47 protein-coding genes and 2 tRNA genes (1 of these 49 running past the window's edge) are annotated in these 57,671 nt (G+C 68.6%); 18 read left to right on the top strand and 31 right to left on the bottom strand.

What is annotated here, in order from left to right; translation table 11 throughout:
• Together ACWEBX_RS10335 and pknB are read left to right on the top strand one after the other, a co-directional pair.
• Positions 1-842, top strand: partial view of a peptidoglycan D,D-transpeptidase FtsI family protein gene (locus ACWEBX_RS10335; protein ID WP_451884465.1) — the 3' portion only. It extends 640 nt beyond the left edge of the window; the window shows 842 of its 1,482 coding nt (coding positions 641-1,482); its start codon lies off the left edge, out of view; the stop codon is at positions 840-842.
• A gap of 169 nt (positions 843-1,011) precedes the next feature.
• On the top strand, positions 1,012-3,000 hold the full coding sequence (pknB, locus tag ACWEBX_RS10330; RefSeq protein WP_451884464.1) for a Stk1 family PASTA domain-containing Ser/Thr kinase: 1,989 nt from the start codon (positions 1,012-1,014) through the stop codon (positions 2,998-3,000).
• A 119-nt stretch (positions 3,001-3,119) separates the two neighbouring features.
• Here pknB and ACWEBX_RS10325 read toward each other — a convergent pair whose 3' ends face one another.
• The 6 genes from ACWEBX_RS10325 to ACWEBX_RS10300 form a co-directional block, all read right to left on the bottom strand.
• Positions 3,120-3,881 (bottom strand): class E sortase, encoded by a 762-nt coding sequence (locus tag ACWEBX_RS10325; protein WP_451884463.1) that lies wholly within the window; start codon positions 3,879-3,881, stop codon positions 3,120-3,122.
• 93 nt (positions 3,882-3,974) lie between these two features.
• A complete protein-coding gene (locus tag ACWEBX_RS10320; protein ID WP_451884462.1) occupies positions 3,975-5,375 on the bottom strand; it encodes a class E sortase in 1,401 nt (466 codons plus the stop codon).
• The gene (locus ACWEBX_RS10315; RefSeq protein ID WP_384786816.1) at positions 5,372-6,010 is read right to left on the bottom strand and encodes an aminodeoxychorismate/anthranilate synthase component II; all 639 of its coding nucleotides are present in this window, start codon (positions 6,008-6,010) and stop codon (positions 5,372-5,374) included. The genes ACWEBX_RS10320 and ACWEBX_RS10315 overlap by 4 nt, the downstream gene beginning before the upstream one ends.
• Positions 6,007-6,168 (bottom strand): hypothetical protein, encoded by a 162-nt coding sequence (locus ACWEBX_RS10310; protein WP_451884461.1) that lies wholly within the window; start codon positions 6,166-6,168, stop codon positions 6,007-6,009. Before ACWEBX_RS10310 ends, ACWEBX_RS10315 begins: the two co-directional genes overlap by 4 nt.
• A gap of 31 nt (positions 6,169-6,199) precedes the next feature.
• On the bottom strand, positions 6,200-6,922 hold the full coding sequence (locus tag ACWEBX_RS10305) for a class E sortase (RefSeq protein WP_451884489.1): 723 nt from the start codon (positions 6,920-6,922) through the stop codon (positions 6,200-6,202).
• A gap of 68 nt (positions 6,923-6,990) precedes the next feature.
• Positions 6,991-7,770 (bottom strand): DUF881 domain-containing protein, encoded by a 780-nt coding sequence (locus ACWEBX_RS10300; protein WP_451884460.1) that lies wholly within the window; start codon positions 7,768-7,770, stop codon positions 6,991-6,993.
• A 142-nt stretch (positions 7,771-7,912) separates the two neighbouring features.
• Here ACWEBX_RS10300 and crgA point away from each other — a divergent pair, with 142 nt between their 5' ends.
• Positions 7,913-8,167: a cell division protein CrgA gene (crgA, locus tag ACWEBX_RS10295; RefSeq protein WP_326786732.1), complete on the top strand. Its 255-nt coding sequence runs from the start codon at positions 7,913-7,915 to the stop codon at positions 8,165-8,167.
• 290 nt (positions 8,168-8,457) lie between these two features.
• On the opposite strand, the gene ACWEBX_RS10290 is transcribed toward crgA, so the two are convergent.
• Entirely contained in the window at positions 8,458-9,369 is a 912-nt protein-coding gene (locus ACWEBX_RS10290) for a rhomboid family intramembrane serine protease (protein WP_451884459.1), read from the bottom strand.
• A 145-nt stretch (positions 9,370-9,514) separates the two neighbouring features.
• Entirely contained in the window at positions 9,515-10,048 is a 534-nt protein-coding gene (locus ACWEBX_RS10285; RefSeq protein WP_451884458.1) for a peptidylprolyl isomerase, read from the bottom strand.
• 468 nt (positions 10,049-10,516) lie between these two features.
• Between ACWEBX_RS10285 and ACWEBX_RS10280 the strand changes: the two genes are divergently transcribed.
• Entirely contained in the window at positions 10,517-11,218 is a 702-nt protein-coding gene (locus ACWEBX_RS10280; protein ID WP_451884457.1) for a DUF5324 family protein, read from the top strand.
• A gap of 491 nt (positions 11,219-11,709) precedes the next feature.
• On the opposite strand, the gene ACWEBX_RS10275 is transcribed toward ACWEBX_RS10280, so the two are convergent.
• Positions 11,710-11,782: transfer RNA gene (locus tag ACWEBX_RS10275), tRNA-Ala, on the bottom strand.
• Between the two features lie 181 nt (positions 11,783-11,963).
• Here ACWEBX_RS10275 and ACWEBX_RS10270 point away from each other — a divergent pair.
• Together ACWEBX_RS10270 and ACWEBX_RS10265 are read left to right on the top strand one after the other, a co-directional pair.
• A complete protein-coding gene (locus ACWEBX_RS10270) occupies positions 11,964-12,512 on the top strand; it encodes a helix-turn-helix domain-containing protein (protein ID WP_037614940.1) in 549 nt (182 codons plus the stop codon).
• A 125-nt stretch (positions 12,513-12,637) separates the two neighbouring features.
• Positions 12,638-14,905: a protein kinase domain-containing protein gene (locus ACWEBX_RS10265; protein WP_451884456.1), complete on the top strand. Its 2,268-nt coding sequence runs from the start codon at positions 12,638-12,640 to the stop codon at positions 14,903-14,905.
• A gap of 26 nt (positions 14,906-14,931) precedes the next feature.
• Here ACWEBX_RS10265 and ACWEBX_RS10260 read toward each other — a convergent pair whose 3' ends face one another.
• Together ACWEBX_RS10260 and ACWEBX_RS10255 are read right to left on the bottom strand one after the other, a co-directional pair.
• Positions 14,932-16,497, bottom strand: a complete 1,566-nt coding sequence (locus ACWEBX_RS10260) for a hypothetical protein (RefSeq protein WP_451884455.1) — start codon at positions 16,495-16,497, stop codon at positions 14,932-14,934.
• Between the two features lie 237 nt (positions 16,498-16,734).
• Complete coding sequence (locus tag ACWEBX_RS10255) at positions 16,735-16,863, bottom strand: DLW-39 family protein (RefSeq protein WP_003999697.1); 129 nt, start codon at positions 16,861-16,863, stop codon at positions 16,735-16,737.
• A 327-nt stretch (positions 16,864-17,190) separates the two neighbouring features.
• On the opposite strand from ACWEBX_RS10255, the gene ACWEBX_RS10250 reads away from it, so the two are divergent.
• Positions 17,191-17,613: a DUF6344 domain-containing protein gene (locus ACWEBX_RS10250; RefSeq protein WP_451884454.1), complete on the top strand. Its 423-nt coding sequence runs from the start codon at positions 17,191-17,193 to the stop codon at positions 17,611-17,613.
• 654 nt (positions 17,614-18,267) lie between these two features.
• Here ACWEBX_RS10250 and ACWEBX_RS10245 read toward each other — a convergent pair.
• From ACWEBX_RS10245 to dnaA, 9 genes are all read right to left on the bottom strand, one after another.
• Positions 18,268-18,341, bottom strand: a tRNA-Ile gene (locus ACWEBX_RS10245).
• Between the two features lie 101 nt (positions 18,342-18,442).
• Complete coding sequence (locus ACWEBX_RS10240; RefSeq protein ID WP_451884453.1) at positions 18,443-19,165, bottom strand: DUF3566 domain-containing protein; 723 nt, start codon at positions 19,163-19,165, stop codon at positions 18,443-18,445.
• Between the two features lie 18 nt (positions 19,166-19,183).
• Positions 19,184-21,775 carry a DNA gyrase subunit A gene (gene gyrA / locus ACWEBX_RS10235; RefSeq protein WP_451884452.1) on the bottom strand — a complete coding sequence of 864 codons (2,592 nt, stop codon included), beginning with the start codon at positions 21,773-21,775 and terminating at the stop codon, positions 19,184-19,186.
• Positions 21,776-21,817: 42 nt separating this feature from the next.
• Complete coding sequence (gene gyrB / locus ACWEBX_RS10230; protein ID WP_451884451.1) at positions 21,818-23,881, bottom strand: DNA topoisomerase (ATP-hydrolyzing) subunit B; 2,064 nt, start codon at positions 23,879-23,881, stop codon at positions 21,818-21,820.
• Between the two features lie 701 nt (positions 23,882-24,582).
• A complete protein-coding gene (locus ACWEBX_RS10225) occupies positions 24,583-25,158 on the bottom strand; it encodes a DUF721 domain-containing protein (protein WP_451884450.1) in 576 nt (191 codons plus the stop codon).
• On the bottom strand, positions 25,155-26,279 hold the full coding sequence (gene recF, locus ACWEBX_RS10220; protein ID WP_451884449.1) for a DNA replication/repair protein RecF: 1,125 nt from the start codon (positions 26,277-26,279) through the stop codon (positions 25,155-25,157). The genes ACWEBX_RS10225 and recF overlap by 4 nt, the downstream gene beginning before the upstream one ends.
• Before the next feature lie 142 nt (positions 26,280-26,421).
• Entirely contained in the window at positions 26,422-27,297 is an 876-nt protein-coding gene (gene gnd / locus ACWEBX_RS10215; RefSeq protein ID WP_355762061.1) for a phosphogluconate dehydrogenase (NAD(+)-dependent, decarboxylating), read from the bottom strand.
• A gap of 189 nt (positions 27,298-27,486) precedes the next feature.
• Positions 27,487-28,617 carry a DNA polymerase III subunit beta gene (gene dnaN / locus ACWEBX_RS10210; RefSeq protein ID WP_451884448.1) on the bottom strand — a complete coding sequence of 377 codons (1,131 nt, stop codon included), beginning with the start codon at positions 28,615-28,617 and terminating at the stop codon, positions 27,487-27,489.
• Positions 28,618-29,640: 1,023 nt separating this feature from the next.
• Positions 29,641-31,650, bottom strand: coding sequence for a chromosomal replication initiator protein DnaA (dnaA, locus tag ACWEBX_RS10205; RefSeq protein WP_451884447.1), 2,010 nt, complete (start codon positions 31,648-31,650; stop codon positions 29,641-29,643).
• A 398-nt stretch (positions 31,651-32,048) separates the two neighbouring features.
• Here dnaA and rpmH point away from each other — a divergent pair, with 398 nt between their 5' ends.
• The 9 genes from rpmH to ACWEBX_RS10160 all read left to right on the top strand — a co-directional run bounded on the left by rpmH (position 32,049) and on the right by ACWEBX_RS10160 (position 39,131).
• Entirely contained in the window at positions 32,049-32,186 is a 138-nt protein-coding gene (gene rpmH / locus ACWEBX_RS10200; RefSeq protein ID WP_006381191.1) for a 50S ribosomal protein L34, read from the top strand.
• Positions 32,187-32,207: 21 nt separating this feature from the next.
• Positions 32,208-32,579 (top strand): ribonuclease P protein component, encoded by a 372-nt coding sequence (rnpA, locus tag ACWEBX_RS10195; RefSeq protein WP_451884446.1) that lies wholly within the window; start codon positions 32,208-32,210, stop codon positions 32,577-32,579.
• On the top strand, positions 32,576-32,929 hold the full coding sequence (yidD, locus tag ACWEBX_RS10190) for a membrane protein insertion efficiency factor YidD (protein ID WP_451884445.1): 354 nt from the start codon (positions 32,576-32,578) through the stop codon (positions 32,927-32,929). Before rnpA ends, yidD begins: the two co-directional genes overlap by 4 nt.
• A gap of 3 nt (positions 32,930-32,932) precedes the next feature.
• Positions 32,933-34,231 carry a membrane protein insertase YidC gene (yidC, locus tag ACWEBX_RS10185; protein WP_451884444.1) on the top strand — a complete coding sequence of 433 codons (1,299 nt, stop codon included), beginning with the start codon at positions 32,933-32,935 and terminating at the stop codon, positions 34,229-34,231.
• 15 nt (positions 34,232-34,246) lie between these two features.
• Positions 34,247-34,756, top strand: a complete 510-nt coding sequence (locus ACWEBX_RS10180) for a Jag family protein (protein ID WP_266760610.1) — start codon at positions 34,247-34,249, stop codon at positions 34,754-34,756.
• Between the two features lie 118 nt (positions 34,757-34,874).
• Positions 34,875-35,591: a 16S rRNA (guanine(527)-N(7))-methyltransferase RsmG gene (gene rsmG, locus ACWEBX_RS10175; protein ID WP_382783300.1), complete on the top strand. Its 717-nt coding sequence runs from the start codon at positions 34,875-34,877 to the stop codon at positions 35,589-35,591.
• Between the two features lie 433 nt (positions 35,592-36,024).
• Positions 36,025-37,098: a ParA family protein gene (locus ACWEBX_RS10170; RefSeq protein ID WP_451884488.1), complete on the top strand. Its 1,074-nt coding sequence runs from the start codon at positions 36,025-36,027 to the stop codon at positions 37,096-37,098.
• A complete protein-coding gene (locus ACWEBX_RS10165; RefSeq protein WP_451884443.1) occupies positions 37,095-38,186 on the top strand; it encodes a ParB/RepB/Spo0J family partition protein in 1,092 nt (363 codons plus the stop codon). Before ACWEBX_RS10170 ends, ACWEBX_RS10165 begins: the two co-directional genes overlap by 4 nt.
• Positions 38,187-38,513: 327 nt before the next feature.
• Positions 38,514-39,131, top strand: a complete 618-nt coding sequence (locus ACWEBX_RS10160; RefSeq protein ID WP_451884442.1) for a GNAT family N-acetyltransferase — start codon at positions 38,514-38,516, stop codon at positions 39,129-39,131.
• 148 nt (positions 39,132-39,279) lie between these two features.
• On the opposite strand, the gene trxA is transcribed toward ACWEBX_RS10160, so the two are convergent.
• The 7 genes from trxA to ACWEBX_RS10125 form a co-directional block, all read right to left on the bottom strand.
• Positions 39,280-39,612, bottom strand: coding sequence for a thioredoxin (gene trxA / locus ACWEBX_RS10155; RefSeq protein ID WP_326786756.1), 333 nt, complete (start codon positions 39,610-39,612; stop codon positions 39,280-39,282).
• Positions 39,613-39,657: 45 nt separating this feature from the next.
• Positions 39,658-40,617: a thioredoxin-disulfide reductase gene (gene trxB, locus ACWEBX_RS10150; protein WP_384786748.1), complete on the bottom strand. Its 960-nt coding sequence runs from the start codon at positions 40,615-40,617 to the stop codon at positions 39,658-39,660.
• 123 nt (positions 40,618-40,740) lie between these two features.
• Positions 40,741-41,658: an anti-sigma factor family protein gene (locus tag ACWEBX_RS10145; RefSeq protein ID WP_451884441.1), complete on the bottom strand. Its 918-nt coding sequence runs from the start codon at positions 41,656-41,658 to the stop codon at positions 40,741-40,743.
• Positions 41,655-42,386: an RNA polymerase sigma factor SigM gene (gene sigM / locus ACWEBX_RS10140; protein WP_451884440.1), complete on the bottom strand. Its 732-nt coding sequence runs from the start codon at positions 42,384-42,386 to the stop codon at positions 41,655-41,657. The genes ACWEBX_RS10145 and sigM overlap by 4 nt, the downstream gene beginning before the upstream one ends.
• Before the next feature lie 29 nt (positions 42,387-42,415).
• Entirely contained in the window at positions 42,416-44,131 is a 1,716-nt protein-coding gene (locus tag ACWEBX_RS10135) for a protein kinase family protein (RefSeq protein ID WP_451884439.1), read from the bottom strand.
• Between the two features lie 118 nt (positions 44,132-44,249).
• Positions 44,250-46,493, bottom strand: a complete 2,244-nt coding sequence (gene murJ / locus ACWEBX_RS10130; protein ID WP_451884438.1) for a murein biosynthesis integral membrane protein MurJ — start codon at positions 46,491-46,493, stop codon at positions 44,250-44,252.
• A gap of 46 nt (positions 46,494-46,539) precedes the next feature.
• Entirely contained in the window at positions 46,540-48,981 is a 2,442-nt protein-coding gene (locus tag ACWEBX_RS10125; RefSeq protein WP_451884437.1) for a DUF6049 family protein, read from the bottom strand.
• A 223-nt stretch (positions 48,982-49,204) separates the two neighbouring features.
• Here ACWEBX_RS10125 and ACWEBX_RS10120 point away from each other — a divergent pair, with 223 nt between their 5' ends.
• Complete coding sequence (locus ACWEBX_RS10120; RefSeq protein WP_451884436.1) at positions 49,205-50,671, top strand: CCA tRNA nucleotidyltransferase; 1,467 nt, start codon at positions 49,205-49,207, stop codon at positions 50,669-50,671.
• Positions 50,672-50,774: 103 nt separating this feature from the next.
• Here ACWEBX_RS10120 and ACWEBX_RS10115 read toward each other — a convergent pair whose 3' ends face one another.
• The 4 genes from ACWEBX_RS10115 to ACWEBX_RS10100 all read right to left on the bottom strand — a co-directional run bounded on the left by ACWEBX_RS10115 (position 50,775) and on the right by ACWEBX_RS10100 (position 54,527).
• A complete protein-coding gene (locus tag ACWEBX_RS10115; RefSeq protein ID WP_451884435.1) occupies positions 50,775-51,260 on the bottom strand; it encodes an LppU/SCO3897 family protein in 486 nt (161 codons plus the stop codon).
• A gap of 113 nt (positions 51,261-51,373) precedes the next feature.
• On the bottom strand, positions 51,374-52,636 hold the full coding sequence (locus ACWEBX_RS10110) for an MFS transporter (protein WP_451884434.1): 1,263 nt from the start codon (positions 52,634-52,636) through the stop codon (positions 51,374-51,376).
• 80 nt (positions 52,637-52,716) lie between these two features.
• The gene (locus tag ACWEBX_RS10105) at positions 52,717-53,799 is read right to left on the bottom strand and encodes an inositol-3-phosphate synthase (protein WP_326786766.1); all 1,083 of its coding nucleotides are present in this window, start codon (positions 53,797-53,799) and stop codon (positions 52,717-52,719) included.
• A 44-nt stretch (positions 53,800-53,843) separates the two neighbouring features.
• The gene (locus ACWEBX_RS10100) at positions 53,844-54,527 is read right to left on the bottom strand and encodes a PadR family transcriptional regulator (protein ID WP_361693394.1); all 684 of its coding nucleotides are present in this window, start codon (positions 54,525-54,527) and stop codon (positions 53,844-53,846) included.
• Between the two features lie 374 nt (positions 54,528-54,901).
• Here ACWEBX_RS10100 and ACWEBX_RS10095 point away from each other — a divergent pair, with 374 nt between their 5' ends.
• Positions 54,902-57,628: a transglycosylase domain-containing protein gene (locus ACWEBX_RS10095; RefSeq protein WP_451884433.1), complete on the top strand. Its 2,727-nt coding sequence runs from the start codon at positions 54,902-54,904 to the stop codon at positions 57,626-57,628.
• Positions 57,629-57,671: the final 43 nt, after the last annotated feature.

Genomic DNA, 57,671 nt, shown 5'->3' with positions numbered 1-57,671 from the left:
CGCTGCGCGAGACCTACCCGCCGGGCTCCACCTTCAAGGTGGTCACCGCGGCCGCGGCGCTGGAGAACGGCCTGTACACGTCGGCGGAACAGAAGACCGACACCCCGCTGCCGTACATCCTGAAGGGCACCCGGACCGAGCTGAAGAACGAGGGGAACATCCCCTGCAAGAACGCCAACATGCGCGTGGCGCTCAAGGTGTCCTGCAACACGGTCTTCGGCAAGATCGGCGCCGACCTCGGCAAGGACAAGATGCAGGAGGAGGCCGAGAAGTTCGGCTTCAACTCCGAGCAGCTCACCCCGGTGCGCTCCAACGCCTCCGTCTTCCCCAAGAAGATGGACGACGCGCAGACCGCGCTCAGCTCCATCGGCCAGTTCGAGACGGCCGCCACCCCGCTGCAGATGGCCATGGTGGCCTCCGCCGTGGCCAACCAGGGCACGCTCATGAAGCCCTACATGGTGGACAAGCTCCAGGCGCCCAACCTGGACGTCATCTCGCAGACCGAGCCCGAGAAGATGAGCCAGCCGCTCTCCGAGGCCAACGCCCAGATCCTGCAGTCCATGATGGAGACGGTCGTCAAGGAGGGCACGGGCACGAGGGCGCAGATCTCCGGCGTCACCGTCGGTGGTAAGACCGGTACCGCCCAGCACGGTGTCGCCAACAGTGAGAAGCCTTACGCGTGGTTCATCTCCTACGCGAAGCTCCCCGACGGCAGCTCTCCGGTCGCCGTGGCGGTCGTCGTCGAGGACGGCAGCGCCAGCCGCGACGACATCTCCGGTGGCGGTCTGGCCGCCCCCATCGCAAGGGACGTGATGAAGGCAGTCATCGACAGCAAGAAGTGACCCCGCTCACGTCCCCATCACATCGGTGCACGTTGCGATACCGGTCCTGTCACGGGTGACGGTCTAGGCCAGGTCACACAAGCCGATCCGGGTACGGTATGCCCGGACAGCACACCGCCGGACCACACAAGGTGCGGTCGGGACCGACGGAGAGGGCTGGTAGGTAGCTATGGAAGAGCCGCGTCGCCTCGGCGGCCGGTACGAGCTGGGCCACGTGCTCGGCCGTGGTGGCATGGCCGAGGTCTACCTCGCGCATGACACCCGGCTCGGCCGTACCGTAGCGGTGAAGACGCTGCGGGCCGACCTCGCACGCGATCCGTCGTTCCAGGCCCGGTTCCGCCGGGAGGCCCAGTCGGCCGCCTCGCTCAACCATCCCGCGATCGTCGCCGTCTACGACACGGGTGAGGACTACATCGACAACACCTCCATCCCGTACATCGTGATGGAGTACGTCGACGGATCCACGCTGCGCGAGCTGCTGCACTCGGGACGCAGGCTGCTGCCCGAGCGGTCCATGGAGATGACCATCGGCATCCTCCAGGCCCTGGAGTACTCGCACCGCGCCGGCATCGTCCACCGCGACATCAAGCCCGCCAACGTGATGCTCACGCGCAACGGCCAGGTCAAGGTCATGGACTTCGGCATCGCCCGCGCCATGGGCGACTCCGGCATGACGATGACGCAGACCGCCGCGGTCATCGGCACGGCCCAGTACCTCTCTCCCGAGCAGGCGAAGGGCGAACAGGTCGACGCCCGCTCGGACCTCTACTCCGCCGGCTGCCTGCTCTACGAGCTGCTGACCGTGCGCCCGCCGTTCGTGGGCGACTCCCCGGTCGCCGTCGCGTACCAGCACGTCCGCGAGGAACCCCAGCCCCCGTCGGTCTTCGACCCCGAGATCACGCCCGAGATGGACGCGATCGTGCTGCGGGCCCTCGTGAAGGACCCGGACTACCGCTACCAGTCCGCCGACGAGATGCGCGCCGACATCGAGGCCTGCCTCGACGGCCAACCCGTCGCGGCCAGCGCCGCCATGGGCTCGGTCGGTTACGGCGGCTACGGCGACGACCAGCCGACCACGGCCCTGCGCTCCTCGGACGCCCAGGCCACGTCGATGCTCCCGCCCATGAACCCGGACGACGGCGGCTACGGCTACGACGACCGCCCCGACCGGCGCCGCCAGAAGAAGAACAACACCTCGACGATCCTTCTGGTCGTCGCGGGTGTCCTGGTGCTCATCGGCGCGATCCTGATCGGGAAGTACGCCTTCTCGGGCAAGGGAACGAACAGCGACTCGTTCAAGGTGCCCAACTTCGTGAGCCACACGCTGGGGGACGCCCAGAAGATGGCGGACAACCGCGAACTGAAGCTCTCACCCACCCGCAAGCCGTGCGACAACGAGCCCAAGGGCAATATCTGCTCGCAGGACCCGGCCCTGGGCTCGACGGTGAAGAAGGGCGACACGATCAACGTGGTCGTGTCCACCGGGGCTCCGAAGGTGGCGGTGCCCGACGTGACGGGCCTCACCTTCGAGAAGGCGAAGGCCCAGCTTGAGGGCAAGGGATTCACGGTCGAGAAGAAGACTGAGGAATCCGACCAGACCCCAGGCGTCGTCATCTCCCAGGATCCCAACGGCGACACGGATGCGGAAAAGAAGTCGACCGTCACCCTGACCGTGGCCGCGGAGAAGAAGCAGTCCGTCGTCCCGGACGTCTCCGGGAAGAGCTGCGATGAGGCCAAGGCGCAGATGACGGCCAACAACCTCGTCGGTCAGTGCGTCGACACGGACACCGACGACCAGAACCTGGTCGGCAAGGTCATCCAGACCACCCCCACGGCCAACACGCAGGCGGACCCCAACTCCACGGTGCAGATCCAGATCGGCAAGGCCAAGCAGCAGTCGACGGTGCCGAACGTCTTCGGCAAGACCGTGGCCGAGGCGCGGCAGATCCTGCAGGGAGCCGGCTTCAACAACATCCAGTTCGCCCAGGGCAGCGACGGAAGCGACGACGCCAAGGTGATCAGTCAGGACCCGCAGGCCGGCAGCCCGGCCAACGGCAGCCCGGACAACACCACCGTCACGCTGACGACGATCAAGATCGGCGGCAACAACGGGGGCAACAACGGAGGCGGCGGCCTCTTCGGCGGCAACAACGGATAAGGCCCGCCAAGAACCGCCCTCGGGCGACCGAACGGAAAGGGCCCCGGCACTCGAGAGAGTGCCGGGGCCCTTTGCGTTGTCCGCCGTCACCCCGGTGCGGCGCGACGGCGCTTACGGAGCTAGCGCAGTTCCTTCGGTGGGGTTCGGGCGTTGTCGACCTTTTCCACTCGTTCGAGTTCGCCCCAGACCACGTAGCGGTAGCGCGAGGTGTACACCGGGGTGCAGGTCGTCAGGGTGATGTAGTGGCCGGGCTTCGCCTTGCCGGACTGCTTCGGGACCGTCTGGAGAACCTTGACGTTGTACTTCGAGGTCTGCGGAAGGATGTCGAAGACCTTGTAGACGTACCACTTGTCCCGGGTCTCGAAGACGATCGCGTCGCCCTTGGCCATCTTGTCGATGTTGTGGAACTTGGCGCCGTGACCGTCCCGGTGGGCGGCGAGCGTGAAGTTGCCGTTCTTGCCGGTCATCGGCAGGGACGACTTGACGGGTTCCGTGTAGTAGCCGGCGACACCGTCGTTGAGGATCTTCGTCGCCGTGCCCTTCTCGACCAGGACCTCGCCGTTCTTCATCGCCGGGACGTGCAGGAAGCCGATGCCGTCCTTGGTGTCCAGAGCGCCCGGACCGCTCGGCGACTGCGCCCAGTGGTCGCGGACCTTGTCACCCTGCTTGTGCGCCTCGCGGTCGGCCACGACGTTCGTCCACCACAGCGAGTAGACGACGAACAGGCCGAGCACCAGCCCCACCGTGATGAGGAGTTCACCGAAGACGCTGACCGTCGTCGCGAACCATCCCATGGGCCGGCGTCCGCCGCGCACGTCACCGGAGACCGCGTAGCCGGCGTCCGATCCGGCGCGTTCGTCGTGGTCGATCCTCGCTGCCACTGTTCATCTGCCCCGTCTGGTCTGTCTCAGGTTGTCTCTCGTGCACGTCCCGCCCGCGCGCGCGTCCGTACGTACCGGCGCCGGCGTCCGTCCTCAGTCCATCAGCGCGTCGGGCTTGCCCTTGCTGCGCGGCCGGTCCTCGACCATCTTGCCCCAGACGATCATCCGGTACTTACTGGTGAACTCCGGTGTGCAGGTGGTCAGGGTGATGTAGCGGCCGGGCCCGGTGAATCCCGAACCCTTGGGGATCGGGTCGAGCACGCTCGTGTTGCCCGGACTCGTCACCGGCAGGATCGACGCCATCTTGTAGACGTAGTAGTCGTCCTGTGTCTCGACGACGATCTCGTCGCCCGGCTTGAGGCGGTTGATGTAGCGGAACGGTTCGCCATGGGTGTTGCGGTGCCCGGCGAGCGCGAAGTTGCCGGTCTTGGCGTCCGGCATCGCCGTCTTGAGAGGCGCCTCGCCGTAGTGGCCGACCATGCCGCGGTCCAGCACCTTCGGCTTGCTGATGCCCTCCGCGATCGGCGCGACCACGTCCAGCTTCGGGATGTGCAGGATGGCGAAGCCCTGCCCGGGCGAGAACGTCCCCGGGTTGCGCTTTCCGTTCGCCCAGTCCTGCTGGAGGCTGCTCGCCTCGCTGCCCGCCTGCTGGTGCGCCCGCACGTTCGACCACCAGAGCTGGTAGGTCACGAACAGCAGCATCAGCACGCCGGTGGTGATGAACACCTCGCCGACCATCCGGCTCACGAGAACCGCCGCGCCCGGTTTCGAGGCCCGTGCCGCGCGCCGGGCGTCCATCCGGCTCCCGGAGGCTCCAGCGGCCTCCTGAGCCGCCTCCTGGGGCTCGTGGGGGTCCTGTGGCCCTCCGGGCCGCCCGTGGCGTCTGGCGGCCTTACGGCGGGCCGCACGCCCCCCGGCAGCGGGGCCGATCCCGCTGTCGGCCACCCGCGCGCGACGCTCCGCCCTCGCGGGCGAGCCGGGAAGACGCAAAGCGACCGTCTCGTCGTCGAAGGGCGGGCTCGGCGCGACCGGTTGCGCCACGGGAGCCGCGACGGGTGCGGCCGTCGGTCCGCGATGGTGGGGCACCGCGGGCTCCTGGTACGGCGGGGCGTACGCCCGCTCGTACTCGTCCGCGTACGACGGTGCCGCCGCCGGGGTGGAAGGCCTCGCCTGCGTCTGCGCCCGGACTGCCTGGGCTTGGGCCTGCGCCTGCGCCTGCGCGGCATACGCCTGTGCCGCTTGTGCCTGGGCCGCCTGCAGCTGGGCGGCCTGCATCCGCGCGGCCTGCTCCTGCTGCTGCTGCGCGGCGTACCAGTCAGGTCCGTACCCGCCCTGGCCATAGCCCTGCGGCGGTACGCCCTGCCCCTGGTCGGGCAGCGGATCCGTCAGCGGGTCCGCGAGCCCTCCGACCGCCGCCTCGAACGCGCCGGCGCCCCCGTACGCGGCCTCGCCGCCATAGGGGGAGCTGTCGCGCTCGGGGCGCAGCGCGGTCACGCCGTGGCCCTGCCCACCACCGGGGCGAGCCCCGCCGACCTCGCCACGGCCACCTTGTCACCGCACTCGAGCAGCCAGTTCGCGAGCATCCGGTGGCCGTGCTCGGTCAGCACCGACTCCGGGTGGAACTGCACACCCTCGACCGGCAGTTCACGGTGTCTGAGACCCATGACGATTCCGTCGTGCGTTCGGGCGGTGACCTCCAGCTCGGCCGGGACGGTCTCCGGCTCGGCGGCCAGCGAGTGGTAGCGGGTCGCCGTGAAGGGCGACGGCAGTCCGGCGAAGACTCCCTTGCCGTGGTGCTCCACGAGCGAGGTCTTGCCGTGCAGCAGCTCGGGCGCCCGGTCGACCACGCCTCCGTACGCCACCTGCATCGACTGCATCCCGAGGCAGACACCGAAGACGGGGACCCCGGTCGCGGCGCAGTGCCGGACCATGTCGATGCAGACGCCGGCCTGTTCGGGAGCGCCGGGCCCCGGGGACAGGAGCACACCGTCGAAGCCGTCCTGAGCGTGCGCCGTCGACACCTCGTCGTTGCGCAGCACCTCGCACTCCGCGCCCAACTGGTAGAGGTACTGGACCAGGTTGAAGACGAAGCTGTCGTAGTTGTCGACGACGAGGATGCGCGTGCTCACTGGTTGTCCACCGTCACATCGTTGAAGGGCAGCAGCGGTTCGGCCCACGGGAAGACGTACTGGAAGAGCACGTAGACCACCGCCAGGCCGAGGACGAGGGAGATCAGCGCCCTCACCCATACGCTCCCCGGCAGATGCCGCCAGATCCAGCCGTACATGCCGTCCCTTCCGTCGCCGTACGCCAACAGACTAACGGCGCAGAGCCGCCGGTTTCCCTGCCTCCACGGGCTGTGTGGAATCAAGATGTGCCCAGACGATCAACCGATGGCTGTGCCCCCACTCCGGATCACACGTGGTCAGCGTGAGATAGCGCCCCGGGCGCGTATACCCGGACTTACGTGGCACAGGGTCGATCACCTCAACGTCGGAGGGCACTGTTTTGTAAGGGCCTTTGTCGATCCGATACGTGAACCAGGTCGTCCCGTCCGTCAGCACCACCGCGTCACCCCGCCGGAGCTCGGGAAAGTCCTTGAACGGATCGCCGTACGTACGCCGGTGGCCCGCGACGGAGAAGTTGCCCTCCTGGCCGAGCTGCGCTGTCCCCCGGTAGTGACCGAGCCCCTGCTTCAGCACCTGCGTGGCCGTGCCTTCGAGCACGGGCTTGTTCCACGTGAAACCAAGACGCGGGATGTACATGACCGCGAACGGGCCGCCGTATGCGTAGGGACCCGGCGCCTTCGGGCTTCCGGTGACCGTCCCACCGCCGCGCCTACTCCCCGACGAGTCCGACCCGGACTCCGATGACCGGGTCAGCGCACCCTTCGACCACTGCTTCTGGAGCACTTCGATCTGGTGGTCCATCGCGCTGTCGGCCTTGACCCCCGTCCAGAACAGCACGTAGACCACGAAGAGCACGATCAGGGTGCCGACGGTCAGGCACAGCTCACTGATCGTCCTGACGAACACTCGCACCGACACAAGGCCCCCCGGCGGCAGTTCGCTCCACGGGCTTCGCCCACTGCTCCGCAAGGTCCGGGCGCCTACTCCACGGGCTTCGCGTAGTGGAGATCCACTGTGCCCGAGTAGCCGGGAAGAGTCACCGTCCCGTTCTCCTCGACTTTCCAGCCGAGCCCGTAGACGTTGACGTACACCATGTAGTTCTGGATCGCCGGGGAGGCGGCGAGCGACTTCTGGAGCTTCGCGGGGTCCCCGATGGCGGTGATCTTGTAGGGGGGCGAGTAGACGCGGCCCTGGAGGATCAGGGTGTTGCCGACGCAGCGCACGGCGCTCGTGGAGATCAGCCGCTGGTCCATCACCTTGATGCCCTTGGCGCCGCCCTGCCACAGGGCGTTCACCACCGCCTGGAGGTCCTGCTGGTGGATGACCAGGTAGTCGGGCTGCGGCTCGGGGTAGCCGGGAAGCTTCGCCGTCGCGTTCGGCGGGGCGTCGTTGAGCGTGACCGTGACGGCCTCGCCCTTGAGCTTCTGGGTGCCCGCGTTCTTCTCCAGTGCCGCGAGCCTGGCGTCGCCGGCCGCGCTGTTGCCGTCCTCGCTGCCGGCGAGGGCGTCCACGTCCCGGCGCAGGCTGCCGTTGGACTCGTCGAGCGTCGCGTTCTTGTGGCTGCGCTCCTGGATCAGGTCGGACAGCTTCAGCAGCGACGAATCCGTACGGATGTTCGTACCCTTGGCCGTATCGAAGCTCGTGAAGAAGATGAGGCCCGCGAGGGCGAAGACGGCCACCGTGAGCACACGAACGGGCCGGAAACGGTGCGTACCGCCAGGACTGGATTGTGTCCCGGGGGAGTCGGCAGAATTGCTCAACGTACCCTTATCTCCTTCGGCGCCGCGGAAGCACTACGCTAACGGACGCCCGGGGGAGCACTCAGTGTCCCCTTGTACGCTGCCCCGGAGCCCGCCCCAGTTCCCTGCGCGGCCACGCAGCGCATCGACAGGAGAGACCCTCGTGCCGAAGTCACGTATCCGCAAGAAGGCCGACTACACGCCGCCCCCGGCGAAGCAGGCGACCAACATCAAGCTGACCAGCAACACCTGGGTCGCACCGGCCATGCTGGCCATGTTCCTCATCGGCCTCGCCTGGATCGTCGTCTTCTACGTGACGGACGGCACCCTGCCGATCGACGCGCTCGACAACTGGAACATCGTGGTCGGCTTCGGCTTCATCGCGGCCGGTTTCGGCGTCTCCACGCAGTGGAAGTGACCGCCTTCGCTCACCTGGAAGCGACCCGGGCACGAGTTCTGCCCACAGCTCTCCACTGAGTTATCCACAAGAGTTGTCCACAGGTGGAAAAGAAAGACGATCTGTGGATAACTAATGGGCGGTTGACGCCGGTGTGACTGGTCAACCGACCCCCGCAAACCTGTTCGCCCCCTGTCCGACCTGGGGAAACCCGGGTCAGTGACAGGGGGCACAGCTGTTCCCGCAGCGCGTGCACAAGATCCACCGTGATCTGTGGACAACATCACCTCTCAGGTGAGCCTGGCGCTCTCTCAGGTGAGCTGAGTCGTCCTGAGCAGCGTCGTGAGGACCACTGCGGCCAGCATGAGCCCGGCCACGCCGAACTGGACGAGGTTCCTCCGCTCGCGCGGGGCGTGGACCATGGCGTAGCCGACCACCACACCGCCGATCAGCCCGCCGACGTGCGCCTGCCAGGCGATGTTGAAGCCGGGCGAGAAACTGATGATCAGGTTGACCACCAGCAGGCCGATGACCGGGCGCATGTCGTAGTTGAGCCGGCGCATCAGCACCGCGGTGGCGCCGAACAGCCCGAAGATCGCCCCGGAAGCGCCGAGCGACGGCTGCTGGGGGCTGGCGAGCAGATAGCTGAGCGCGCTGCCCGCGAGGCCGGAGACGAAGTAGAGGGTGATGTACCGGGCGCGGCCGAGCGCGGCTTCCAGGGGACCGCCGATCCACCACAGGCTGACCATGTTGAACAGGATGTGCATGACGCCGCCATGCAGGAACATCGACGTCACCATGCGGTACCACTGGCCTTCGGCCACACCCTGGACCTCGCCGGAGAGCCAGGCACGGCCGAAGAGGTCGAAGCTGTTGGTGAAGGCGTCGCCCACCGCGACCTGGACGAGGTAGAGAGCCAGGTTGAGGCCGATCAGCACCTTGGTGACGAGCCGGGGATCGGACGCGACGGTGCCGCCCGCGAGGGTGCGGGGCTGTTGGGCCGCCGGGGCGTGGCCGGTGCCGGAGCCACCGCGGACGCAGTCGGGGCACTGGAAGCCGACGGAGGCGCTGACCATGCACTCGGGGCAGATCGGACGCTCGCAGCGGGTACAGCGCACTCCGGCCTCGCGGTCCGGGTGCCGGTAGCAGCCGGGCAGGCTCCGGGAGTCCTGCGGTCCCTGATCCGGCGGGCCCTGCGGGCTGCCGGGCGGCTGCTGGTCCATGGGGTCCCCTCAATCTCCGTACGGCTCGCACACGGTCTCGGCGGGTCCGGGTGCAACGCACCGCCCCGTCCATCCTTACGGATGAACGGGGCGTTTGGTTCCCTGCGGGATGCTTCGGACTCACGGACGGGAGTCCGGCGCGGACTCAGCGTTCGCGGGTCTCGACGACGACCGATTCGATCACGATGTCGTGGAGCGGGCGCTCCGTGCGCGGGTTGGTCGAGGCACCGGCGATGGCGTCCACGACCTTCTGGCTGGCCGCGTCCGTGATCTCGCCGAAGATGGTGTGCTTGCGGGTCAGCCAGGCCGTCGGGGCGACGGTGACGAAGAACTGCGAGCCATTGGTGGCGGGGCCGGCGTTGGCCATCGCCAGCAGGTAGGGCCGGTCGAAGCGGAGGTCCGGGTGGAACTCGTCCTCGAACTGGTAGCCGGGGCCCCCGGTGCCGTTGCCCAGCGGGTCGCCGCCCTGGATCATGAAGCCGCTGATCACCCGGTGGAAGACCGTGCCGTCGTACAGCTTGTCCATGGAGGTCACACCCGTCTCCGGGTTGACCCACTCGCGCTCACCCGTGGCGAGTTCGACAAAGTTCCGGACCGTCTTCGGCGCGTGGTTCGGCAGGAGCCGGATGTCGATGTCGCCTTGGCTGGTCTTCAGGGTGGCGTAAAGCTGCTCGGCCACGATCTGCCTTCCGTTGCCTTCTTTTGACGGCCCGATCCTCGCACGGACCGGGCCACTCGGCCCCCGACCGCCACCCCCGGACGCACGTACGGATACCGGCTCTCGGAGGAACCCGTACGAACGGATGACTGTGCCCACGGAAAGTCGCGGGTACGGGACGTCGTACGTGCGGAAATTCCGTCGAGTCGCGCCGGACGGGAGCGGCCCGAGGCGATCCGTGGCATTGTCGACGACAAGCTCCCGTTGCCCCGTATTGATCCGCTATCTCACTTGATCGACACCTGACCGACACCTGACCGGCTCCGTCCCTGGAGTCTCCGGGAGTCGGTATCCGTGACACGGATGCCCGCCCTCACATGCCCCGGACCCCATGGGCGGGCATGATCCCCCTAGGGGTGGAAAGGTGAACTGTGTGTCTTTGGGGGTACCTGGTACCCCCGACGTACGCCACCGAGGAGGAGGAAACCCGTGACCCGCATCGACAGCGTGCGCGCCGCGACCGGCTCGGCGAAGGACAGCGTGCTGCACGCCGCGGAAGTGGTGGCGCCTTACGCCGACACGGCCAAGGACAGGGCCTCGTACTACGCGACCGAAGCACGTGTTCGGCTCGCGCCGAAGGTGTCGCAGGCCGCCGAACAGGCCCGCGTCCAGTACGACGCCCATCTCGCACCGCGCCTTGAGCAGGCCCGTACCCATGTGCCGCCGAAGGTCGACCAGGTCGCCCAGGAGGCGGCCATCCGCACCCGCAGGGCGGCTCGTCAGGCCGCCGACTACTCCAAGCCGAAGATCGAGCAGGTGGTGGCCGCGACCCAGCCCGTCCGGGACGAGGCGGCGGCGCGCGGCGTGGCGACCATCGCCGCTCTGCGCGGCCAGGTCACACCACAGGAGATCCAGAAGCTGCTTCGCAAGCACGACCGCCGGGCGAGGGCCGGCCGTCTCGTGAAGTCGCTGGCCGTGCTGGGACTTCTGGCGGGCGGTGCTTTCGCCGCCTGGAAGTGGTGGGACAAGCAGGCCAACCCGGACTGGCTCGTCGAGCCTCCGGCCGCGACCGAGGTGCCCGAGGGAGGGCATCTGTCGGCGGTCGACGGCAGCGGCCAGTCCGACCTGGACCCCGAGGTCCAGGTCAAGGAAGCCGAGGAGAAGGCGGCAGAGCGCGACGACCGCCACTGACCGGTCCAACATCGCGGCGGGGCAGGAGACTTGAAGGTCTCCTGCCCCGCCGCGATGTTTCACGTGGAACATCGACACGGGCGACCCCGACACTCCGCGGAGATTTACCCGTACCGTCCACGATGACGTTTGCAACGGTCCGCGTGTGCAGCATCCATGGAGATGTTGTTGACGGAATGCGTCGAACCGATCACTCGGCAGCCGGCGCGGCAGCTCACACAAGGGTCCTGGCAGCGCCGTCACCCCCGCGGCCACGCGTCGGGCGTCCGCGCGGCGGGGCCACGGACCGCGCGCCAGTCATGCCGTTTGCGCAAAGAACTGCAACCCCTGCAAATTCACTCCTGTGACTCAGGTCACTGGGGTCACTTCGCGGGTCGTGTCCCGGCGATCCCGTCCGACCCAAGAGCCACCCCGCCAGGGGCACGCGCAGGGACACAGGGCATACGAAAACCGGCCAGCCGCCGCTGTGGGCGTCTGGCCGGTCCGGTGTGTGGAGCCTAGGGGAGTCGAACCCCTGACATCTGCCATGCAAAGACAGCGCTCTACCAACTGAGCTAAGGCCCCGTAAGAGGAGCGTCCGACCACAGGAACCATCTGTCGACGGGCGCCGCAGACCAGAGTACCGGGTCACCCAGGGGATCTCGCAAAATATTGGGGGTCCCCGTGGACGACCACTCTCCGTAAGATGCTCGACGTGGTTCGCTGTCGCGAACCGCGGTACTTGGGGAAGCGATGGGGAGACGCAATGGACGCCGCACAGCAGGAAGCAACCGCGAGAGCCCGGGAGCTGCAGCGGAACTGGTACGGGGAGCCGTTGGGGGCGCTCTTCCGTAGGCTCATAGAGGACCTGGGTCTGAACCAGGCGCGCCTTGCCGGGGTGCTGGGGCTGTCCGCACCCATGTTGTCGCAGCTGATGAGTGGTCAGCGGGCCAAGATCGGCAATCCGGCGGTGGTCCAGCGCGTCCAGCTTCTGCAGGACCTGGCGGGGCAGGTCGCCGACGGGAGCGTCAGCGCCGCCGAGGCGACCGAGCGGATGGACGAGATCAAGAAGTCCCAGGGGGGATCGGTGCTGAGCAACACCACACAGTCCACGACCAGTTCGGGAGCCCCGACGGTCAAGCGGGTGGTCCGCGAGATCCAGTCACTGCTGCGTTCGGTGGCCGCGGCCGGAGACATCATCGACGCGGCGGACACTCTCGCCCCGACGCATCCGGAACTGGCAGAGTTCCTCCGGGTCTACGGTGCCGGCCGTACGTCCGACGCGGTCGCGCACTACCAGTCCCACCAGAGCTGAGCCGAGCCCGGCCGCCGACCGCCCGGCACTGGAGGCAGTGACACCTCCAGCCGCCGCACGTCATGCAGCCGGGCACCTCGGAAGAGGTCTCCGGACCGACCGCCGAAGGGGAGCGACGTACGACCATGGGTGAGGTCTTCGCAGGCCGGTACGAACTGGTCGACCCGATCGGGCGCGGGGGAGTCGGTGCGGTGTGGCGTGCCTGGGACCACCGGCGGCGCCGTTACGTGGCGGCTAAGGTGCTCCAGCAGAGCGACGCGCACGCTCTGCTGCGGTTCGTGCGGGAACAGGCACTGCGGATCGACCATCCCCATGTGCTGGCTCCCGCGAGCTGGGCCGCGGACGACGACAAGGTCCTGTTCACGATGGATCTGGTCGCCGGGGGCTCCCTGGTCCATCTGGTCAACGACTACGGCCCCTTGCCTCCCGCTTTCGTCTGCGTTCTGACCGACCAGCTCCTCGCCGGCCTCGCCGCCGTGCACGCGGAGGGGGTGGTGCACCGGGACATCAAGCCCGCCAACGTGCTCCTCGAGGCGACGGGCACGGGCCGGCCGCGGTTGCGTCTGTCCGACTTCGGCATCGCCATGCGGCTGGGTGAACCGCGGCTCACCGAGACCAACTACGTGGTGGGAACGCCGGGTTACTTCGCACCCGAGCAGATGCTGGGCTCCGATCCCGATTTCCCCGCCGACCTGTTCGCCGTCGGTCTGGTCGCCCTGTACCTCCTGGAGGGCAGCAAGCCCGACGCCAAGGCGCTGATCGAGTATTTCGCCGAGCACGGCACGCCGTCCGCGCCGCGGGGCATACCCGAGCCGCTGTGGCAGGTGCTGGCGATGCTCCTCCAGCCGGATCCGCACGCCCGGTTCCGGACCGCCACGGGGGCGCGCAAGGCCCTTGCCGCCGCTGTCGAGCTCCTGCCCGAGCCCGGACCCGACGACGAGCTGATCGAGGTCTTCGACCAACTCGGTCCGCTGCCCAAGGGGTTCGGGCCCACGGGCCCGTCGGGACGGGGGGCCCTTTCGCCGGGGGGTTCACGGACCCTGTCCTCCCAGGGGCTTCCGGACACCACCGAAGCCGCCGGCGCGCGATACGACGCGGACGACTCCGGCCGCTCCGTCTTCCTTCCCGCCTCGACGTCCACGACCGGCCCGGAGGAAGCCTCCCGCTCCGAGTACGGCTCGGGGCCGAACGCCCCTCAGAGGCCAGGGGACTTGCGGGAGCGGAGGCACGACGTCTCGGGAGGCGTCCTGCCCGGTCCCGGCACCGGGGACGGGCATCGCGGCCCCGGGACCGGAGGCGGACCGGCGGACCGTTCCACCGGCGCGGAACAGGGCTCGGGGCAGTGGCCCGCCGAGGACGCCCTGCCGGCTCCAGCGGGCAGCGCGGAAGCGGGAGTCGAGCCAGGCCAGGAGCACATAGGCCCTCCGGCGGCCACCGACGACGTAGAGACTGGGCCCGGGTCCCCCGGCGCACACGCTCAACCCGGTTCGCCCGGCGCACACGCTCAACCCGGTTCGCCCGGCGCACACGCTCAACCCGGTTCGCCCGGCGCACACGCTCAACCCGGTTCGCCCGGCGCACAGGCTCAACCCGGGTCCGGCGGCGTACATCCTCGGCCCGCGTTGGATGGCGTACCGGCTCACCCCACCCCCGGTGATCTGCAGGCTCAGCCCGCGTCCAGCCGCGTACAGCCTCGGCCCGCGTCCGATGGCGTACGGGCTCGCCCCACCCCCGGTGACGTGCAGGTTCAACCCGCGTCCGGCCGCGTACGGGATCGGCGCGCATTCGGCGGCGTACAGCCTCGGCCCGGGGCCCAGGACGACCGGTCCGCGGCCGCGCCGGACGACCCACCCCATGACCCCGTCCCCGGAACCTCCTCCCGGCCGTCCTCGATGTCGGACACCGGAAGCTTTCACCTGCCCCCGCCGCAGCCCGCAGCCCCCGCCGACCCCCGGCGGCAACCGCAGGCCGGGCCTTCCGGCGACCTGTCCCCGTACGTGCGGACACAGCACCTCCAGGAGTCCCGGCCGGACCAGCAGACGCCCACTCCCCCCGCCTCGGTCCCGCTCCCCCCGTCGGCCGCGCCGTTCTCTCCGCCGCTCTTCGACCCGACCCCGACCCCGACTCCCCCGACCGCACCCCTTCCCGTGTACGCGTCCTCCCCGCACCGGTCCCCTGTCCCACCCGCCGCGATGCCGCAGCACACGTATGCCTCCACCGCTTCGTACACCGCTCGGTCCGTCCAGGTTCCGCCGGGGACTCCGACACGTCCGGAACACCGCAGGAGGCACACACGGCCGCGTCCGGGGCCGCCCGCCACGGTCGCCGTGCCGATGCTGCTGCTCGCACTGGCCTGTTTCGCGGTGGGGTTCTGGGCGCTGAGCCAGGTCTGAGCGCAAGAGGGCGCAGGAGGGAAGCGCTACCGGCTCCGGCTCGCCCCGTGCTCCCAGGAGGCCGGAGCCGGCATCGGCAGGGAGGCCGAGGCCGTGTCCGCTTCCTCGGGTGCGCTCCGGACCCTCCGCACCGCACGGCGGCGCGCGATCACGGTCCACAGCCCCAGCGTGAGCGACAGCAGGGTTCCGGCGCCGATGCCGCCCGCGGCGATCAGTTTCATGACCCCGCTGCGGCCGGCGTCGCCGCCGCTGTTCCCGGTGCCGGCCGGGCCGGCCGCCGTCTGGTCATCGGCCGCGCCGTCGGAGCCGCCCACCGGGACGGCGAACACGTCCCGGGGTGTCGGTCTACCGTCGTACGCGGGCCCGTTGCCGGCGACTCCGGCCACGCGCACCCGCAGCGTCAGCCCGAACGGCCCCTCGCCGAAGCGGTCGGCGACCTGCGCGGCGAGATGGACCACGAGGTAGTAGGAACCGGCGAACCGCATGCCGCTCACGCGGTCGTTGAGCGCGTAGCGGTTCTCGTAGGCGACGGGCGGCAAGGGGCGGAGCGCGGCGGAGCGCTGGCTGCCGTCGTACCCGGAGCCGACGTCGTCGACGAAGCCTCGTACCGGGTTGTAGAGGGACATGACCAGGGCCGTGCCGACAGAACCCTCCCCACCGCTCACGCTGCCCAGGTCGGCGGTCGCGGAGATCTGCTGTCCCCAGTCGACGGGCACCTTGTAGAAGCGGGTCTGTCCCGGCCTGATGCCGTCCTTCCAGACTCCCTGTCCCAGCGGGGCGGCCCCGCTGAATCCCGCGCCGCCGCCTCGGTGCTTCGCGTCACCGACGACCGCCTCGGGCGACGCGGAGTTCCAGACCTCCGGAGCGCTCGTGGAGCCGGATGCCTTCTTCAGACCGGGCTCCGACACATAGCCGAGCTCCAGGTCCCAGGGACGGGACGCGGAAGACTCCGTGCCCGACGGACTCGTCGTACCGCTCGCCGCGCCCGCCGCTCCGGTGCGTTCGACAATCGCGTAGTACGTCCCCTCCGCCTGGCACGACGCGTACCGCTCAGGGCTCGTCTCACGGGACGCCCAGGCGGCGATGGGGTGCGGGCTCTGGGTGGCACCGAAATGCACGGTGCCGGTGAAGGAGCAGTTGCGGCCGTTCGCGTCCTGCAGGGAGACCTTGAGGCCGTCCGAGTAGGAGACGGTCGCGCCGGGCCGGGGGACGGCGGTCACGGAGACGTACGCGTCGGAGGCGGCGTCGAGTTCGAGGCGGTAGTACAGCCTGCCCTCCCTCCCCGCGACCCCGGCGGAGCTCCTGTACGTCCGGCCCGGTCGCAGGAGTACGGAGTCGGTCGTGTCGGAGGTGCCCTTGACGGTGATGGCGTCCTCGGCGAAGGCGTACGGCCCGGACGTATCGTCGGCGGCCGTGCTCGCGCCTTCCGCGGTGGTCCTCGCGGCGGCGGTCCGCACATCGGCGGTCCCGGGGGCGGCGACGGCCCGGTCCGCGGGTGCGAGGGTCACGCACAGCGCGGCCGCCGCTGCCGCGGCCGTGAGGATCCGGCCGTGCCACGACCTCGCACGCCGTCCCTTCGTGCGCCGCCCCATCACGCGCCACCCCCCGTCGAAGCCCCCCTGGCGCGCACCATCCTGCACCGTCGGCCACCGCGACACCCGGGCTATCCGTGGGAGCGGCCGAAAGGGAGCGGCCGAACCGCCGCCGGTCTCACCCCCGCAGCCGATTCGCTCCGGTTCGCTTGCTTACGTGAACCGGCCCGGGTTCCGGGAAACACAAAACCCCGACCGCGAGGCGGCCGGGGTCTGCTCCGAGACTGTTGTCGATCCTCACGAACCCGTGGGCACGGAGTCGGTCGCCTCCGTCCACAGATCCTGCTCGGCGCGATCCGCCTGGATCTGGCGGTACACGAGGAGCCCGCCGATGGCGGCCAGTGCGACCAGGAGAAGCTTCTTCACCGCGCGACCTCGTCCTTCGTTGACGTAGGGGACTTCTGGCGCCCGACTATACACACCGACCGATATCGATCGGTGACCTGGATCGGCCCTCAACTGCGGCCCCGCGCCCGGGGGTAGACCGGGAGACGACCGCTCCGATCTCACGGTGATCACACGTCACAGATTGTGACTTCTGTGGTCATTTGCGGACTTTACCGATCACTTGCCGCCATCCGGGTGGTGTTCATCTGAACATCAACGCGCCACGGACGCAGGTCCACCACTTCACGGCCCGCATACACATCATGAGGAAAGTACGCAAATCGCCCGACCCGAAAGTGAGGGGCCGTGACCCAGAACAAGGTCATGAAGCTGTGGAGAGCGATCGTCACCGCCTTCCTGGCGCTGTGCACGACGCTCGGACTCGTCACCACCACCGCGGCCGCCGCGGTACCGCAGGCCGGCCCGGTCCGCAACACCGAGACCTCGGTGGCGGCCCCGGCCATCGCCCCGGCCCCGGCCTCCTGGGCCTCGTCCTACAGCCGGGCGCTGCCCCCCACGATGAAGCAACGCATCCGCGCCGAGGCGCACGGCTCCTCGCCGAGCTGCCGCCACCGCGTCCCGGCGGACGAGAACACGGCGGATCCCGCCGCTCTCGGCAGCATGGAAGGCCTCGCGGAACCCGCCGACTGTTCCGAGCCGGAGGCCCTCGCGGCGCCCGGCACGGAGCCCCTGGGGGCCCTCACGCCGGTGGCGCAGCTCCAACGCTGAACCGGACACCGATCCGAGCGCCACGACGGCGCCGACGCGGGCACCAGGACCGACGGGAAGCGCCGTACGAGAACTCGGTACGGCGGAAAGCACGGAACACCGAGACCCCGGCCGTTTCCGAGGCATTGCGGCCCGACGACTCCGTGAAGCCCCGAAACACCCCGGGAAGCCCCGAAACCCCCGTGAAGCTCCGAGAGCTCCGTGAAGCCCCGTGAGCCGGCGGCACTCAGCCCCTCCTGCTGTTCCACCCGGCTGTCCACACGGCCCGTCGCGCACTGCGCGGCATATGGCCGGTAACCCCTCACAGACACCCTGAAGTAGCGGCGAACTTGCGTACAAAGCACCCAGGGAACAGGCCCGGCGACTCGGAAGAGCGCCGGGCCTTCGACATGCGCGGCCCCCAGTACCCGGCACCCAGTACCCGGCACCCGGCACCCGGCACCCGGCACCCGGCACCCGGCACCCGGCACAGGATCTCTGTTCCCGAGTGGGCCACCGAAGGCCCTGTTGGACTTCCCGCGCTCACAGGGACCGTCGGCGTGACCGTTGCCCGGCCCGTCAGAGGCATCGGGGCCGCCAACGGCACCTCGCCGGCAGGAGTCCTCGTAAACGCCGAAGACCCCCAACCCTGAGGGTTGGGGGTCTTCGAACCAGTGGGGCTAACAGGATTTGAACCTGTGGCCTCATCCTTATCAGGGATGCGCTCTAACCAACTGAGCTATAGCCCCGCCGCGCTTTGCGGTGTGTGTCCCGCGCGCTGACCTCTGAAGATTAGCGCACGACGCGGCCAGTCCCAAAATCGATAGTCGGAGGGCGTTTGAACGCGCCCTCACTCGTCCTCTGCGAGGGTCAGCTCCACGCCGCCGACGAAGCCGGCGGAGAGGTTGTAGATGAACGCTCCGAGGGTCGCCAGAGCGGTCGCGAGGACCACGTCGATGACCGCGATGATCGACGTGAACATCAGGACGTGCGGGAGCGAGAGGAACGACTGGAGGTCGAAGCCGTTGGACTCGTTCGACCCGGTCGCCTCGGAGATCGTGCCGCCGACGGTCGAGAAGACGCCCATCGCGTCCATGACCATCCACAGCACCGCCGCCGCCACGATCGTGCAGATGCCGAGCGCGATGGAGAGCAGGAAGCTGACCTTCATGACCGACCACGGGTCGGCCTTGGCCACCCGCAGCCGTGCCTTGCGCACGCGCGGCGTCGTGCGCGCGCCGGTGCGCGGCCGGCGGACCGCGCCCGCCGGCTGCTGCTGCGCCGGGTACGCCTGCGGCGGGTGATACGGCTGCGCGGGCTGCTGCCCGTGCCGCTCGCCCGGCAGCGGTGATGCCGCCGCCGTCGGTGCCACCGGCGGCGTGCCCGGGGCCACCGGGGCCCCGACCGGGGCCGCCTGCCCGCCCGCGTGCTGCTGGGCCTGCTGGCCTCGGGTGTCCGTCACAGTTCCCCCCTGGGATCCATGAGAATCATGGGAGTCAGTCCCGTCCATGGCGGTGCCACGGCCGCCGTCCGTTTCCGTACCGGTCGATCCGGCGCCCGTGGCTCCACTCACGACGACTCACTCCTCGCGCTACTCGGCCGAGGACGGCTCGCCCTCTTCCGTACCGACGGCCTCGACGCCCTCGGCGGTCTCGTCCACGGCTACGTCGCCGTCGACCTCCTCCGCCTCCCGGCCGGCCTCGGCGTTACGAGCGATGCCGACCACGGCATCGCGCTTGCCCAGGTTGATCAGTTGGACGCCCATGGTGTCACGGCCCGTCTCCCTGACCTCGTTGACTCGCGTACGAATCACACCACCGGACAGTGTGATGGCGAGGATCTCGTCGGTCTCCTCGACCACCAGCGCGCCGACGAGGGACCCGCGGTCCTCGACGATCTTGGCGGCCTTGATTCCGAGGCCGCCGCGACCCTGGACGCGGTACTCGTCGACGGCGGTCCGCTTCGCGTACCCACCGTCTGTGGCAGTGAACACGAACGTACCGGGTCGAACAACATTCATCGAGAGGAGCTCGTCGCTCTCGCGGAAGCTCATGCCCTTGACGCCCGAGGTCGCACGACCCATCGGTCGCAAGGCGTCATCCGTCGCCGTGAACCTGATCGACTGCGCCTTCTTGCTGATCAGAAGCAGATCATCCTCTGCGGAGACGAGCTCGGCTCCGATCAGTTCGTCGTCGGATCCGTCCTCCGTCTCGCGCAGGTTGATCGCGATGACACCCCCGGAACGGGGCGAATCGTAATCCTTGAGCGGTGTCTTCTTGACCAGTCCGCCCTTGGTGGCCAGCACCAGGTAGGGCGCCGCCTCGTAGTCGCGGATCGCGAGGATCTCGGCGATCGCCTCGTCCGGCTGGAAGGCCAGCAGGTTGGCGACGTGCTGGCCACGCGCGTCACGGCCAGCGTCCGGGAGTTCGTAGGCCTTCGCGCGGTAGACCCGGCCCTTGTTCGTGAAGAACAGCAGCCAGTGGTGCGTCGTCGACACGAAGAAGTGGTCGACGATGTCGTCCTGCTTCAGCTTCGCGCCGCGGACACCCTTGCCGCCGCGCTTCTGCGAGCGGTAGTCCTCGGTCTTGGTGCGCTTGATGTAGCCGCCGCGCGTGATGGTGACGACGATGTCCTCTTCGGCGATCAGGTCCTCGATGGACATGTCACCGTCGAAGGGCACCAGCTTGGAGCGGCGGTCGTCGCCGAACTTCTCGACGATCGCGGCGAGCTCCTCGCTGATGATGCCGCGCTGACGCACCGGCGAGGCGAGGATCTCGTTGTACTCGCGGATCTTGGCCTGGAGCTCGTCGTGCTCCTGGATGATCTTCTGGCGCTCCAGGGCGGCAAGCCGGCGGAGCTGCATCTCGAGGATCGCGTTGGCCTGGATCTCGTCGATCTCCAGGAGGCCCATCAGGCCCTCTCGCGCGATCTCCACGGTGTCGCTGCGCCGGATGAGCGCGATGACCTCGTCGATGGCGTCCAGGGCCTTCAGGAGGCCGCGCAGGATGTGCGCGCGCTCCTCGGCCTTGCGCAGCCGGAACTTCGTACGGCGGACGATGACCTCGATCTGGTGCGTCACCCAGTGGCGGATGAACGCGTCCAGGGAGAGGGTGCGCGGCACGCCGTCGACGAGCGCCAGCATGTTCGCGCCGAAATTCGTCTGAAGGTCGGTGTGCTTGTAGAGGTTGTTCAGGACGACCTTGGCGACCGCGTCCCTCTTGAGCACGATCACGAGGCGCTGGCCGGTACGCGAGCTGGTCTCGTCCCGGACGTCCGCGATGCCGCCGATCTTGCCGTCCTTGACCAGGTCGGCGATCTTCTGGGCGAGGTTGTCCGGGTTGGTCTGGTAGGGGAGCTCGGTGACCACCAGGCACTGGCGGTTCTGGATCTCCTCGACGTCGACGACCGCGCGCATCGTGATGGAGCCACGGCCCGTGCGGTACGCCTCCTCGATGCCCTTACGGCCCACGACCAGTGCGCCGCTCGGGAAATCGGGGCCCTTGATCCGCTCGATCAGCGCGTCCAGAAGCTCCTCGTGGGAGGCCTCCGGGTTCTCCAGGTACCACTGGGCGCCGGCCGCGACCTCGCGCAGGTTGTGCGGCGGGATGTTGGTGGCCATACCGACCGCGATGCCCGCCGAGCCGTTGATCAGCAGGTTCGGGAAGCGGGCCGGCAGGACCGTCGGCTCCTGGTTGCGGCCGTCGTAGTTGTCCGTGAAGTCGACGGTCTCCTCGTCGATGTCGCGGACCATCTCCATCGACAGCGGCTTCAGCTTGCACTCGGTGTACCGCATGGCGGCGGCCGGGTCGTTGCCGGGAGAGCCGAAGTTGCCGTTGGAGTCCACCAGCGGCATGCGCATCGACCACGGCTGCGCGAGGCGGACCAGCGCGTCGTAGATCGAGGAGTCACCGTGCGGGTGGTAGGTGCCCATGACGTCGCCGACGACGCGGGCGCACTTGTAGAAGCCCTTCTCGGGCCGGTAGCCGCCGTCGTACATGGCGTACAGGACACGGCGGTGGACGGGCTTGAGACCGTCCCGCACGTCGGGCAGGGCGCGCGACACGATGACGGACATCGCGTAGTCGAGGTACGAGCGCTGCATCTCGGTCTCGAGCCCGACGGGCTCGATACGCAGGACGATCTCGCCGTCTTCAGGAGTGCTCGGAGCGTTCTGGTCGGTCATTGCTGGTGAAGATCCTTTCTGACGCGGTCAGCTGAGACCGACTCAGATGTCGAGGAAGCGGACGTCCTTGGCATTGCGCTGGATGAACGCGCGGCGCGCCTCGACGTCCTCGCCCATGAGGACCGAGAACAGGTCGTCGGCCTGGGCGGCGTCGTCGAGCGTGACCTGGCCGAGCACGCGGTGCTCCTGGTCCATGGTCGTGATGCGCAGTTCCTCGGCGTTCATCTCACCGAGACCCTTGAAGCGCTGGATCGAGTCCTCACGGACGCGCTTGCCGGCCTGGCGGCCGATCTCGATCAGCGCGTCGCGCTCACGGTCCGAGTACGCGTACTCGAAGTCGTCACGGCCCCACTTGATCTTGTAGAGCGGCGGGCGGGACAGGAACACGTGCCCGGCCTCGACCAGCGGCCGCATGAAGCGGAACAGGAAGGTCAGCAGCAGGGTGTTGATGTGCTGGCCGTCGACGTCGGCGTCCGCCATCAGGATGATCTTGTGATAGCGGAGCTTCTCGATGTCGAAGTCCTCGTGGACTCCGGTGCCGAAGGCGGAGATCAGTGCCTGGATCTCCTGGTTCTGCAGGATCTTGTCGATCCGCGCCTTCTCGACGTTGAGGATCTTTCCCCGGATCGGGAGGATCGCCTGGTACTGCGGGTTGCGGCCGGACTTGGCCGAGCCGCCGGCGGAGTCACCCTCGACGATGAAGATCTCGCACTTGGTGGGATCGTTCGACTGGCAGTCCGAGAGCTTGCCCGGCAGGGACGCCGACTCCAGAAGACCCTTGCGGCGGGTGAGGTCACGCGCCTTGCGGGCCGCCACGCGCGCGGTGGCCGCCTGGATGGACTTGCGGATGATGTCCGCGGCCTCGACCGGGTTGCGGTCGAGCCAGTCGTTGAGGTGTTCGTAGACCGCCTTCTGGACGAAGGTCTTCGCCTCCGTGTTGCCCAGCTTGGTCTTGGTCTGGCCCTCGAACTGGGGCTCGCTCAGCTTGACCGAGATGATCGCGGTCAGACCCTCGCGGATGTCGTCGCCCGTGAGGTTGTCGTCCTTCTCGCGAAGCAGCTTCTTGTCACGCGCGTACTTGTTGATGAGCGAGGTCAGCGCCGCACGGAAGCCCTCCTCGTGCGTACCGCCCTCGTGGGTGTGGATGATGTTGGCGAACGAGTACACGCCCTCGCTGTAGCCGCTGTTCCACTGCATCGCGACCTCGAGGGACAGGCTCTTGTCCTTGTCCTCCGCCTCCAGGTCGATGACGGTGGGGTGCACCGCTTCTCCCTTGCGGGAGTTGAGGTACTTCACGAAGTCGACGATGCCGCCTTCGTAGTGGTACGTGACGGTCTTGACCTCGGCCTTCTCGTCGGCACCCGCCTCGTCCGCCCCGGAGGTGGCCTTCGCCGACTCCCGCTCGTCCGTGAGCTGGATCGTCAGGCCCTTGTTGAGGAACGCCATCTCCTGGAAGCGCCGCGAGAGCGTCTCGAAGGAGTACTCGGTGGTCTCGAAGATGTCGCCGTCGGCCCAGAAGGTGACCGATGTGCCGGTCTCGTTCGTGGCCTCGTGCTTCACGATCGGGGCCGTCGGGACGCCCAGCTTGTAGTCCTGCGTCCACCGGTGGCCGTCGGTCTTGACCTCGACGGCGATCTTGCTCGACAGGGCGTTCACGACGGAGACGCCGACGCCGTGCAGACCACCGGAGACCGCGTAGCCGCCGCCGCCGAACTTGCCGCCCGCGTGCAGCACGGTCAGCACGACCTCGAGGGCCGGCTTGCCCTCGGAGGCGACGATGCCCACCGGGATACCGCGGCCGTTGTCGACGACGCGTACGCCGCCGTCCGGGAGGATCGTGATCTCGATCGTGTCCGCGTGGCCTGCCAGCGCCTCGTCGACCGAATTGTCCACCACCTCGTACACGAGGTGGTGGAGTCCACGCTCACCGGTCGAGCCGATGTACATGCCAGGTCGCTTGCGGACCGCGTCCAGACCCTCGAGGACGGTGATGGCACTGGCGTCGTACGAGGATGTGACCTCGCCGTTCGCGCCGGCGTCGGTGGACGGGATGTTCTCGTTGGGGTTGCCGGAATCGGCCACGAAGCGCCCTTTCTGGCACAGCACAAGCCGAACTCCCGGCGGGTGGCCGGAGCGGCTGCGGCGTGTTGCGTTGGTAAGCCTTAGTCAGCGTTGCTCGGTGCGTCCCACTGATGGGGCGGGATTAGCTTCCAGTCTACCGGTAGCGCTGACAGTGATGGGGGTTTGCCGGTACCTGAGTCCGCATGTGCCGCCCTGAACCGGTCTCGCCCGACTCCCCATATGCGGACCCGGGCCCAAAGAGGCTTACAGCGGCACTCAGCCCTTCCGAGTGTCAACCCCCGGTTACTGACGGGTCAGGTCGCCGTCCGCCGTCGCCAACGGCCGCGCGGGGAGGCCTGCCGGAGCCCGCCGAACAGCCTCCCGCCGGGCGGGAAGGACGGCCTTCCGGCAGACGCAGACAGGCCTCTGACCAGCGGATACGGGTGGCTTCCCGGATCGCTGGGCAGGGGGTGGCGGAGAGCGTCACACTCTGCGGGCGAGGGTCACCGAGCAGGCGGAGGAACACGGGGTCGTCCGCGGGCGGGATCGGTGAAGGGTTCGGACGCGCGGTGACCGGTCGCCTCCTGTGCCGTGCGGCGGCGGCGCAGGCCCCGAACCGGGGCGCGGCACGGCTCGGCTCCGCCTCGGACGACGGCCGGAAATCGTCCATCGCCATCGGCCCCGGCCGGGCCACGAACTCCCGGCCCGGCGGTCACTCGTGCCGGCCGAGTACCCGGGCCGGCCGGTCACCCGTAGGTGTCGCCGGGCCCTGTGCTGCCCGGAGCGCGCAGCGGTCCGTACCGGCGCGGAGGGCCCGAGGGCCCCTGGACCTTGAGCAGGCGCACGGTGCCGTGACCGAGGTCCTGGTTGAGCCGCGCGACGAGCTGCGGTGCCAGCAGGCGTAGCTGGGTCGCCCAGGCGGTCGAGTCGCACTGCACCGTGAGTACCCGCTCGGCCGGGTCGTCGTCGTAACGCAGCGGAACGCAGTGCTTGGCCAGGTCGTCGCCGACGATCTGCGGCCAGCGGCCCATCACGCCGCCCACCGCGGCCGGGGTCTCCCAGCCGCGCTCGGTGAGCAGCCGGTTGATGGCGGAGCCGAGGGCCATGGGGTCGCGTCCGTCGGCACCCGAACCGGAGCGCAGACCGCCGCCGCGGCGCGCCTGCTTCTTCTGCTGGGCCGCGTCCCCACGCGCGCGTGCCTGCTCCTTCGCGGCCCGCAGCGCCACCCGCGCGAGGTCGACGCCCGACGGCTCCGGGCTCTTCTTGCGGGGTGCGGCACCGGACGTGCCCTCGGCACCCGTTCCCGATGTGTTCTCCGTCATAGGCGCTCCACCGTGCCTTCGGACACGGCGTACCGCGCCCCGGTCAGGACATCCGGTACGTCGTCGTCCACCGCGGCGGTCACGAGGACCTGCTCACCGGGGGCGACGAGCTCCGCGAGGCGCTCCCGTCTGCGGCTGTCCAGCTCCGCGAAGACGTCGTCGAGGACCAGCACCGGCTCGTTGCCCTCGGCCCTGAGCAGGTCGTACGAGGCGAGGCGCAGCGCGAGCGCGTAGGACCAGGACTCGCCGTGCGAGGCGTATCCCTTGGCGGGCATCTGGCCGAGCTTGAGGACGAGATCGTCCCGGTGGGGACCCACGAGGGTCACCCCGCGCTCGATCTCCGCCTTGCGGGTCTCCTCCATGGCGGTCATGAGCTGTCCGTAGAGCTCCTCGCGGGCGTGGCCCACGACGCCGGGCGAGGACGCCTTGTACTCCAGGGCGACGGGCCCGCCGCCGGGCGCGAGCTGCTCGTACGCCTTGTCGGCGAGCGGCTGGAGCGCGGCGACCAGGTCGAGCCGCTGGGCCATCAGCTCGGCGCCCACGCGCGCGAGGTGCTGGTCCCACACGTCGAGCGTGGACAGGTCCATGGTGCGGCCGCCGTGCCGACGGGCCAGCGCGGCCGACTTCAGGAGCGTGTTGCGCTGTCTGAGGACCCGGTCGTAGTCGGACCGGACACCCGCCATGCGCGGGGAGCGGGCGGTGATCAGTTCGTCGAGGAACCGGCGGCGCTCCCCGGGATCGCCCTTGATCAGGGCGAGGTCCTCGGGCGCGAACAGCACGGTTCGTACGATGCCGAGGACGTCACGGGGTCTGACCTGGGAGGACCTGTTGATGCGGGCGCGGTTGGCCTTGCCGGGGTTGAGCTCCAGCTCGATGAGCTGAACGCGTTCTCCCTGGCGGACATTGGCCCGGATGATCGCCCGGTCGGCGCCCATGCGCACCAGCGGCGCGTCCGAGGAGACGCGGTGGCTGCCGAGGGTCGCGAGATAGCCGACGGCCTCGACCAGGTTCGTCTTGCCCTGTCCGTTGGGCCCCACGAACGCGGTGACGCCCGGGTCGAGCGGGACCTCGACCCGGGCGTACGAGCGGTAGTCGGCCAGCGACAGATGCGTGACGTGCATGGTCGTTCGCCGACCTCCCCCAGCGTGGTGTTTCGGGTGTTGCGGGTTCTCCCCGGGGTCCGTGCGGACCCCGGTCCTCAGGTTCTTCCCCCGGCTGTGGACAACCGGGTCACCCCGGGTACTTGAGAACCCGGGGCCTCGATCAGGCCTTCTCGACGGCGTGGCCGCCGAACTGGTTGCGCAGCGCCGCGATCATCTTCATCTGCGGCGAGTCGTCCTGCCGCGAGGCGAAACGGGCGAAGAGCGACGCGGTGATCGCGGGCAGCGGCACCGCGTGGTCGATGGCGGCCTCGACCGTCCACCGGCCCTCGCCGGAGTCCTGCGCGAAGCCCTTGAGCTTCTCCAGGTGCTCGTCCTCGTCCAGCGCGTTGACGGCGAGGTCGAGCAGCCAGGAGCGGATGACCGTGCCTTCCTGCCAGGAACGGAAGACCTCGCGCACGTCCGTGACGGAGTCGACCTTCTCGAGCAGTTCCCAGCCCTCGGCGTAAGCCTGCATCATCGCGTACTCGATGCCGTTGTGGACCATCTTCGCGAAGTGGCCCGCGCCGACCTTGCCGGCGTGCACCGCTCCGAAGTCGCCCTCGGGCTTGAGCGCGTCGAAGATCGGCTGTACCGCGGCGACGTGCTCGGCGTGGCCGCCGTACATCAGCGCGTAGCCGTTCTCCAGGCCCCAGACACCGCCGGAGACACCGCAGTCGACGAAGCCGATGCCCTTGATGCCCAGCTCGACGGCGTGCTTCTCGTCGTCCGTCCAGCGCGAGTTGCCGCCGTCCACGACGACGTCGCCCGGCTCCAGCAGGGCGGCCAGCTCGTCGACGGTGGACTGGGTCGCGGCGCCCGCGGGGACCATGACCCACACCACGCGCGGGCCCTTGAGCCTGCCCACAAGTTCTTCCAGGCTGTGGACATCGGCGAGGTCCGGGTTGCGGTCGTATCCGATGACGGTGTGACCTGCGCGGCGGATCCGCTCGCGCATGTTGCCGCCCATCTTGCCGAGGCCGACGAGACCGAGCTCCATCAGTTGTTCCTTAGGGGTTGCGACGTGGCGTGAGGGCACTCTCGTACCTGGGTCCGAGCCTAAACCGGGGGGTACCACCCACGCCTTTCGGGCACCGGTGGACCTCACGCACATCTGTGGGCATACCCGCTCAGACGTATGCCCGCCCGCGGTGTGCCCGCCGGCCCCGGGGACCGGCGGGCCGCGGGGTCAGCCGGACAGGCGCACCGGCATGATCAGGTACTTGTAGGCCTCGTCCGCCTCGGCGTCCACGGCGGGCTTGCCGCTGAGCAGCGCCGGCTTCGTGGACGTCGTGAAGGAGAGCTGGGCCACCGGGGAGTCGATGGCGCTCAGGCCGTCGAGCAGGAACGTCGGGTTGAAGGCGATCGAGACGTCGTCGCCCTCGAGCTGGGCGTCGACCCTTTCCACAGCCTGTGCGTCGTCGCTGGAACCGGCCTCCAGGATCAGCACGCCCTGCTCGAAGCTCAGCCGCACGGGGGTGTTGCGCTCGGCGACCAGGGCCACACGCTTGACGGCCTCCACGAAGGGGGCGGTCTCGATGACGGCGATCGAGTTGAACTCCGTCGGGAACAGCGAGCGGTACTTCGGGAGGTCGCCTTCGAGCAGACGGGTGGTCGTACGACGCCCGGCTCCCTCGAAGCCGATCAGGCCCTCGCCCGCGCCGGAGCCGGACAGCGCCAGGATCACGCTGTCGCCGCCCGTGAGGGCCTTGGCGGTGTCCAGGAGCGTCTTGGCGGGCACCAGGGCGACCGCGGACGCCTCGGGGTTCTCCGGCTTCCACAGGAACTCGCGGACCGCGAAGCGGTAGCGGTCGGTGGACGCCAGGGTGACCTTGTCGCCCTCGATCTCGATGCGCACACCGGTGAGCACGGGGAGCGTGTCGTCGCGCCCGGCGGCGATGGCCACCTGGGCGGCCGCGGAGGCGAAGACCTCACCGGGGACGGTGCCGGTCGCCGAAGGCATCTGGGGCAGTGCCGGGTACTCCTCCACAGGCAGGGTGTGGAGTGTGAACCGCGAGGATCCGCAGACCACGGTCGCCCGTACACCGTCTGTGGAAATCTCCACCGGCCGGTTGGGGAGCGCGCGGCAGATGTCCGCGAGGAGGCGGCCGGACACGAGGACCGTGCCCTCCTCGTCGATCTCCGCGTCCACCGAGACCCGCGCCGAGACCTCGTAGTCGAAGCTCGAGAGGCTCAGTGCGCCCCCTTCGGCCTTCAGAAGGAGGCCGGCGAGCACAGGAGCCGGCGGACGGGCCGGGAGGCTGCGTGCCGCCCAGGCCACTGCCTCCGCGAGTACGTCGCGTTCCACCCGGATCTTCACCGTTGCCGCCTCCGTCTGTTGCCGGCGCTCTCGCCCTGCTGGCCTTCGTCGTCTGACTCGGTGTCGTCCCGACTGCTTCGGGGAAGGACACCGGGGACCAGTCTGACGCACCGCGCTGACAGTCGTTGCCCCTCGGGGTCAAGTCGTGCCGAGCGGCAGTCGGGCCGCCGAGAGCAAGTTGTGCACAGCCCCCACTTCGAAACGGTTCTCAGGCTCTCTCTAGTTGGTCTTAGTAGTAGGGCCTGTGGATACCGTGGATAACCCCGTTTTCGCAGCTCAGAGGCGATTTTTTGTCCACCGACCCTGTGGGTGAAGGCGGTGGACAACTCGGGGTCTCTGTGGACGACGAAAAGTTCTGCACACTCGGTCCACAGCCGGGGGCGACTTCTCCCCAGCGCCGTCCCCAGCTTTACCCACGTTCCCCACAGGCCAATCCGGCACCTCGGTGTGACGCCTTTCACTCGACGCGGTGAGATGGCGCGGCGCGTTGCCGAACAGTGGACAGAGATGTGGAGAAGCCGGTGATCGCTGGGGACAACCGGCTCCAGCCTGTGGGCCACCGGTGGACAACTTGATGCACAGCCTGTGGATCTTCTCTTCGTCCACAGGCTGTGGAGAGTCTTCATCCACGAATCCACAGGCGGTTGACCTGGTCTGATGACCTTTCAACAGTGCTACCTGTGGAAACGATCTGGACAACTTCCCAGTCCCCAGGATGTGGACGGAAAAAAGTCACCACATCTGTGGAGAGTGGCCGTAACCAGGCTCGGATTCGAACAGCAGATGTCGGGCCGGTAGCGCCGGCAACGGGCCCGGAGCCCTCGGAACGCGGCCCCGGAGCCCTCAGGAGGCGGCCGTGGAGCCCTCAAGAGGCGGTTCCGGAGCCCTCAAGGAGGCGTGTGTACCGGCCGCGGAACAGGGGCGTGCACAGAGGGCGGGAACGGCGAAGGGCGTCCAGGGACGATGTCCCTGGACGCCCTTCGGGTGATTCCGTCGGTCTCCGTAGGCCGGTGCCAGCCTCCGTCAGCCGTTCTTGATGCGGTTCGTGAGCTCGGTGACCTGGTTGTAGATGGAACGGCGCTCGGCCATCAGCGCGCGGATCTTGCGGTCCGCGTGCATCACGGTCGTGTGGTCGCGGCCGCCGAACTGCGCGCCGATCTTCGGCAGCGACAGATCAGTGAGCTCACGGCACAGGTACATGGCGATCTGCCGTGCCGTCACCAGGACGCGGCTGCGCGAGGACCCGCACAGATCGTCCACCGTGAGCCCGAAGTAGTCGGCGGTGGACGCCATGATCGCGGTCGCGGTGATCTCGGGGGCCGAGTCCTCGCCGCCGGGGATCAGGTCCTTGAGGACGATCTCCGTCAGACCGAGGTCCACCGGCTGCCGGTTGAGCGACGCGAACGCCGTCACCCGGATCAGCGCGCCCTCCAGCTCGCGGATGTTGCGCGAGATCCGGGACGCGATGAACTCCAGCACCTCCGGAGGGGCGTTGAGCTGCTCCTGGACCGCCTTCTTGCGGAGGATGGCGATACGGGTCTCCAGCTCGGGCGGCTGGACGTCGGTGATCAGACCCCACTCGAAGCGGTTGCGCAGCCGGTCCTCCAGTGTGACGAGCTGCTTGGGCGGCCGGTCGCTGGAGAGCACGATCTGCTTGTTCGCGTTGTGCAGGGTGTTGAAGGTGTGGAAGAACTCCTCCTGCGTCGACTCCTTGTCCGCGAGGAACTGGATGTCGTCGACGAGCAGGATGTCCATCTCCCGGTACCGCTTGCGGAAGCTGTCGCCCTTGCCGTCGCGGATGGAGTTGATGAACTCGTTGGTGAATTCCTCCGAGCTCACGTACCGCACCCGGGTGCCCGGGTAGAGGCTGCGCGCGTAGTGCCCGATCGCGTGCAGCAGGTGCGTCTTGCCGAGTCCCGACTCCCCGTAGATGAACAGGGGGTTGTACGCCTTCGCCGGCGCCTCGGCGACGGCCACGGCGGCGGCGTGCGCGAAGCGGTTCGAGGCGCCGATCACGAACGTGTCGAAGAGGTACTTCGGGTTCAGCCGCGCGGTGGGCTCGCCCGGACCCGGACCCGGGGCCGACGCGGACTTCGACCCGGGGGCACCGCCCGCGGACGGCAGAGAGGGGCCCCTGCGCCCCTGGCCGCCGTCGGAGGGGTTCTGCAGATCGCGACGGTCGGAGCGCTGGTCGTAGTCGGGGCGCTGATTCTCGTAGGACGGGCGCTCCACCGACTGGGGCCGGTAGTCCTGCGGCGGCGAGGCGTAGGGGTCCCGCTCGGGGAAGCCGAGGCGCTGCTGCTGCCAGCCGTAGTCGTCCTGGGAGTGGCGCGGCCAGGCACCCGGTTCCGGGCGCTGGTAGTCCGGGTACGCGGGACGGGCGGTCGGGAGCTGGTCGCCCGGGGCACCGGGCAGCGGTTCGGCGCGGCCGCCGCGGTGGTCGTCCGCGCGGTGGCGGCCGTAGCCCTCGTATCCGTCGCGACGGGAGTCGTACGGGGCACGTTCGTCACGGCCCTGCGGCTCGTACGCGCCGCGGTCGTCGCGGCCCTGATCGGCGTCGTAGCCGCCGCGCTCGTCCCGTCCCTGGCTCTCGTAGGGCCCGCGCTTGTCCCTGGTCTGTGCGCCGTCGTAGGCGCCGCCCTCGTAGCCGCCGCGGTCCTCGCGGCCCTGGGTCTCGTACGGGTCACGGCCCTGGGCCGGTCCGGCGGTGAGCTCGGGCTCCTCGTAGCGGGGCGGGGCGGGCATGGAGGGTTCGCCCGCGGAGTCGTCGACGGTGATGGCGATCCGGATGGGGCGCCCGCACTCGCGGCTCAGCGTCTCGCTGACGATCGGGGCGAGACGGCCTTCCAGTACGTTCTTGGCGAACTCGTTGGGGACGGCGAGCAGTGCGGTGTCGGCGACCAGGGCCAGGGGCTGACAGCGCTTGATCCAGTGCTCGTCCTTCCCCTCGACACCCTGCCCGCGGCCCTCGCCCAGAAGTTGTTCCAGTACGCGTGGCCACACTGCGGCAAGATCGGCAGGTACGTCAGCCACGGGGCACGCTCTCTCACGGGTCCCACGAACGTGTGGTTCTGGGAACAGGTTGGGAAGTCAGTCGCTTGGGGCGGGGGGAACAGAACCGCTGGGGCGGCGGGAAGGGAACGAATCGGAGTTCAGCCACGGTAGTCAGGGCGACGGGTACGGTTCAAGTTGTTGTCCCCAGCCTGTGGATAGTGTCCCCTGTCGAAGGTTGGTTTGACCGGATGGCGTAGCCGCGCGTACCGTAACCAGGTCGAGTTGTCGATGGCTGCTGCCGCCTGCCTCCGATGGGCACAGATCGCGAAGAGCGATCGGGAAGCGGTGCACTCGGGCGTAATGCGAGTTTCCTCGTGGGCGCACGGTGACAGCCAGGACGGCACCCCGCCACCACCGATTCTTTCTGGAGCCCCCGAGTGAGCAAGCGCACCTTCCAGCCGAACAACCGTCGTCGCGCCAAGACCCATGGCTTCCGCCTGCGGATGCGCACCCGTGCCGGCCGCGCGATTCTCGCGAACCGCCGTGGCAAGGGTCGCGCGAGCCTGTCCGCCTGATTACTCACAGGTCATGATCTCGTGCTGCCTACCGAGCATCGGCTGAGGCGGCGCGAAGACTTCGCGACCGCGGTACGCCGAGGACGCCGGGCCGGACGCCCGCTTCTCGTCGTCCATCTACGCAGCGGTGCACCGGACCCGCACGCGCCTGGGGAGAGCGCTCCCTCGACGCGTGCGGGTTTCGTCGTGAGCAAAGCCGTGGGCGGAGCGGTCGTCCGCAACAAGGTGAAGCGCAGACTTCGCCATCTGATGCGGGACCGAGTCGCCCTGTTGCCCCCCGGTAGCCTGGTAGTCGTACGAGCGCTGCCCGGTGCGGGTGACGCCGACCATGAACAGCTGGCCCGAGACCTGGATGCCGCCCTGCGGCGGCTGCTGGGAGGGGGCGCGCGATGAAGTACCCACTGCTTGCTCTCATCAAGCTGTACCAGTGGACGATCAGCCCGTTGCTCGGGCCGGTCTGCAAGTACTACCCGTCGTGCTCCCGGTACGGCTACACAGCCATCGACCGGCACGGTGCGATCAAGGGAACGGCACTGACCGCCTGGCGCATCCTGCGGTGCAATCCGTGGTCGCTGGGTGGTGTGGACCATGTTCCGCCACGCAAGCGTCCGCGCTGGCACGAATTGCTGCGTAACGCCTGGCGTGCACGCAGGGGCGGGACCTCCGCCGCCGAACCGGCCACCGGGGAGCCCACTGCCCCGAGCCCGGCCGCCGAGACCTCGTCCCATGCTCAAGGAGCTTGATTAGTGGACACGATTGCCAACCTTTTCAGCTTCATCACGACACCCGTTTCCTGGGTCATCGTCCAGTTCCACACGGTGTACGGCCACATTTTCGGCCCTGACACCGGGTGGGCCTGGGGCTTGTCCATCGTGTCCCTGGTGATTCTGATCCGTATCTGCCTGATCCCGCTCTTCGTGAAGCAGATCAAGGCGACCCGGGCCATGCAGACGCTGCAGCCCGAGATGAAGAAGATCCAGGAGCGCTACAAGAACGACAAGCAGCGCCAGTCCGAAGAGATGATGAAGCTGTACAAGGACGCGGGCACCAACCCGCTCTCCTCGTGCCTTCCCATCCTGGCGCAGTCCCCGTTCTTCTTCGCCCTGTACCACGTGCTCAACGGCATCGCGTCGGGCGAGACCGTGGGTGTCATCAACCAGAGCCTCCTGGAGAGCGCGCAGAAGGCACACATCTTCGGCGCCCCGCTGGCCGCCAAGTTCCTGGACAGCGCCGCGACCGTCGAGAAGCTCGGCGCCTCGCTGACGGACGTCCGCGTCGTCACCGCGATCATGATCGTGCTGATGTCGGGGTCGCAGTTCTACACGCAGCGCCAGCTGATGACCAAGAACGTCGACACGACGGTGAAGACGCCGTTCATGCAGCAGCAGAAGATGCTGATGTACGTCTTCCCGATCATGTTCGCCTTCTTCGGTATCCGCTTCCCCGTCGGTGTCCTCATCTACTGGCTGACCACGAACGTGTGGACCATGGGCCAGCAGATGTACGTCATCCGCAACAACCCGACCCCGGGCTCGAAGGCTCAGGCCGCGTACCTGGAGCGCCTGCAGAAGCACGTCACGCAGCACGGCAAGACGCGTGGCCGGGGCGAGAAGGCCATCGTGAAGGCCATCGTCGCCAAGGGCCGTGACCGCAACGAGTTCGAGCGCAAGTTCGTCAACGGCCTCACCAAGGCGGGCCTCGTGGCCCAGCCCGACGGCGCCGTGGTGGCCGGTGAGAACACGACGGTCGTCGAGTCCGAGGACGGCACCACGACCACCGCGGCCGCCGCTCCCAAGCGTCAGCAGCCGAAGCGCCAGACCAAGGCGCAGCGTCAGTCGGGCGGAACGCCCGGCAGCACGTCGGCCGAAGACGCTGAGCCGAAGACTTCGCTGAGCAAGTCCGACGAGCCGCAGGATGACAAACCCTCCGCCGCCGCCAAGCCGGCCTCCGGGAGCGGCAGCAAGCCCGGCACCGGAACCCGCAGCAAGGCCCAGTCCGGACAGCGCAAGGGCCCGCAGCGGCCCAAGTCCCCGTCCAAGAAGTAAGAAGGAGTCCATCCCGTGACGGAAGGCACCACCTCCGCCGCCGCTGAGGGCGACACCCTGACCCGCCTGGAGCAGGAGGGCGAGATCGCGGCGGACTACCTCGAGGGTCTGCTCGACATCGCCGATCTCGACGGCGACATCGACATGGACGTCGAGGCCGACCGCGCCGCTGTCTCGATCATCAGCGACTCGGGCGGCCGAGACCTGCAGAAGCTGGTCGGCCGCGACGGCGAGGTGCTGGAGGCGCTCCAGGAGCTCACGCGTCTGGCCGTGCACCGGGAGACCGGAGACCGCAGCCGGCTGATGCTGGACATCGCGGGTTTCCGGGCCAAGAAGCGCGAGGAGCTCTCCGAGCTGGGTGCCAAGGCCGCCGCCGAGGTCAAGAGCTCCGGTGAGCCGGTCAAGATGGACCCGATGACGCCCTTCGAGCGCAAGGTCGTGCACGACGCGGTCAAGGCCGCGGGCCTGCGCAGCGAGTCCGAGGGCGAGGAGCCGCAGCGCTTCGTCGTCGTGCTTCCTGCCTGATCGGTACGTACATTCCTTCGGCCCCGTCTGTTGCGCAGACGGGGCCGAATTTTGTCAGCCTGATAGTCCTGGTGATCAGCGCTCAGTGCGCTCAAGCGGTACGGAAGGACGGTCCCCCGTGACGGAGGCAGCGGAGCTTCCCCCCGCGCCCGAGCAGGCGCGCGAGGTATTCGGTGATCGCTTCGCGGATGCGGTCCGGTACGCGGAACTGCTGGCCGAGGCGGGAGTGCAGCGTGGGCTGATCGGCCCGCGGGAAGTGCCCAGGCTCTGGGAGCGGCACCTGCTGAACTGTGCGGTGCTCTCCGAGGTCGTGCCCGAAGGTGTGACCGTGTGCGATGTCGGTTCCGGTGCGGGACTGCCCGGCATTCCCCTGGCGCTCGTCAGGGAGGACATCAAGATCACACTGCTCGAGCCCCTGCTGCGTCGGACGAACTTCCTCACGGAGGTCGTGGAACTGCTCGGTCTCGACCATGTGACCGTCGTCCGCGGCCGAGCCGAGGAGGTCATGGGCAAGCTCCAGCCGGTTCACGTGGTGACCGCCCGGGCGGTCGCTCCGCTCGACCGGCTGGCGACCTGGGGCATTCCGCTGCTCCGCCCGTACGGTGAGATGCTGGCCCTCAAGGGCGACACCGCCGAGGAGGAGCTGAAGGCTTCCGCCACGGCGCTGAGCAAGCTCGGAGCCGTGGAGACGTCCATCCTGCAGGTCGGCGAGGGCATCGTGGATCCGATGTCCACCGTGGTGCGGGTGGAGGTGGGTGAGAGCCCCGGAGGTGTGCGCTTCGCCGCTAAGCGGGCCAAGGCCGCCAGGACGGGCCGGACGCGTCGTCGGCGCTGATCCCGTTCGATGCGAGCATCGCGACTCCCGGTTCCCATGTGAGGGGGCCGGGAGTTTCACGTTCGGAGCCGAGGTGGGCCGGGAAGAGCTCTGTTCGGAGTCGAGGTGGGCTGAGGTTCTCCGGTCGGAGCCAGGAGTTGTTTGTCACTCCGGCTCACTCCTGGCGGATTGATCCCGATGATGCGACCTATTGCGCAAAAGCGGCCAAATATGCATATATCGGAGTGTCGCGCCGCGATGATCCGGACGGCTCGGCATCGTGTTTCACGTGAAACGTCGCTCACTGTTGCACGGCATCATCAGTCGCGGCCGAGCTGCGGCCGAACCCCGTGATCGGAGGCCTCTCGGGGCGCTCGAACGGGGACCGGAGTTGTCCACAGAGGTGGATTTCTCCACAGAACAACGGGCCTCGCTGGTTCGCGACCCCAATGGCATGGGAGGCTCTGTTCATTGCGAGCCTGAAGTCGAGGAGAGTGAATCCTTGCGGTCCGACGCCAACATCGCGGGACCGATGACCGATCCGGTCCCCGGTCCCCGTACCGAGTCGATGGGGGACGATGTTTCACGTGAAACACCGCCCCCGATGGACGACACTCCCATCGGTCGTGCTGCCCAACTGGCTGTGGAGGCGCTAGGCCGCGCCGGCGAGGGCCTGCCACGGCCCGAGCAGACCCGAGTCATGGTGGTCGCCAACCAGAAGGGCGGGGTGGGTAAGACCACGACCACGGTCAACCTTGCCGCCTCGCTGGCCCTGCACGGCGCCCGGGTCCTGGTGATCGACCTCGATCCTCAGGGCAATGCCTCCACGGCGCTGGGTATCGATCACCACGCCGAGGTTCCGTCGATCTATGACGTGCTGATCGACAGCAAGCCGCTCTCCGAAGTCGTTCAGCCGGTTCCTGATGTCGAGGGTCTCTTCTGTGCCCCCGCCACCATCGATCTCGCCGGTGCGGAGATCGAACTGGTGTCGCTGGTGGCCCGTGAGAGCCGACTGGAACGGGCGATCCTGGCGTACGAGCAGCCGCTGGACTACATCCTCATCGACTGCCCGCCGTCGCTCGGTCTGCTGACGGTCAACGCTCTGGTCGCCGGCGCGGAGGTGCTCATCCCCATCCAGTGCGAGTACTACGCACTCGAAGGCCTGGGGCAGCTCCTGCGCAACGTCGACCTGGTGCGCGGGCACCTCAACCCCGACCTCCACGTCTCGACGATTCTGCTCACCATGTACGACGGTCGGACCCGCCTCGCGTCCCAGGTCGCGGAGGAGGTGCGCAGCCACTTCGGCAAGGAGGTGCTGCGAACGAGCATTCCGCGATCGGTCCGTATTTCGGAGGCCCCGAGTTACGGTCAGACGGTTCTGACCTACGATCCGGGTTCGAGCGGTGCTCTCTCGTACCTTGAGGCGGCGCGCGAAATCGCCCTGCGAGGAGTCGGAGTGGCGTACGACGAGCAACATGCCCATCTGGGCGGACAGAACGATCAGAACATGGTGGAGGGGATCCAGTGAGCGACCGACGACGGGGTCTGGGGCGGGGCCTGGGCGCGCTGATCCCCGCGGCTCCGACAGGTGAGCGGCCGGGTGTTTCGGCGAGTGGGTCACCCTCGCCGGCTGCCGGACCGGTACTCACCGCGGAGCGCGGGGTCGCGGCGGCGAAGGTGACCACGCTGCCGTCTGTTTCATATGAAACAGACGAGGGGGCAGGCAGCGCGTCGCTGGAGGCGTTTCAGGCTCCCGTCGGAGCCCACTTCGCCGAGCTGCCCCTCGACGCCATCACGCCGAATCCGCGCCAGCCGCGTGAGATCTTCGACGAGGACGCGCTCGCCGAGCTGGTCACCTCCATCAAGGAGGTCGGACTCCTCCAGCCCGTCGTCGTACGCCAGGTGGGTTCCGGGCGCTACGAGCTCATCATGGGAGAGCGTCGGTTCCGGGCCTGCCGTGAGGCGGGGCTCGAAGCCATTCCCGCGATCGTGCGCGCGACGGAGGACGAGAAGCTTCTCCTGGACGCGCTCCTTGAGAACCTCCACCGGGCTCAGCTGAACCCGCTGGAGGAGGCGGCGGCCTACGACCAGCTCCTCAAGGACTTCAACTGCACCCACGATCAGTTGGCGGACCGGATCGGGCGGTCGCGTCCTCAGGTCTCCAACACCCTGCGGCTGCTGAAGCTCTCCCCGTCGGTTCAGCGCCGTGTGGCTGCCGGAGTTCTCTCCGCGGGCCATGCCCGGGCACTCCTCGCGGTCGACGACTCGGAGGAGCAGGACCGCCTGGCTCACCGCATCGTCGCGGAGGGGCTCTCGGTGCGGGCCGTGGAGGAGATCGTGACCCTCATGGGGTCGCGTCCGCAGACGGCTCAGCGTTCCAAGGGGCCGCGGGCCGGAAGCCGGCTCTCTCCGGCGTTGAGTGATCTGGCGACGCGTCTCTCCGACCGCTTCGAGACGCGGGTGAAGGTCGACCTGGGGCAGAAGAAGGGCAAGATCACTGTCGAGTTCGCTTCGATGGAAGACCTTGAACGCATCCTCGGCTCCCTCGCTCCGGGAGAGGGACCAGTCCTTCAGAAGAGCCTTCTCGACGACGACTCGGACGACGCGGAAGCCTGAGCCGGCTTTTGGTGGTCGGATCTCCGATCGGGTTCTCCTGAAGAGCGGGCCGTGTCCGGCGTGTGCCGGAATACGGCCCGCTCTTTGCTTTCTGGCGGTATCGATGGAATCGCTTCGTGGATACGATGCGATGCGTATGGCGCATCCACCTGGCAGCACCTTCATCGGGGAGGCGGGGGTCATGCAGACCGTGAGCCGTACCGGACTGGTGACCGCGGGTCTGGGCCTGGGAGCGGTCGGCGGGTTCGTCGGCAGCCTGCTCAGAGAGCGGAGCCATCTGACAGCCGCCCGTGAGGCCGCGGGCGAGGGAAGCGAGGAACAGCCTTCATGGGGCGCCGGCTCGTACCGCTCACGCTGGACAACCTTCCGGACCTTCCCCAGCGCTGTCGCACGTGCGTCTTCTGGGAACTGGATCCCGTCAGCGGTGAAGCCGCGCTGAAGGCGGGCACGAGCATCGTGGAGAAGGAAGCGTGGATCTCCTCGGTGCTGCTGGACTGGGGGTCCTGCGGCCGAGTCGCCTACGTGGACGAGGTGCCGGTGGGCTACGTGCTCTACGCGCCGCCTGCCTACGTGCCCCGTTCCACGGCGTTCCCCACAAGCCCCGTGGCGCCTGACGCGGTTCAGCTCATGACCTCGTTCATCATGCCGGGCTACCAGGGGCAGGGGCTCGGCCGGGTGCTGGTCCAGACGGTGGCCAAGGATCTGCTCCGTCGTGGATTCAGAGCGATCGAGGCTTTCGGGGACGCCCGGTGGAAGGAACCCGCCTGCGTGCTCCCCGCCGACCATCTCGTCGCGGTGGGCTTCAAGACCGTGCGCCCTCACCCCAGATACCCGCGCCTGCGGCTGGAACTGCGGACCACGCTCTCCTGGAAGGAAGACGTGGAGTTGGCGCTCGACCGCCTCCTCGGAGCGGTACAGAAGGAGCCTGCGCTTCGTCCTCTGTGACGCCGGCCGACCGCTGCATTCGCGTCCGCGGTCTACGCGTTTCTCCGACAGTTCGACCGCCCTCGGCCAAAACGAATGGACCGGCCCGCTCGGGCCGGCCCATTCGTGTTTCACGTGAAACACACGCCGCAGGTGCGGCCGTCACCGACTACTCGGCGATGAAGTCCTCGAGGTCGCGCACGATCGCGGCCTTCGGCTTCGCACCGACGATGGTCTTGGCGACCTCGCCACCCTGGTAGACGTTCAGGGTCGGAATCGACATGACGCCGTACTTGGCGGCCGTCGCCGGGTTCTCGTCGATGTTGAGCTTGACGATCTCGATCTTGTCTCCGTGCTCGGCGGCGATGGCCTCGAGCGACGGGGCGATCTGGCGGCACGGACCGCACCAGGCGGCCCAGAAGTCCACCAGGACGGGCTTGTCGCTCTTGAGGACGTCCTGCTCGAAGGAGTCGTCGGTCACGTTCTTGAGGGTGCCGGCCACGGCGGGCTCCTTAGCTTGTTGGTGCGGTGGGGAGGAGGGAGGTGATCAGACGGTGGCGGCCGCGGTCTCGCTGTCCGTCAGGGCGGCGAGGTAGCGCTCGGCGTCGAGTGCGGCGGAGCAGCCGGTGCCGGCCGCGGTGATTGCCTGGCGGTACGTGTGGTCGACGACGTCACCGGCGCCGAAGACACCCGTCAGGTTGGTGCGGGTCGAAGGTGCGGCGACCTTCAGGTAGCCCTCACCGTCCAGGTCGAGCTGACCCTTGAACAGTTCGGTGCGCGGGTCGTGACCGATCGCGATGAACAGACCGGTCACCGGCAGCTCCGAGGTCTCGCCGGTCTTCAGGTTGCGCAGCGTCAGACCGGCCAGCTTCGGGTCGCCCTTGATCTCGGCGATCTCGCTGTCCCAGATGAACTTGATCTTCGGGTCCGCGAAGGCACGCTCCTGCATCGCCTTGGAGGCGCGCAGGCTGTCCCGGCGGTGAACGATGGTGACGGACTTGGCGAAGCGCGAGAGGAAGGTGGCTTCCTCCATCGCGGTGTCGCCACCACCGATGACGGCGATGTCGTGGTCCTTGAAGAAGAAGCCGTCACAGGTCGCGCACCAGGAAACGCCACGCCCGGAGAGCGTGTCCTCGTTCGGGAGACCGAGCTTGCGGTGCTGCGAGCCCGTCGTGACGATGACGGCCTTGGCGCGGTGTACCGTGCCGGCGGTGTCCGTGACGGTCTTGATCTCGCCCGTCAGATCGACGGCGACGACATCGTCGGGGACCAGCTCGGCACCGAAGCGCTCGGCCTGGGCGCGCATGTTGTCCATGAGCTCGGGGCCCATGACGCCGTCCTGGAAACCGGGGAAGTTCTCGACCTCGGTGGTGTTCATCAGCGCACCGCCCGCGGTGACGGCGCCTTCGAAGACCAGCGGCTTCAGCGACGCGCGCGCGGTGTAGAGCGCCGCCGTGTAGCCGGCGGGCCCAGACCCGATGATGATCACGTTACGGACGTCGCTCACGGCTTGATTCCTCGTCTCTGGAGACTGCTGCGTTCCGGTGGGAGCATCTCTCAGTACTCTCACCCCACCCAACGGATCCTAAGGGGCTTCAATTCCCGCTGTGTCGGGGCACACGGAGACTGTTCAGGAACGGCCGTACGACCGGGTCAGGAGCAGCTTGCCGGGCGACGGCGAGGACTGCTTCTCACAGGAGGCATCGACGAGGTAAGCGGTGACCTTCGTCTTGTCGGCGGCGTCGGACACCACGAGGAGATAGACGTTCTTCCCCTGGAACGAGCCTGCCTTGGCGGCGAGGAGCGCCCCGGGGTCTCCGGTCCCCTGCTGGACGCACTCGGGAACCGCGGGGGTGGGGGTGATCAAGGTCTTCACCCCGCCCGAGTCGGTTCCGGCGTCCTGCGACTCGGCACTCCAGGGCTTGGCGCTGGCCGAGCCGTCACCCGACGCCTTGTTCTTGGCGAGAAGGCCCGAGACCTCGCCCTTCAGCGTCTCCGCGGAGAAGGCCGTCGGTGATCCCGACTCTTGCCGGGTTGCCGTCTGCCCGGTCTTCCCGGAGCCGTCGCTGTCCAGGGACTGCACGAGGATCGCGCCCAGGCCCAGAGCCGCCGCCGCGAAGGCCGCGGCGAGGAGGACCGTCCTGCGGCGGCCGTGACGGGCCCGGTGGGAGCGACCGGGGCCGGTGGCCCCACGAGGATGTTCTGAAGGACTGCCGGCGGGCGATGCGGTCGATGTTTCACGTGAAACATGAGCGCGGTCGGCGTCGGTGTCGGCTGCTTCGTCGGGAGCTGTGGAGCTCAGCAGCGCTTCCGCTGCCAGGGCGGCGTCGATGCGTTCGGCGACATCGTCCGGCATGCGTGAGGGACCCGGCAGGGTGCCGAGAAGGCCGCGGATCTCCTCCAAGGAGTCGTAGACGTCGGCGCAGAGCTCGCACCCGTCGAGGTGCTGCCGCACGTCCTCGGTGCGGGAAGGCGAGAGCAGACCTTCGGTGAGGTCGGAGATCTCCGCGACGTCCGGGTGTCCGGTCTTGTCCGTCGTGGATGTCACGCCCGCCCACCTCCGCCCTTCACAGCCGCTGAATCGCTTGGCCCTGTCTCGCGGTCACCCGACGAGGGAGGTCCCGCTGCGGGTGGGACGGATGTCCCCTGCGTCCGGTTCCGTCCGCCGCCCGACTTCTTCGTCTCCTCGTCACCCGGGTTCTCCGTGCGGAGATGGGTGAGCAGGGGAAGGAGTCTGGCTCTGCCACGCGCGCAGCGGCTCTTCACGGTGCCGGTCGGTACATCGAGGATGCGGGCCGCCTCGGCCACGGGGTAGCCCTGCATGTCCACCAGGACGAGGGCGGCGCGCTGATCGACGGGGAGGGTGCCCAGGGCGCCGATGAGCTCGCGGTGGAGGTCGTTGCGTTCGGCGGGAGCGGCGGCGGACTCGTGCGGTTCGAGAAGCTGCTCCAGGCGCTGGGTGTCGTCGACGGGGGACGTCTTCCTGGAGGCTGCCTTGCGGGCGCGGTCCAGGCAGGCGTTCACCGTGATGCGGTGCAGCCAGGTCGTGACGGCCGACTGGCCCCGGAAGGTGTGGGCGGCCCGGTAGGCCGAGACAAGTGCGTCCTGGACCGCGTCAGCGGCCTCCTCGCGGTCTCCCAGCGTCCGCAGGGCCACGGCCCACAGGCGGTCGCGATGACGCCGCACAAGCTCACCGAAGGCGTCTGGATCGCCTTCGACGTGGCGGGCCAGGAGGTCCTGATCGCTTGCTATGCCGTGTTCGGCTTCATCGGCCATCGGACCCCCCTCCCCTCCGTCGACGAGCGTCAGCCGCTGAACTTCACATCCGTGATCGCCTGCTTGAAGCCGGCGCCGCTGTAGCCGTCGCTGGGAGCGTTCGGCACATCGGTGATCCACAGCAGCACGTACTGCGTCTTCACGGACTTGGACGCCTTCAGGTCCAGGCTGGTGCCGCTCGTGGTAGCGGTGCCGATCTCGTTCATGCCGTCGACGGACGTCGTGGGCGACAGCGAGTCGGCGGCGTACAGGTGGACCGTGGTGTGGTCTCCCGTGTAGCGAAGTCCTATCGAGACGTTCTTGAGCGACTGGGCCGAACCCAGGTCGTAGACGATTCCCACACCGGGCTTGTACGGCGCCAGCTTGGGGCCGGCGTTGTACCGCTTCGTGCGCCAGAACGTGGTGCTGCTGCCGTCGAAGGTCTTGTCCACGTCGTCGGCCGCCTGGGGGGAGCCTTCGACCACGTATTCCTGGGCACCCTTGATCGCGATCGGCTTGAGCGGTGCGGGCTTGGTGCCGCCCTTCTCGTTGCCGTCCGTCGTCTGGGTCTTCTTGGTGTCCTCGGGCTTGTCGTGGTCCATGAGCGCGTCCGCGAGCTGCCAACTGCCCAGGCCCAGTGCGGCGATGAGGAGAGCCGATACGGCCCACTTCAGGGCTGTGCCGGTACGGCTCTGCAGCGGCGGCGGCGGAGCCGGCAGGACCTGGGTGGCGCCCGGACGCGGCGACTGACGGCCGTAGGTGCCCTGCTGGTACGTCGTGCGCTGGTACTCGGGCGGTGCGGTGAACGCGGGCTCCGGCGGGCGGATGCGCGGCATCTCGCCGATCGCCTTCACGAGCTCCTCCGGCGTGGTGCACGGGGACTCGTGGCGGGAGGCGGTCGCACCGTCGTTGGCGAGCGCGCGCATGGCGAGCTCCGACAGGCCTCGGTGGACACCGGCCCGCACCTGGTCGGGTGCGATGAGGCCGACGGCCTTGGGCAGCCCCGACAGGCCGTAGGCGTCGCTCTCGTACGGCCAGCGCTGGGTGAGGGCGGCGTACAGGAGGGCGCCGATCGCTTCCGTGTCGGTGCGCTGCGGGGTGTCCGAACTGATACCGCGCAGCGCCGCGTTCACGGCGAGCCCGCGGATGCGCCACTGGCCGGTGGACGTGCGCAGCACGGCGCCCGGGGTCAGCTTGAGATGGGCGAGGCCCTCGCGGTGTGCGGCGGCCATGGCCCCCGAGACCTGACTGACCATCTGGTAGGCCTCGTGCACCTCGAGGGGCCCCGAGGCGAGGAGGGCGGTGAGCTCCGTGGCGTCCGGCAGCCACTCGTGGACCACGTAGACGAGGTCGTTCTCCTCGACCGCGTCCAGGACCTGGACGAAACGGGGATCGCCCAGCAGGGCGGAGGAACGGGCCGCCGCCAGGACGGAGCGGGCACGCGGATGATCGGCGGGCAGCAGGTGCACCCCGACGGCGCGGCGGAGCTTCTCGTCCATCGCGCGCCAACTGCTGAAACCGTCCAGTCGGGTGACGCACTCTTCGAGGCGATAGCGCCTGGCGAGTTTGTGACCACTGTGCAGTTCGGGCGGTGAGGCCTTTCCGGGACCCTCGGTCCCGCCGCTCCCCTGTGCCTCTTCGCTGTCCGTTTCCCGCTCCTGGTTGAGGGCCACCCCGTCGGACGTGGTCTGGTCCGCCTTGGCGGTCAGCGGTTCGTCACCGCTGTTGTCTGCCACGTCGACGGCAGCCGTGCTCCGTTCCGCCACCGTCGTCCCTGCCTCCCCATCCATTGCGCGCTGTCCGACGCAGAAACCAATTGTGCCCACAGTCCGGCGCTATGCACGACACACGGCGACGGACGATGGTTGTGCGCGTACCCCCGCCTCAGCGCCCCAGGCGCCCGCGGACCATTCCGACCATTGAGTTGAGTTCTTCGATGCGCATCTTGCGCGCCGCGACGTAGAAGACACCGAGCAGGGCGATCGATCCGAGGACGAGCGCCGCGATCGAACCGAACACGCCGTACCCGAGGACTCGGGTGATCGCGAAGCCTACGGCGCCGCCCACCACGGCGCCAGGGACGGAGGCCAGGCACAGACGGGCGTACGTGCGCAGCACGCGGGCACCGTCCAGGTCGCCGCCCAGCCGCCTGCGCAGTCGCTGCCAGGCCACACCGACGCCCACGGCGTACGCCAGTCCGTAGGCCCCGGCCATGCCGACGACCGCCCACTGCGCGGGCAGGACCATGTAACAGGCGGCCGAGGCGGCCGCGTTGACGGCGGCCACGATGACCGTGTTGTAGAACGGCGTGCGGGTGTCCTCGTAGGCGTAGAAGCCGCGCAGGATCACGTACTGCACCGAGAACGGGATCAGGCCGAGGGCGAATGCCATGAGGACGTAGCCCTGGGACTGGGCGGACTGCAGGCCGCTGGAGCCGAAGAGCAGAGTGGCGATGGGGACGCCCAGGGCGAGGAACATGAAGGCCACCGGGACGATCGCGACGGCCGAGGTCCGCAGACCCTGCGAGATGTCGTCACGGACGGCTCCCGGGTCTCCGTCGTGGGCCGCTCGCGAGATCCGCGGAAGCATGGCCGCCATGACGGAGACCGTGATGATCGCCTGCGGCATGCCCCAGATGAGCTGGGCGTTGGCGTAGGCCATGATGCCCGCGCCGCTCTTGCCCGAGGCCTTGCCCGCGGCCGTGGCGAGCTGCGTGACGACGAGAACGCCGGCCTGGTTGGCGAGGACGAAGAGCACGGTCCACTTGGCGAGCTTGATGGCCTTGCCGAGGCCGTGGCCCCGCCAGTCGAAGCGCGGACGGAACCGGAAGCCGGCCTCGCGCAGGTACGGAACCATCGCCGTGGCCTGGACGACCAGGCCGAGCAGGGTGCCGATGCCCAGCAGGCGGACGCCGTCCGGCGGGATGTTGGTGACCGACATCCCGGAGTGCCGGGCGGTGCCGTAGACCCAGAGGAACATGCCGAACGTGAAGATCATGACGATGTTGTTCAGGACCGGGGTCCACATCATCGCGCCGAACTTCCCGCGGGCGTTGAGGATCTGGCCCATGACCACGTGCACGCCCATGAAGAAGATCGTGGGCAGGCAGTACCGGGCGAACGTGACCGCCACGTTGTTGGCCGCGGGGTCGCTCGCGATGGGCGACGACATCAGCTTGACCAGCAGCGGCGCGATGAAGACCGCGGCGGTGACGATCACACCGAGGGCGACCATGACGAGGGTCAGCAGGCGGTTGGCGTACGCCTCGCCCCCGTCGTCGTCCTCCTTCATGGACCGCACGAGCTGGGGCACGAAGACCGAGTTGAGGCCGCCGCCGACGGTGAGGATGTAGATCATCGTCGGCAGGGTGTACGCGACGGTCCAGGCGTCACCGAGGGTCGCCGCACCCAGAGCGGCGGTAATGATCATGGTTCGTACGAAGCCGGTGAGACGGGACACCAGCGTGCCCGCCGCCATCACGGCGCTCGACTTCAGCAACCCGGAGGCACGGCCGCCGGACTTCGCCGGAGCGGCCGCGGGCGGCTGAGCGGCGGCCGGAGCCGGCTCGGGGGCCGGTGCCGGGACCGCGGGGGAGGCGGAGGGGGCGTAGCCGTGACGGGCGCCGCCCTGCTGCTGGTCGCGGAAGAGATGAGCGAAGGCGTCGGGCTCAGGCTGTTGCTCGCCGGCCTGGGTGACCAGATCGTCCACGCCCACGTACTGGGTGGTCCGGGCGTCGTCGCCGTACGGCAGGTGACGCGTCGGCCCGGCCGGCTCCGGAGGGGGCGTCTGGGCCCACAGCCGCGGGTCGGGCGCGTACTGCGCCGCGGGCGGCTGTGCGTAGAGCGGCTGCTGGGGGGCGTACGTTCCGGGCGGCGGCGGAGGGTGCGCGGCACGGTCGTAGAGCGCCTCCGCCACCGGGTCCTGGGCCGAGAGGTCCTGAGCCCGGTACGGATCCTGGTCGTAGGCGTCCTGGAGGTACATGTCCGCGGGAGACCCCTGCGGCATCTGAGTGTTTTCCGGCGTGCCCTCGGGGTGGCCGGGGCGGCCCGCGGCCCGGTCCGGGTAGTCCTCGGGGTAGCCCGAGGATCCCGCGCCCTGGCCGCGGTCACCGTCGTACGGCGCGTTCATGGTTACCCCACCTCATCGTCCCCGGGCCCACCGGCCACGACATCGCTCAACGGTCCACTCTCTCACCCGTGCCGGACGGGTCGGCGCTTTCCGGTGCGGTGTCCGGTGTCGGGTCACTCGGCTGCTCCGGGTCGTCTGCCCCGGACTCCGGGGCAGAAGCCCGTTCGGGACCGGCCTCGGAATCCTCGGTGGAGTCAGTGTCCACGGTGGCTTCGGCGTCCTTGCCGTCGCCCCCCGCCTCGGGACCGTTCTCCGCGTCCTCCTCGGCCCGCCGGGCTGCCGCGCGCTTACGCTGCGTGTACATCCGGAAACCGGCGAGCACGAGAAGCAGGACGCCGCCGCCGATGACGAGCATCACCGTGGAGGTGATCTCGGTGACCTTCACCTCGAAGGGAACCGGGTCTCCGTACGGCTGCCCGTCCTCCGTGTAGAGCTGCGCGACGACCTGTACCGGGCCGTTGGCCTTGGTGGACGTCGTGAACTTGACCGACTGGCTGTGCTCGCCCGCGACCTGGATCGGCTGCTCGTCGTACGGGCCGTCGCCGATCTTGAGGCGGGTGGGCTGCTGAGAGGTGAGACGCAGCATCAGATGGCCGACGCCCTGCACGAGGTTGTTCTGGACCGTCACGGGGATCGTGGCGCTGCGCCCGGACAGCTTCGCGTCCGACTTCTGGATGAGGTGCACCAGGCCCATGAGCCCGTCGAGGTAGGTCTCCACCCCCTGCCGGAAGTCCGCCGCCTCAGCGGTCCGACCGCGCCAGGACGACGACATCCCACGCTCTATCGCCCGTCCGAACGGCGTGACCACACGGGACTCGTCGGTCAGGATCACGCGGAACTTGTCGAGCTTGGCCTGGGTCGCCTGGATCCGCTCGAACGCCGTGCGCGGCAGCTCCCGGTGACGCAGCGAGGACGGGTACGAGGACGCGGAGGGCACCCTCGTGGTGGCGCCGGGGTCCGGCTTGGCCTTGGCGGCCTCGGTCAGGCCCTGGGACTGCGACCAGTTCCCCTGCTGGAGTGCCCGCAGGGCCTCGGCCATGGACTGCGCCTGGCTCGCCGTGGGCATGCGCTGCGGAGCGACGACGATGCTGCGCTCCTTCTTCGGCTCCTGCAGGTTGATCATCAGGCTCTGCGCGAGGAACTTCTGGACGGCGCGGGTCGAGGTGTCCGCCTTCATCATGTCGCCCTGGAACGCGGTCGACATCCGCTCGTCCGCGACCACCGCAGTGGTCCCGCCGCCGATGGGGCGGGCGGCGCTGGGCGTGTAGGACAGGCCGCCCATCTCGCGGAGGCTGTCGCTGCGGGCGATCACCTTGTCCGCGCCGGCCGACGTGGCCACCTTGATGATCGACGGATCCACCGCACCGTCCGCGGGCCAGGCGAACTCCGTGCTCGGCTTCACGTGGAGGATCGTCTCCACCGTGTCGGCCGCCACATCGGTGGCGTCCTTGAGGTGGCTCAGGGAACCGGTGACGTCCTTGCCGTGATGGGCCAGCGACGCGAGATCGGGGTCGGCGAACGGGAGGGCCACCGGGCTCTGGCCCTGGACCGCCTTCTCCAGCTTGTCGAGCCAGGCGGTGGCCACTGCCTGGTTCTTCCCGGCGACGGTGGTGCCGTTCTTCTGCTGGATCCGGTAGCCGCCCCTCATCGCGTCCACGGAGGCCAGCAGGTCCGGGTCGAGGACCCAGGTGACATCGAGCTGGCTGCCCAGCGACAGGAGCTGGTCCAGGCGGCCGCCCGGGGCGATCTCCTTGGCCAGGTCGTCGTTCTTGAAGACGGGCGTCTGCTGGGCGTCCGAACCCGTCTCCGCGGTGAGGTGGACGGTGGAGATGAGCGGCCAGAGGTACGTCGTCTTCGTCTTCGTGTCCGCCGCGTCGGGCTGCCAGGGCAGGAACGTCCGCTCGATGCCGAGGACCTGGTCCCACGGCTGCGCGGTGGTCCGGCCCGTGAGCGACACACCGAGCTGGTAGACCCCGTCGGAGCCGAGGTCGAGATCCTTGACCGGGACCGAGAGGGAGAAGTGCTGCGAGCTGCCGGCGGCGAGCCTGGTGACCTTCGCGACGTACTTGCCGCCGATCTCCAGCGCGTCGACGCCCGGCTGGAAGCTGGTGCGCTTCGCGACCGTGTCGATGGCGGTGCGGGTGTTCAGGGACGGTCCGACCCGGATGCCCACGTGGGCGTCGGTGACCGTCTGCTTGCCCGTGTTGGTGACCGAGCCCGAGACCGTGACCGTGTCGCCGTCGGTGGGGGCGCTGGGCGTCAGCGAGTCGAGGCTGACGTCCACGGGGCCGGACGACCCCGAGGCAGTGGCCACGGACTCGGAGGCGGTGGTCGCGGAAGCCTTCTCGGCGGCCTGTGAGGGCGTACTGAGGGGGAGCTGGAGCAGCCCGGCCAGCAGCGGCGCCCCGGCCAGCAGTGCACCGCTGCGCCGGAGCCACCGGCGGGCAGGTGAGGGACTCGTCCCTTGGAAGTCTGCCGCCTCGGCCACGCGCTCGCCCGTCCCTCGTCGTCGTCAGTGGTCGTCGGAATGTGCGTCCACGCATGGTAACGAGGTGCGCTGAGAGTAAGTGCCGCGGAGTGGTCCTCAAGATCAGGGATGAGGGCCGACTGTCCTGTATGTGCCTCTATTCTGCACGCGAAAAGATGTGGGGCACCGGTGTGGGATTTATCCGGGCGCCCCCCACCGCCTCGGCCACGTACCCTTTTCTGTTGTGCCGAACGCCAACGAAGACAATTCCAGTGCCCTGAGCCAGGTGCAGCGCCGCGCGGTGAGTGAACTGCTGCGGGTGTCTCCTGTCGCCGACGAGCTCGCCCGCCGTTTCCAGGAGGCCGGGTTCTCGCTCGCCCTGGTCGGCGGCTCGGTCCGGGACGCGCTCCTCGGTCGGCTCGGCAACGACCTGGACTTCACGACGGACGCCCGGCCCGAGGACGTACTGAAGATCGTCCGGCCCTGGGCGGACGCGCTGTGGGAGGTCGGGATCGCCTTCGGCACGGTCGGGGCGCAGAAGGAAGCCCGTGTGGGCGATGTGGAGCAGTCGTTCCAGATCGAGATCACGACCTACCGCTCCGAGGCGTACGACCGGACCTCGCGCAAGCCGGAGGTCTCCTACGGCGACTCCATCGAGGACGACCTCGTGCGTCGCGACTTCACCGTGAACGCGATGGCTGTCGCGCTGCCGGAGAAGGAGTTCATCGACCCGTACGGCGGTCTGGACGACCTCGCCGCGCGCTTTCTGCGTACCCCGGGCACCCCGGAGGCGTCCTTCTCCGACGACCCGCTGCGGATGATGCGCGCCGCGCGGTTCGCCGCGCAGCTCGACTTCGAGGTGGCACCCGAGGTCGTCGCCGCCATGACGGACATGGCCGCGCGGATCGAGATCGTCTCCGCGGAGCGGGTGCGGGACGAACTGAACAAGCTGATCCAGTCCGCCCACCCGCGCAAGGGTCTGACGCTGCTCGTGGACACGGGGCTCGCCGAGCATGTGCTCCCCGAGCTTCCGGCCCTGCGCCTTGAGCGGGACGAGCACCACCGTCACAAGGACGTCTACGAGCACACACTGATCGTTCTGGAACAGGCGATGGCACTGGAGGAGAACGGGCCCGATCTGACGCTCAGGCTAGCCGCGCTGCTCCACGACATCGGCAAGCCGCGGACGCGCCGCTTCGAGGAGGACGGGCGGGTCTCCTTCCACCACCACGAGATGGTGGGCGCCAAGATGACCAAGAAGCGGATGTTGGCGCTCAAATACTCGAACGATCTCGTCAAGGACGTCTCACATCTGGTCGAGCTGCATCTGCGCTTCCACGGGTACGGCACGGGCGAGTGGACGGACTCGGCCGTCCGACGCTATGTACGTGACGCGGGTCCGCTCCTCGACCGCCTCCACAAGCTGACCCGCTCCGACTGCACCACGCGCAACAAGCGCAGGGCGACCGCCCTCTCCCGCGCCTACGACGGGCTGGAGGAGCGCATCGCCCAGCTCAAGGAGCAGGAAGAGCTCGACGCGATCCGCCCGGACCTCGACGGCAACGAGATCATGGGAATCCTGGGCATCGGCCCCGGCCCCGCGATTGGCCAGGCCTACAAGTTCCTGCTGGAGCTGCGGCTGGAGAACGGGCCGATGGAACAGGACGCCGCGGTGGCGGCGCTCAAGGAGTGGTGGGCCGAGCAGGGCTGAGAGTGGGTCGACTCGTCATGTTTCACGTGAAACATTGACGCCGGGCCACGCGAAGGGGCGGTGTTTCACGTGAAACACCGCCCCTTCGCGTCAGTGCCGGGTCCTACTTGGAGGAGAGCTCTTCCAGGCAGAGGGTGAAGTCGTCCTTGCCCGTCTCGGTGTACTCGGCGTACTTGGTGCGGTCGCAGCCGGAGTTGTCGGTCTTCTTCTGCGCGACCTTGTACTTCGCCTTGGCGTCGGTGCAGCCCACGACCTTCAGGCCCGGGTCCGTGCTGCTGTCCGGGTTGCTGATGCTCATGCAGTCGCCGACCTTGGCGGTGTCCGGGTCGTGCCGGCTCGCCAGGTAACCCACGCCGGCGGCTATCACGGCAACGACTACGACGGCGCCGCGCAGGTACTGCTTGATGCCGCGCTTCGGGCGCTGCGGCGGGACCGGGGCGAAACCGGCGGGCTGCTGCGGGAACCCGGGCTGACCCGGCTGCTGCGGGTATCCCTGCGGGGGCTGCCCCTGCGCGAACGGGTTGCCACCCTGGGGCGGCTGCCCCTGCGCGTAGGGGTTCTGGCCCTGAGGCGGCGGCGGAGTTGTCACTGGAGTTCCCCCTGGAACGTAGGTGCGTGACGCGAACGTAAGACGCACGTAAGTTATCGGTCCCCTGTGACAACGCAGTAGTCAGAAGTGGCTCTGTGGCATTGATGTGACACTTACTGAAGCTCAAAGCGGGCCATAGCTGCCGCAATTGCTGCGTAGACCGCCGCCACGGTGAGGACGAGGGAAACGGACCGTCCGTCAGAAGGCAGCATCAGAGCGGCGACTGCGGCCGCTCCGACGAACGCGACGTTGAACAGGACGTCGTAGACGGAGAAGATCCGGCCGCGGAAACCGTCGTCCACGGCGGACTGCACGATGGTGTCCGTGGCGATCTTCGCGCCCTGGGTGATCACGCCCAGCACGAAGGCGGCGCCCAGTGTGGGTGCGGGGGCGAAGGGCAGACAGAGCGCCGGTACCAGGACCGCGGCGGCGCCGGCGCAGACGGCGATCCAACGGCCCGGTCCCAGCCGTCCGGCCGCCGAGGGCGTCACCACGGCGGCGACGAAGAAGCCGGCTCCCGAGACGCCCACGGCCAGACCCAGGAGCGCGAGCCCGTCGTCCGAGCCGGACGCCCACGCGTAGCGGCAGAGCATCAGCACCATGACCGTCAGGGCGCCGTAGCAGAAGCGCATCAGGGTCATGGCCATCAGAGCCCAGGCAGCCTCCCGCCGTGGGAGCTCCGCGAGATGGCGAACGCCGCCGGCAAGGCCCCGCGCGGTGCCGGCGAGGGCCGTGCCCACGTACGGGCGGACCAGTTCCGGGTCGGGCCCGAGGAGCTCCGGGGCGATACGCAGTGAGGCGAGGGCGGCGCAGAGATACAGCGCCGCCCCCACGAGGACCACCGCCGCGTCGGAGTCCGCGACGAGCAGTCGTACGGCGAACGCGAGAGCCGCGCCCACGGTGGCCGCGAGTGTTCCGGCGGTCGGTGAGAGCGCGTTGGCCACCACCAGACGGTCCGTGTCGACGACGCGGGGCAGCGCGGCCGACAGTCCCGCCAGGACGAAGCGGTTGACGGCGGTGACACAGAGCGCGGAGGTGTAGAAGAGCCAGTCCGGTGCCGGGCTCAGCATCAGGAGGGCCGTCACGGACGCCAGTGCCGCGCGCAGCAGATTGCCGTACAGAAAAACCTGTCGCCGCCGCCATCGGTCCAGCAGGACACCCGCGAAGGGACCGACGAGGGAGTACGGGAGGAGGAGCACCGCCATCGCGGAAGCGATGGAGGCCGCGGAGGTCTGCTTCTCCGGTGAGAAGACCACGTACGTGGCCAGCGCGACCTGATAGACGCCGTCGGCGCCCTGGGACAGCAGCCGTACACCGAGAAGGCGTCTGAATCCCTGGAAGCGAAGGAGGACGCGCAGGTCACGCACGACGGCCATGGATCACACCCTCACATACGAGGAGGGTCCCCGGGCAGTAAGCCCGGGGACCCTCCTCAGCAGCGAGCACGGAATCGTGCTTAGCGCTCGACCTCGCCCTTGATGAACTTCTCGACGTTGGCGAAGGCCTCGTCGTCGAAGTACTGGACCGGCGGGGACTTCATGAAGTAGCTCGACGCGGAGAGGATCGGGCCGCCGATACCGCGGTCCTTGGCGATCTTCGCGGCGCGCACGGCGTCGATGATGACACCGGCCGAGTTCGGGGAGTCCCAGACCTCGAGCTTGTACTCCAGGTTCAGCGGGACGTCGCCGAAGGCACGGCCCTCGAGGCGGACGTACGCCCACTTGCGGTCGTCGAGCCAGGCCACGTAGTCCGAGGGACCGATGTGGACGTTCTTCTCGCCCAGCTCACGGTCGGGGATCTGCGAGGTGACGGCCTGCGTCTTCGAGATCTTCTTGGACTCGAGGCGGTCGCGCTCCAGCATGTTCTTGAAGTCCATGTTGCCGCCGACGTTGAGCTGCATGGTGCGCTCAAGACGGACACCGCGGTCCTCGAACAGCTTCGCCATCACGCGGTGCGTGATGGTCGCGCCGACCTGCGACTTGATGTCGTCGCCGACGATCGGGACGCCCGCCTCGGTGAACTTGTCCGCCCACTCCTTGGTGCCGGCGATGAAGACCGGGAGAGCGTTGACGAAGGCGACCTTGGCGTCGATGGCGCACTGGGCGTAGAACTTCGCCGCGGCCTCGGAACCGACGGGCAGGTAGCAGACGAGAACGTCGACCTGCTTGTCCTTGAGGATCTGAACGATGTCGACCGGGGCCTCGGCGGACTCCTCGATGGTCATGCGGTAGTACTTACCGAGACCGTCCAGGGTGTGACCGCGCTGGACCGTGACGCCCTTGTTCGGGACGTCGCAGATCTTGATGGTGTTGTTCTCGCTGGCACCGATGGCGTCGGAGAGGTCGAGGCCGACCTTCTTCGCGTCGACGTCGAACGCGGCGACGAACTCGACGTCACCGACGTGGTAGTCGCCGAACTGGACGTGCATCAGGCCGGGCACCTTGGCCGCCGGGTCGGCGTCCTTGTAGTACTCGACGCCCTGAACCAGCGAGGCGGCGCAGTTGCCCACGCCGACGATGGCTACGCGAACCGAACCCATTCCGATTGCTCCCTGTGTCTATCGGTGAAACCCCGGACGGGGTCTCACGTGGCGGTGTCGTCGGACGGATCCGGCCGGGGGCTGTCCCGGTGCCGGGGCAGGCCGCCCGTCTCTCCAGATGTGTTGTCCTGCTGAGCGGAGCCTTCGAGGCCGGGACGTTTGACGTCCCGGCCGGCCCGCTCACTCTCGATGAGCTCGTTCAGCCAGCGCACTTCGCGCTCCACGGACTCCATTCCGTGGCGCTGGAGCTCAAGCGTGTAGTCGTCGAGGCGCTCCCGGGTGCGCGCCAGCGAGGCGCGCATCTTCTCGAGGCGCTCCTCCAGACGGCTGCGGCGACCTTCCAGTACGCGCATGCGTACATCGCGTGACGTCTGCCCGAAGAAGGCGAAGCGAGCCGCGAAGTGCTCGTCCTCGTACGCGTCGGGACCCGTCTGCGCGAGAAGCTCCTCGAAGTGATCCTTACCTTCCGCCGTCAATCGGTAGACGATCTTGGCGCGGCGCCCCGCGAGTGTGGCCGACAGGGCGTCTTCGGGTGTGGATCCCTCTTCCTCGATCAACCAGCCGTTGGCGACCAGCGTCTTGAGGCAGGGGTAGAGCGTTCCGTAACTGAAGGCACGGAACACACCTAGTGACGTATTGAGTCGTTTGCGCAGCTCATAGCCGTGCATCGGAGACTCGCGGAGCAGGCCGAGTACGGCGAACTCGAGGATCCCGGCACGCCGGCTCATCGTCGCCTCCTCCCTGTCGCTGCCTCGTCGGCACGGTCTTTATGCCGTGCTGATGTATCGACTCGATACATCAGCACGATAGAACGGCCCTGCGGATGCGACAAGAGGGAGCAGAGTGAACGGCGTCACATCACCGATTCATACGAAGCAAGTTGCCTGATTTGGGGTGAACTTCGACGCTCGGTGGGTTTTGACGGTGCGTACTCTGTGCGGGATGGACACCACCGGGAACCGAGTGACGTCTGAGAACGTCAACGTCTTTGGTGCAGTACGGGTGAATGCACGATCGACCGCATCCGTACTTCGGGGGGACCGGAAACCAGCCGCCGTTTCCAGGCGCGCAAAGGTGCGCCTGCCCGAGGAGTAGTCGTTCGATGAGCGAGCACCGTCGCAAACCGCAGCAGCCGCAGGGCGGCGGACGTGCCGCGGCCCGGCGCGGCCAGCCACAGCCAGGCCCGTCCGCAGGACGCCGCGATGCACCGCGAGACGCCACCGGGTCTCCTTCCGCTCCGTATGGCGCGGGGGGTGAAGAGAGCCCGTTCGGCAGCCGTGCCGACGCGCGGCGTGCCGCACAGCGCGGAAGCGGCGGAAGCCGGCGCAGAGCCGCCGACGGCGCGGGTCACGGCGGCGGCCCCGGAGGAGGGGGCGGACGCCATGGCGGTCCCCAGGGCCCGGGCGGTCCCGGACGCGGCCGAGGCCGCGCTCCCGAGCCGGCCAAGAAGAGAATCATCGACTACCCGCGCGCGGGCCGGTACGGCGCCGCGCGCTGGGTGCCGTCCTGGAAGCTCGTGACGGGCCTGTTCATCGGGTTCTGCGGCAGCATGGTCGCGGCCGCCGGTGTCGGGTACGCCCTCGTGGGCATCCCGGACATCGGCAAGACCGCCAAGGCGCAGAACAACGTCTACTACTGGGCCGACGGCAGCGAGATGGTCGCCACGGGTGGCGAGGCCAACCGTCAGATCATCGGCTACGCGCAGATCCCCAAGGAGATGCGGTGGGCGGTGATGTCGGCCGAGAACAAGACGTTCGAGACCGACAGCGGCGTCGACCCGACGGGTATCGCCCGCGCCTTCGTGAACATGGCCAAGGGCGGCCAGACGCAGGGTGGCTCCACCATCACCCAGCAGTACGTGAAGAACGCGATGCTGGAGGACCAGTCGCAGACGGTCTCCCGCAAGCTCAAGGAGCTGTTCGTCTCCATCAAGGTCGGCGCCAAGGTTCCCAAGGAACAGATCATGGCCGGCTACCTGAACTCCGCGTACTACGGGCGTAACGCCTACGGCATCCAGGCCGCGGCCCACGCCTACTTCAACAAGGACGCCACCGACCTGAACCCGAGCCAGTGCGCGTTCCTGGCGGCGGTGCTCAAGGGCGCCACGTACTACGACCCCGCGGGCCAAGTGGGGATCGACGCGCTCAACGCCACGCCGGAGAAGAACCGCAAGCGTGCCGAGGAACGCTGGCGGTGGATCCTCGACGAAGAGGTCAAGGACGGCCGTCTGGACGCGGCGACGCGCGCCAAGTACACGACGTTCCCCACGATCCAGTCTCCGCGGTCGAACGCCGCGCTCGGCGGGCAGGTCGGGTACCTGGTCGACCTGGTCAACTCCTACCTGGTCAAGAACAGCAAAGACACCGGGATCACCGAGACCAAGCTCCGCCAGGGCGGCTATCAGATCCACACGACCTTCGACAGGAAGAAGGTCGACGCGCTCGAGGCCGCGGTCAAGAAGGTGCAGAAGGCCAACATCAAGCCCAACCTGCGCCCGAAGAACGACAAGTACGTCCAGTTCGGCGGGGCGTCCGTCAACCCGGACTCCGGCGCGATCGAGGCCATCTACGGCGGTGTGAACGCGACGAAGCACTTCACCGACAACGCCGACCAGACCGGTGCCCAGGTGGGTTCGACGTTCAAGCCCTTCGTGCTGGCCGCCGCCATGACCTGGGGAGTCAGGAACCCCGAGGGGGACCCGACCCAGGCGCAGGACGAACGCACCATCGTCTCGCCGAAGAGCCTGTACAGCGGCAAGAACAAGCTCAAGGTCAAGGACTACGACGGAACCGACTGGACGGACGACAAGGGCAAGGAGTGGCTGCAGACGAACGACGGCGGCCAGTCCCTCAACCCGCCCACGTACCAGATCGACCTGCGTGAGGCCATGCGCGAGTCCGTGAACTCCGCCTACGTTCAGCTCGGCATGGACGTCGGTCTGGACAAGGTGAAGGACTCCGTCCTGCGCGCGGGCATCAAGGAGTCGAGCCTCGCCAGCTCCAGGTTCCCGTCGTTCTCCCTGGGTACCTCCTCCCCGAGTGCGATCCGTATGGCCGGGGCCTACGCGACCTTCGCGGCCAGCGGCAAGCAGCGGGACCCGTACTCGGTCGAGAAGGTGACCAGCAAGGACGGGACCGTCTTCCAGCACGACAAGGTCGCGAAGACGGTGGAGGCCTTCACCCCGGCGGTCGCCGACAACGTCACCGACGTCCTGAAGACCGTGGTCGAGAAGGGGACGGGTACCAACGCCCAGCTCCAGGGCCGCGAGGTGGCCGGCAAGACCGGTACCACCGACGGCAACAAGTCCGCCTGGTTCGTCGGCTACACCCCGCAGCTCTCCACGGCGATCGGCATGTACCGCCTGGACGACGACGAGACCAAGAAGAACCGCAAGTTCCTGCAGATGTACGGCACGGGTGGCGAGAAGACCATCCACGGTGCCTCGTTCCCGTCCCAGATCTGGCGGGACTACATGGAGGTGGCCCTCAAGGGGGAGAAGGCGGAGTCCTTCCCGGTGCCCGAGGAGATCGGTGAGATCCTCAACGACGTCCCGAGCCCGACGCCGACGCCCTCGGCCAGCGAGAGCGTGACGGAGAGCCCGAGCCCGACCCCGAGCGCGACGCTGCCGTCTCCCACGCCTTCGGCGACCGAGACCTGCAGGAAGTTCGACTTCAACTGCAACAACAACGGCGGGACCGACGCCGGTGGAACCGACGGCGGTGTGACCACCTCGCCGTCGGCGACGGACTCGCCGTCGGCGACAGTCAGCAACGGCACCAGCAGAGGAAACGGCAACGGCAACGGAGGCCTCTTCGGAGGCTCCGGCTGACGGTCGCCCACCATCCTTCGCGCGTGCGCCCCCTCGGGGCGCA

This window comes from Streptomyces sp. NPDC005070, assembly GCF_053600395.1.
This window is presented reverse-complemented; position numbering and strand designations above follow the sequence as displayed.

What these genes read in the sequence shown, in the direction of transcription:
- ACWEBX_RS10260 (WP_451884455.1), bottom strand. Translation starts at nt 16,497, where the DNA reads ATGGGGCGGCGCACGAAGGGACGGCGTGCGAGGTCGTGGCACGGCCGG.
- ACWEBX_RS10310 (WP_451884461.1), bottom strand. Translation starts at nt 6,168, where the DNA reads ATGTACGGCTGGATCTGGCGGCATCTGCCGGGGAGCGTATGGGTGAGG.
- ACWEBX_RS10270 (WP_037614940.1), top strand. Translation starts at nt 11,964, where the DNA reads ATGGACGCCGCACAGCAGGAAGCAACCGCGAGAGCCCGGGAGCTGCAG.
- recF (WP_451884449.1), bottom strand. Translation starts at nt 26,279, where the DNA reads ATGCACGTCACGCATCTGTCGCTGGCCGACTACCGCTCGTACGCCCGG.
- ACWEBX_RS10105 (WP_326786766.1), bottom strand. Translation starts at nt 53,799, where the DNA reads ATGGGTTCGGTTCGCGTAGCCATCGTCGGCGTGGGCAACTGCGCCGCC.
- gyrA (WP_451884452.1), bottom strand. Translation starts at nt 21,775, where the DNA reads ATGACCGACCAGAACGCTCCGAGCACTCCTGAAGACGGCGAGATCGTC.
- ACWEBX_RS10290 (WP_451884459.1), bottom strand. Translation starts at nt 9,369, where the DNA reads ATGGACCAGCAGCCGCCCGGCAGCCCGCAGGGCCCGCCGGATCAGGGA.
- ACWEBX_RS10110 (WP_451884434.1), bottom strand. Translation starts at nt 52,636, where the DNA reads ATGGCCGTCGTGCGTGACCTGCGCGTCCTCCTTCGCTTCCAGGGATTC.
- ACWEBX_RS10265 (WP_451884456.1), top strand. Translation starts at nt 12,638, where the DNA reads ATGGGTGAGGTCTTCGCAGGCCGGTACGAACTGGTCGACCCGATCGGG.
- ACWEBX_RS10100 (WP_361693394.1), bottom strand. Translation starts at nt 54,527, where the DNA reads ATGAGCCGGCGTGCCGGGATCCTCGAGTTCGCCGTACTCGGCCTGCTC.
- ACWEBX_RS10160 (WP_451884442.1), top strand. Translation starts at nt 38,514, where the DNA reads ATGGGGCGCCGGCTCGTACCGCTCACGCTGGACAACCTTCCGGACCTT.
- gnd (WP_355762061.1), bottom strand. Translation starts at nt 27,297, where the DNA reads ATGGAGCTCGGTCTCGTCGGCCTCGGCAAGATGGGCGGCAACATGCGC.
- yidD (WP_451884445.1), top strand. Translation starts at nt 32,576, where the DNA reads ATGAAGTACCCACTGCTTGCTCTCATCAAGCTGTACCAGTGGACGATC.
- pknB (WP_451884464.1), top strand. Translation starts at nt 1,012, where the DNA reads ATGGAAGAGCCGCGTCGCCTCGGCGGCCGGTACGAGCTGGGCCACGTG.
- ACWEBX_RS10095 (WP_451884433.1), top strand. Translation starts at nt 54,902, where the DNA reads ATGAGCGAGCACCGTCGCAAACCGCAGCAGCCGCAGGGCGGCGGACGT.
- sigM (WP_451884440.1), bottom strand. Translation starts at nt 42,386, where the DNA reads ATGGCCGATGAAGCCGAACACGGCATAGCAAGCGATCAGGACCTCCTG.
- ACWEBX_RS10170 (WP_451884488.1), top strand. Translation starts at nt 36,025, where the DNA reads ATGGGAGGCTCTGTTCATTGCGAGCCTGAAGTCGAGGAGAGTGAATCC.
- ACWEBX_RS10225 (WP_451884450.1), bottom strand. Translation starts at nt 25,158, where the DNA reads ATGACGGAGAACACATCGGGAACGGGTGCCGAGGGCACGTCCGGTGCC.
- murJ (WP_451884438.1), bottom strand. Translation starts at nt 46,493, where the DNA reads ATGAACGCGCCGTACGACGGTGACCGCGGCCAGGGCGCGGGATCCTCG.